The 57104-nt window shown below is 72.4% G+C and carries 52 protein-coding genes and 1 pseudogene (2 of these 53 running past the window's edge); 38 read left to right on the top strand and 15 right to left on the bottom strand.

The features are described from left to right. From hpnD to AB0C66_RS25715, 9 genes are all read left to right on the top strand, one after another. Window positions 1–550, top strand: the 3' portion of a protein-coding gene (hpnD, locus tag AB0C66_RS25755; protein ID WP_362443086.1) for a presqualene diphosphate synthase HpnD. Its footprint begins 416 nt before the window's first position; 550 of the gene's 966 nt are visible here — the last part of the coding sequence; its start codon lies off the left edge, out of view; its stop codon occupies window positions 548–550. Further along, window positions 547–2046: a hydroxysqualene dehydroxylase HpnE gene (hpnE, locus tag AB0C66_RS25750; RefSeq protein WP_362443083.1), complete on the top strand. Its 1500-nt coding sequence runs from the start codon at window positions 547–549 to the stop codon at window positions 2044–2046. The genes hpnD and hpnE overlap by 4 nt, the downstream gene beginning before the upstream one ends. Beyond that, complete coding sequence (locus AB0C66_RS25745; protein WP_362443080.1) at window positions 2043–3140, top strand: polyprenyl synthetase family protein; 1098 nt, start codon at window positions 2043–2045, stop codon at window positions 3138–3140. The genes hpnE and AB0C66_RS25745 overlap by 4 nt, the downstream gene beginning before the upstream one ends. A 106-nt stretch (window positions 3141–3246) precedes the next feature. Beyond that, the gene (gene shc, locus AB0C66_RS25740) at window positions 3247–5190 is read left to right on the top strand and encodes a squalene--hopene cyclase (RefSeq protein ID WP_362443077.1); all 1944 of its coding nucleotides are present in this window, start codon (window positions 3247–3249) and stop codon (window positions 5188–5190) included. Further along, on the top strand, window positions 5190–5927 hold the full coding sequence (locus AB0C66_RS25735; protein ID WP_362443075.1) for a 1-hydroxy-2-methyl-2-butenyl 4-diphosphate reductase: 738 nt from the start codon (window positions 5190–5192) through the stop codon (window positions 5925–5927). Before shc ends, AB0C66_RS25735 begins: the two co-directional genes overlap by 1 nt. Then, window positions 5878–6900 (top strand): adenosyl-hopene transferase HpnH, encoded by a 1023-nt coding sequence (gene hpnH / locus AB0C66_RS25730; RefSeq protein ID WP_362443072.1) that lies wholly within the window; start codon window positions 5878–5880, stop codon window positions 6898–6900. The genes AB0C66_RS25735 and hpnH overlap by 50 nt, the downstream gene beginning before the upstream one ends. Before the next feature lie 174 nt (window positions 6901–7074). After that, a complete protein-coding gene (gene dxs / locus AB0C66_RS25725; RefSeq protein WP_362443069.1) occupies window positions 7075–9012 on the top strand; it encodes a 1-deoxy-D-xylulose-5-phosphate synthase in 1938 nt (645 codons plus the stop codon). Beyond that, window positions 9009–10409, top strand: a complete 1401-nt coding sequence (locus AB0C66_RS25720) for an aspartate aminotransferase family protein (RefSeq protein ID WP_362443066.1) — start codon at window positions 9009–9011, stop codon at window positions 10407–10409. The genes dxs and AB0C66_RS25720 overlap by 4 nt, the downstream gene beginning before the upstream one ends. A 19-nt stretch (window positions 10410–10428) precedes the next feature. Then, a complete protein-coding gene (locus AB0C66_RS25715; protein WP_362443063.1) occupies window positions 10429–11655 on the top strand; it encodes a serpin family protein in 1227 nt (408 codons plus the stop codon). A gap of 36 nt (window positions 11656–11691) precedes the next feature. Here the strand turns inward: AB0C66_RS25715 and AB0C66_RS25710 are convergent, their stop codons facing one another. Continuing rightward, window positions 11692–12495: a tyrosine-protein phosphatase gene (locus tag AB0C66_RS25710; protein WP_362443061.1), complete on the bottom strand. Its 804-nt coding sequence runs from the start codon at window positions 12493–12495 to the stop codon at window positions 11692–11694. Between the two features lie 171 nt (window positions 12496–12666). Here AB0C66_RS25710 and AB0C66_RS25705 point away from each other — a divergent pair, with 171 nt between their 5' ends. Further along, the gene (locus tag AB0C66_RS25705) at window positions 12667–14766 is read left to right on the top strand and encodes an alpha-galactosidase (RefSeq protein WP_362443058.1); all 2100 of its coding nucleotides are present in this window, start codon (window positions 12667–12669) and stop codon (window positions 14764–14766) included. A gap of 79 nt (window positions 14767–14845) precedes the next feature. Continuing rightward, on the top strand, window positions 14846–15640 hold the full coding sequence (locus AB0C66_RS25700) for an SGNH/GDSL hydrolase family protein (RefSeq protein ID WP_362443055.1): 795 nt from the start codon (window positions 14846–14848) through the stop codon (window positions 15638–15640). Between the two features lie 128 nt (window positions 15641–15768). Here AB0C66_RS25700 and AB0C66_RS25695 read toward each other — a convergent pair whose 3' ends face one another. Further along, on the bottom strand, window positions 15769–16209 hold the full coding sequence (locus AB0C66_RS25695) for an ATP-binding protein (protein ID WP_362443052.1): 441 nt from the start codon (window positions 16207–16209) through the stop codon (window positions 15769–15771). A 136-nt stretch (window positions 16210–16345) separates the two neighbouring features. Here AB0C66_RS25695 and AB0C66_RS25690 point away from each other — a divergent pair, with 136 nt between their 5' ends. The 3 genes from AB0C66_RS25690 (at window position 16346) to AB0C66_RS25680 (ending at window position 18337) form a co-directional block, all read left to right on the top strand. Next, the gene (locus AB0C66_RS25690) at window positions 16346–17212 is read left to right on the top strand and encodes a helix-turn-helix transcriptional regulator (protein ID WP_362443049.1); all 867 of its coding nucleotides are present in this window, start codon (window positions 16346–16348) and stop codon (window positions 17210–17212) included. A 3-nt stretch (window positions 17213–17215) separates the two neighbouring features. After that, entirely contained in the window at window positions 17216–17467 is a 252-nt protein-coding gene (locus tag AB0C66_RS25685) for a DUF397 domain-containing protein (RefSeq protein ID WP_176179827.1), read from the top strand. 66 nt (window positions 17468–17533) lie between these two features. Next, entirely contained in the window at window positions 17534–18337 is an 804-nt protein-coding gene (locus AB0C66_RS25680; RefSeq protein ID WP_362443047.1) for an SAM-dependent methyltransferase, read from the top strand. Here AB0C66_RS25680 and AB0C66_RS25675 read toward each other — a convergent pair. From AB0C66_RS25675 to AB0C66_RS25655, 5 genes are read right to left on the bottom strand one after another with little or no spacing between them, the layout of a single operon-like run. Next, window positions 18310–19203, bottom strand: coding sequence for an STM4011 family radical SAM protein (locus tag AB0C66_RS25675; RefSeq protein ID WP_362443044.1), 894 nt, complete (start codon window positions 19201–19203; stop codon window positions 18310–18312). The two genes, AB0C66_RS25680 and AB0C66_RS25675, sit on opposite strands and share 28 nt — an antisense overlap. Before the next feature lie 11 nt (window positions 19204–19214). Beyond that, entirely contained in the window at window positions 19215–20564 is a 1350-nt protein-coding gene (locus AB0C66_RS25670) for an STM4012 family radical SAM protein (protein ID WP_362443041.1), read from the bottom strand. Continuing rightward, on the bottom strand, window positions 20561–21364 hold the full coding sequence (locus AB0C66_RS25665) for an STM4013/SEN3800 family hydrolase (RefSeq protein ID WP_362443321.1): 804 nt from the start codon (window positions 21362–21364) through the stop codon (window positions 20561–20563). Before AB0C66_RS25665 ends, AB0C66_RS25670 begins: the two co-directional genes overlap by 4 nt. Window positions 21365–21371: 7 nt before the next feature. Then, on the bottom strand, window positions 21372–22562 hold the full coding sequence (locus tag AB0C66_RS25660) for an STM4014 family protein (protein ID WP_362443038.1): 1191 nt from the start codon (window positions 22560–22562) through the stop codon (window positions 21372–21374). A 41-nt stretch (window positions 22563–22603) separates the two neighbouring features. Further along, complete coding sequence (locus tag AB0C66_RS25655) at window positions 22604–23542, bottom strand: STM4015 family protein (protein ID WP_362443035.1); 939 nt, start codon at window positions 23540–23542, stop codon at window positions 22604–22606. Window positions 23543–23726: 184 nt separating this feature from the next. On the opposite strand from AB0C66_RS25655, the pseudogene AB0C66_RS25650 reads away from it, so the two are divergent. Both AB0C66_RS25650 and AB0C66_RS25645 read left to right on the top strand, forming a co-directional pair. Then, a pseudogene (locus tag AB0C66_RS25650) lies at window positions 23727–24052 on the top strand (hypothetical protein). Between the two features lie 59 nt (window positions 24053–24111). Further along, window positions 24112–25230: a DUF6745 domain-containing protein gene (locus AB0C66_RS25645; protein ID WP_362443319.1), complete on the top strand. Its 1119-nt coding sequence runs from the start codon at window positions 24112–24114 to the stop codon at window positions 25228–25230. Here the strand turns inward: AB0C66_RS25645 and AB0C66_RS25640 are convergent. Continuing rightward, window positions 25206–25823: a carboxymuconolactone decarboxylase family protein gene (locus AB0C66_RS25640; RefSeq protein ID WP_362443032.1), complete on the bottom strand. Its 618-nt coding sequence runs from the start codon at window positions 25821–25823 to the stop codon at window positions 25206–25208. The genes AB0C66_RS25645 and AB0C66_RS25640 overlap by 25 nt on opposite strands. Window positions 25824–26021: 198 nt before the next feature. Between AB0C66_RS25640 and AB0C66_RS25635 the strand changes: the two genes are divergently transcribed. The 3 genes from AB0C66_RS25635 to AB0C66_RS25625 all read left to right on the top strand — a co-directional run bounded on the left by AB0C66_RS25635 (window position 26022) and on the right by AB0C66_RS25625 (window position 29378). After that, window positions 26022–26951: a GNAT family N-acetyltransferase gene (locus AB0C66_RS25635; protein ID WP_362443029.1), complete on the top strand. Its 930-nt coding sequence runs from the start codon at window positions 26022–26024 to the stop codon at window positions 26949–26951. Between the two features lie 76 nt (window positions 26952–27027). Beyond that, complete coding sequence (locus AB0C66_RS25630; protein WP_362443026.1) at window positions 27028–28254, top strand: MBL fold metallo-hydrolase; 1227 nt, start codon at window positions 27028–27030, stop codon at window positions 28252–28254. Between the two features lie 254 nt (window positions 28255–28508). Next, window positions 28509–29378, top strand: coding sequence for a chitosanase (locus tag AB0C66_RS25625; RefSeq protein WP_362443023.1), 870 nt, complete (start codon window positions 28509–28511; stop codon window positions 29376–29378). Window positions 29379–29435: 57 nt separating this feature from the next. On the opposite strand, the gene AB0C66_RS25620 is transcribed toward AB0C66_RS25625, so the two are convergent. The 3 genes from AB0C66_RS25620 to AB0C66_RS25610 all read right to left on the bottom strand — a co-directional run bounded on the left by AB0C66_RS25620 (window position 29436) and on the right by AB0C66_RS25610 (window position 32629). Beyond that, entirely contained in the window at window positions 29436–30134 is a 699-nt protein-coding gene (locus tag AB0C66_RS25620; protein WP_362443020.1) for a gamma-glutamyl-gamma-aminobutyrate hydrolase family protein, read from the bottom strand. A 68-nt stretch (window positions 30135–30202) separates the two neighbouring features. Then, entirely contained in the window at window positions 30203–31678 is a 1476-nt protein-coding gene (eat, locus tag AB0C66_RS25615) for an ethanolamine permease (protein ID WP_362443018.1), read from the bottom strand. A 186-nt stretch (window positions 31679–31864) separates the two neighbouring features. Next, on the bottom strand, window positions 31865–32629 hold the full coding sequence (locus tag AB0C66_RS25610) for an FCD domain-containing protein (RefSeq protein WP_362443016.1): 765 nt from the start codon (window positions 32627–32629) through the stop codon (window positions 31865–31867). An 87-nt stretch (window positions 32630–32716) separates the two neighbouring features. Between AB0C66_RS25610 and AB0C66_RS25605 the strand changes: the two genes are divergently transcribed. From AB0C66_RS25605 to AB0C66_RS25585, 5 genes are all read left to right on the top strand, one after another. After that, window positions 32717–34084, top strand: a complete 1368-nt coding sequence (locus AB0C66_RS25605) for a glutamine synthetase family protein (protein WP_362443014.1) — start codon at window positions 32717–32719, stop codon at window positions 34082–34084. Between the two features lie 11 nt (window positions 34085–34095). After that, a complete protein-coding gene (locus AB0C66_RS25600; RefSeq protein WP_362443012.1) occupies window positions 34096–35478 on the top strand; it encodes an aldehyde dehydrogenase family protein in 1383 nt (460 codons plus the stop codon). 1 nt (window position 35479) lies between these two features. After that, complete coding sequence (locus AB0C66_RS25595; RefSeq protein WP_362443010.1) at window positions 35480–36262, top strand: 3-oxoacyl-ACP reductase; 783 nt, start codon at window positions 35480–35482, stop codon at window positions 36260–36262. Between the two features lie 79 nt (window positions 36263–36341). After that, window positions 36342–37388 (top strand): DUF2510 domain-containing protein, encoded by a 1047-nt coding sequence (locus tag AB0C66_RS25590; RefSeq protein ID WP_362443316.1) that lies wholly within the window; start codon window positions 36342–36344, stop codon window positions 37386–37388. Between the two features lie 55 nt (window positions 37389–37443). Further along, window positions 37444–38391 carry a DUF2510 domain-containing protein gene (locus tag AB0C66_RS25585; RefSeq protein ID WP_362443006.1) on the top strand — a complete coding sequence of 316 codons (948 nt, stop codon included), beginning with the start codon at window positions 37444–37446 and terminating at the stop codon, window positions 38389–38391. Window positions 38392–38437: 46 nt separating this feature from the next. On the opposite strand, the gene AB0C66_RS25580 is transcribed toward AB0C66_RS25585, so the two are convergent. Beyond that, window positions 38438–39643 carry an amino acid deaminase/aldolase gene (locus tag AB0C66_RS25580; RefSeq protein ID WP_362443003.1) on the bottom strand — a complete coding sequence of 402 codons (1206 nt, stop codon included), beginning with the start codon at window positions 39641–39643 and terminating at the stop codon, window positions 38438–38440. A 212-nt stretch (window positions 39644–39855) separates the two neighbouring features. Between AB0C66_RS25580 and AB0C66_RS25575 the strand changes: the two genes are divergently transcribed. Both AB0C66_RS25575 and mycP read left to right on the top strand, forming a co-directional pair. After that, complete coding sequence (locus AB0C66_RS25575; RefSeq protein WP_362443000.1) at window positions 39856–40968, top strand: hypothetical protein; 1113 nt, start codon at window positions 39856–39858, stop codon at window positions 40966–40968. Next, window positions 40965–42170: a type VII secretion-associated serine protease mycosin gene (gene mycP, locus AB0C66_RS25570; RefSeq protein ID WP_362442997.1), complete on the top strand. Its 1206-nt coding sequence runs from the start codon at window positions 40965–40967 to the stop codon at window positions 42168–42170. Before AB0C66_RS25575 ends, mycP begins: the two co-directional genes overlap by 4 nt. Here mycP and AB0C66_RS25565 read toward each other — a convergent pair. Beyond that, a complete protein-coding gene (locus tag AB0C66_RS25565) occupies window positions 42148–42888 on the bottom strand; it encodes a serine hydrolase (RefSeq protein ID WP_362443313.1) in 741 nt (246 codons plus the stop codon). The genes mycP and AB0C66_RS25565 overlap by 23 nt on opposite strands. A gap of 489 nt (window positions 42889–43377) precedes the next feature. On the opposite strand from AB0C66_RS25565, the gene AB0C66_RS25560 reads away from it, so the two are divergent. Then, the gene (locus tag AB0C66_RS25560) at window positions 43378–44112 is read left to right on the top strand and encodes an SseB family protein (protein WP_362442994.1); all 735 of its coding nucleotides are present in this window, start codon (window positions 43378–43380) and stop codon (window positions 44110–44112) included. Between the two features lie 203 nt (window positions 44113–44315). Continuing rightward, window positions 44316–45152, top strand: a complete 837-nt coding sequence (locus tag AB0C66_RS25555; protein WP_362442991.1) for an MIP family channel protein — start codon at window positions 44316–44318, stop codon at window positions 45150–45152. A gap of 38 nt (window positions 45153–45190) precedes the next feature. Here the strand turns inward: AB0C66_RS25555 and AB0C66_RS25550 are convergent, their stop codons facing one another. Continuing rightward, window positions 45191–45553, bottom strand: coding sequence for a DUF1844 domain-containing protein (locus tag AB0C66_RS25550; RefSeq protein WP_362442988.1), 363 nt, complete (start codon window positions 45551–45553; stop codon window positions 45191–45193). Window positions 45554–45824: 271 nt separating this feature from the next. Here AB0C66_RS25550 and infC point away from each other — a divergent pair, with 271 nt between their 5' ends. The 10 genes from infC to AB0C66_RS25500 all read left to right on the top strand — a co-directional run bounded on the left by infC (window position 45825) and on the right by AB0C66_RS25500 (window position 56976). Further along, window positions 45825–46565, top strand: coding sequence for a translation initiation factor IF-3 (gene infC / locus AB0C66_RS25545; RefSeq protein WP_362442985.1), 741 nt, complete (start codon window positions 45825–45827; stop codon window positions 46563–46565). Between the two features lie 150 nt (window positions 46566–46715). Next, the gene (rpmI, locus tag AB0C66_RS25540; RefSeq protein ID WP_019708837.1) at window positions 46716–46910 is read left to right on the top strand and encodes a 50S ribosomal protein L35; all 195 of its coding nucleotides are present in this window, start codon (window positions 46716–46718) and stop codon (window positions 46908–46910) included. Window positions 46911–47011: 101 nt separating this feature from the next. Continuing rightward, window positions 47012–47395 (top strand): 50S ribosomal protein L20, encoded by a 384-nt coding sequence (gene rplT, locus AB0C66_RS25535; RefSeq protein WP_009713826.1) that lies wholly within the window; start codon window positions 47012–47014, stop codon window positions 47393–47395. Between the two features lie 114 nt (window positions 47396–47509). After that, window positions 47510–48343, top strand: coding sequence for an RNA methyltransferase (locus tag AB0C66_RS25530; RefSeq protein ID WP_362442981.1), 834 nt, complete (start codon window positions 47510–47512; stop codon window positions 48341–48343). A gap of 40 nt (window positions 48344–48383) precedes the next feature. After that, window positions 48384–49586: an ATP-binding protein gene (locus AB0C66_RS25525; RefSeq protein ID WP_362442978.1), complete on the top strand. Its 1203-nt coding sequence runs from the start codon at window positions 48384–48386 to the stop codon at window positions 49584–49586. Window positions 49587–49758: 172 nt separating this feature from the next. Further along, a complete protein-coding gene (gene pheS, locus AB0C66_RS25520; protein ID WP_362442975.1) occupies window positions 49759–50880 on the top strand; it encodes a phenylalanine--tRNA ligase subunit alpha in 1122 nt (373 codons plus the stop codon). Next, entirely contained in the window at window positions 50880–53405 is a 2526-nt protein-coding gene (pheT, locus tag AB0C66_RS25515; RefSeq protein ID WP_362442972.1) for a phenylalanine--tRNA ligase subunit beta, read from the top strand. Before pheS ends, pheT begins: the two co-directional genes overlap by 1 nt. A 316-nt stretch (window positions 53406–53721) precedes the next feature. Then, a complete protein-coding gene (locus AB0C66_RS25510) occupies window positions 53722–54936 on the top strand; it encodes a PP2C family protein-serine/threonine phosphatase (RefSeq protein ID WP_362442969.1) in 1215 nt (404 codons plus the stop codon). Window positions 54937–55040: 104 nt separating this feature from the next. Continuing rightward, entirely contained in the window at window positions 55041–56378 is a 1338-nt protein-coding gene (locus AB0C66_RS25505) for a transcriptional regulator (protein ID WP_362442966.1), read from the top strand. Between the two features lie 67 nt (window positions 56379–56445). After that, on the top strand, window positions 56446–56976 hold the full coding sequence (locus tag AB0C66_RS25500; RefSeq protein ID WP_176179802.1) for an NUDIX hydrolase: 531 nt from the start codon (window positions 56446–56448) through the stop codon (window positions 56974–56976). A gap of 32 nt (window positions 56977–57008) precedes the next feature. On the opposite strand, the gene AB0C66_RS25495 is transcribed toward AB0C66_RS25500, so the two are convergent. Beyond that, a protein-coding gene (locus tag AB0C66_RS25495; RefSeq protein WP_362442963.1) for a hypothetical protein crosses the window boundary here: on the bottom strand, window positions 57009–57104 show its final stretch. 162 nt of this gene lie beyond the right edge of the window; the window shows 96 of its 258 coding nt (coding positions 163–258); its start codon lies beyond the right edge, outside the window — the gene reads right to left on this strand; it ends in the stop codon at window positions 57009–57011.

The raw sequence follows: 57104 nt of genomic DNA, 5'->3' as shown, positions 1-57104 counted from the left end.
CGTCTACTGCCGCTGTGTGGCGGGCGCCATCGGGCGGCTCTCCCTGGGGGTCTTCGGGACCGTGCCCGCCGCCGGGCACAGCGAGGACGAGCTCGGGCGCGCCCCGGAGTACGCCGACACCCTCGGCCTCGCCCTCCAGCTGACCAATATCCTGCGGGACGTCCGCGAGGACGCCGCCGCCGGGCGGACCTATCTGCCCGCCGAGGACCTGGCCAAGTTCGGCTGCTCCACCGCGTTCCGCCGCTCCACCGCCCCGCCCGACGCGGACTTCACCGGCCTGGTCCACTTCGAGGTGCGGCGGGCCCGGGCGCTGTTCGACGAGGGCTTCCGGCTGCTGCCGCTGCTGGACCGCCGCAGTGGGGCGTGCGTGGCCGCCATGGCGGGCATCTACCGCAGACTTCTGGACCGTATCGCCCGGGACCCCGCGGCCGTCCTGCGCGGCCGCGTTTCGCTGCCCGCCCACGAGAAGGCATACGTCGCCGTGCGCGGGCTGGCCGGACTCGACGCCCGCGCGGTCGCGCGCCGCCGGCTCGGGGGGACGGGCTCATGACGGCCCCCCTCATCCGCCCCGGCCCCCGGGGTGCGCCACGGGCGGAGGGCGCCGGGCGCGGCCGTACCGCCCTGGTGATCGGTGGCGGCCTCGCCGGGACGACGGCGGCGCTCGCGCTGGCCGACGCCGGGATGAGGGTGACGCTCCTCGAAGGGCGGCCCCGCCTCGGCGGTCTCGCCTTCTCCTTCCGCCGCTCCTCCTCCGCGGGCGAGCTGACCGTCGACAACGGCCAGCATGTCTACTTGCGCTGCTGCACCGCCTACCGGTGGTTCCTGGACCGGCTGGGCGCGGCCCGACTCGCCCCGGTCCAGGGCCGGTTGGACGTTCCCGTGCTGGACGCCGAGGCCCGCCCGGGGCGTCGGCTGGGGCGGTTGCGCCGCACCGCCCTGCCGGTGCCGCTGCACCTGGCCGCGAGCCTGGCGAGCTATCCGCACCTCAGCCTCGCCGAGCGGGCCGGGGTGGGCCGTGCCGCGCTCGCCCTGGGACGGCTGGACCCCGAGGACCCGGCCCTGGACGGTGAGGACTTCGCGAGCTGGCTGCGCCGCCACGGACAGTCGCCGCGCGCCGTCGAGGCGCTGTGGGACCTGGTCGGCGTGGCCACGCTCAACGCCACCGCGGAGCATGCCTCGCTCGGCCTGGCCGCGATGGTCTTCAAGACCGGACTGCTCTCCCGGCCCGGCGCCGCCGACATCGGCTGGGCCCGCGCCCCGCTCGGCGAACTGCACGACACCCACGCCCGCGCCGCACTCGACACCGCGGGCGTCCGCACCGAGCTGCGCACCCGGGTGACGGCCGTCTCCCGCGCACCGGAGGGCCGCTGGCGCCCGCACCTCGCCGACGGGGCCGCCACCGCCCGCCCGCTGGACGACGCCGACACCGTGGTGCTCGCCGTACCCCAGCAGGACGCCCACGCCCTGCTGCCCGACGGCGCCCTCGACGACCCGGACCGGCTGTTGCGCATCGGCACCGCGCCCATCCTCAATCTGCATGTGGTCTACGACCGCACCGTGCTGCGCCGTCCGTTCTTCGCCGCCCTCGGCAGCCCCGTCCAGTGGGTCTTCGACCGTACGGACGCCTCCGGGCTGCGGCGGGCCCCCGGGGCCGGACCGAGCCAGTACCTGGCGGTGTCGCAGTCCGCCGCCCACGACGAGATCGACCGTCCGGTGGCCGAGCTGCGCGCACGCTATCTGCCCGAGCTGGAGCGGCTGCTGCCCGCCGCGCGGGGTGCGCGGGTGCGGGACTTCTTCGTCACCCGCGAGCGCACCGCCACCTTCGCCCCCGTCCCCGGCGTCGGCCAACTGCGGCCCACCGCCGCCACCAACGCACCCGGTCTCCATCTGGCCGGTGCGTGGACCGCCACCGGCTGGCCCGCGACCATGGAGGGCGCCGTGCGCAGCGGGTTGTCCGCCGCCCGCGCGGCCCTCTCCGACATCGGCCGCCCGCATGTGAATCACCTTCCCGCCCCCGGCGGGGAGACGCCCGAGGAGGCGGCATGAGCACCACCACAGAAAACAGAGGAGAGACCGTGACCCCGGCGACCCCAGCTGTCGACACCGCGAGCGTGAACGCGCTGCTGGAGCGCGGCCGCACGCTTGCCACGCCGGTGCTGCGCGCTGCCGTGGGCCGGCTCGCCCCGCCCATGGACACCGTCGCCGCCTACCACTTCGGCTGGATCGACGCCGAGGGCCGCCCCGCCGCGGGCGACGGCGGCAAGGCCGTCCGCCCCGCGCTGGCCCTGCTGTCCGCCGAGGCGGCGGGCGCCGCCCCGGAGACCGGGGTGCCCGGCGCGGTCGCGGTCGAACTGGTCCACAACTTCTCCCTGCTCCACGACGATCTGATGGACGGCGACGAGCAGCGCCGCCACCGCGACACCGTGTGGAAGGTGCACGGTCCGGCCCAGGCCATCCTGGTCGGGGACGCGCTGTTCGCCCTGGCCAACGAAATACTGCTGGAGCTCGGCACCGCGGACGCCGGTCGGGCCACGCGTCGGCTCACCTCCGCCACCCGGGACCTGATCGACGGTCAGGCCCAGGACATCTCCTATGAGCACCGGGAGCGGGTGACGGTCGAGGAGTGTCTGGAGATGGAGGGCAACAAGACCGGTGCGCTGCTCGCCTGCGCCGCCTCCATCGGCGCCGTCCTCGGCGGGGCCGACGACCGCACCGCCGACGCCCTGGAGCGCTACGGCTACCACCTGGGGCTCGCCTTCCAGGCCGTCGACGATCTGCTCGGCATCTGGGGCGACCCGGAGGCCACCGGCAAGCGCACCTGGAGCGATCTGCGGCAGCGCAAGAAGTCCCTGCCGGTGGTCGCCGCCCTGGCCGCGGGCGGACCGGACTCCGAGCACCTGGCCCAGATCCTGGCGACCGACGCCCATAAGCCGGACGCGGAGTTCGCCGACTTCTCCGAGGAGGAGTTCGCCACCCGCGCCGCGCTGATCGAGCAGGCCGGCGGGCGGGACTGGACCTCGCAGGAGGCCCGCCGCCAGCACACGAAGGCCATGGAGGCGCTCGACGCGGTGGACATGCCCGCCGCCGTCCGCGCCCAGTTCGTGGCGCTCGCCGACTTCGTCGTGGTCCGACAGCGATGATCGCTTCGCGCCGCGGCTAGCTCGCAGTCGCCGGCCGGCACCCCGCCGGGTGCCGGCCGACTCAAGGCCCCAACGACGCCAGCTCGCACACTGGAGAGGGGAAGCCATGACAGCGACAACCGTCCAACCCTCCGAGTCACCCGAGTCCGAGACGTTAGGCGCCGCGCGGAAGGCGACCGCCCGCGCGGTCGACCACCTGCTGTCCCGCCAGGACGCGCAGGGCTGGTGGAAGGGCGACCTGGAGACCAACGTCACCATGGACGCCGAGGATCTGATGCTCCGGCAGTTCCTGGGGATCCAGGACTCCCGCCTCCTCGACGCCGCGGCCCGCCACCTCCGCGCCCAGCAGAGCGCGGACGGCACCTGGGCCACCTTCCACGGCGGCCCGCCCGAGCTCTCCGCCACCGTCGAGGCGTATGTCGGCCTCCGGCTGGCCGGGGACGAGCCCGACGCCCCCCATATGGCCGCGGCCTCCGCCTGGGTGCGCGCCGAGGGCGGCATCGCCCGCAGCCGCGTCTTCACCCGCATCTGGCTGGCCCTCTTCGGCTGGTGGCGCTGGGAGGACCTGCCCGAGCTGCCACCCGAGATCATCTACTTCCCGAAGTGGCTCCCGCTCAACATCTACGACTTCGGCTGCTGGGCCCGGCAGACCATCGTCCCCCTCACCATCGTCTCCGCCCACCGGCCGGTCCGTCCCGCGCCGTTCCTCCTCGACGAGCTGCACACCGATCCGCGGCGGCCGAGACCGCCGCGCCGGCCGGCCCCGCTGGCCTCGTGGGACGGCGCCTTCCAGCGGCTGGACCGGGCCCTGCACGGCTACCGCAAGGTCGCCGTCGGACCGCTGCGCCGGGCCGCGCTGCGCTCCTGCGCCCGCTGGATCGTCGAGCGCCAGGAGAACGACGGCTGCTGGGGCGGCATCCAGCCGCCCGCGGTCTACTCCCTGATCGCCCTCCACCTCCTCGGCTACGACCTCGACCATCCGGTGATCCGCGCCGGGCTGGACTCGCTGGACCGCTTCGCGGTGTGGCGCGAGGACGGCAGCCGCATGATCGAAGCCTGTCAGTCCCCGGTCTGGGACACCTGTCTGGCCGCGATCGCACTCGCCGACGCCGGACTCGAGCCCGACCACCCCGCACTGGTCAAGGCCGCCGACTGGATGCTCGCCGAGCAGATCGACCGGCCCGGCGACTGGTCGGTGCGCCGCCCCGAGCTGCCCTCCGGCGGCTGGGCGTTCGAATTCCACAACGACAACTACCCCGATATCGACGACACCGCCGAGGTCATCCTGGCGCTGCGGCGGATCGACCACCCCGAGCCCGAGCGGATCGAGACGGCGGTGCGGCGCGGTATGCGCTGGACCCTGGGGATGCAGTCGAAGAACGGTGCCTGGGGCGCCTTCGACGCCGACAACACCAGCCCGCTGCCCAACCGGCTGCCGTTCTGCGACTTCGGGGAGGTCATCGACCCGCCCTCGGCCGATGTCACCGCGCATGTGGTGGAGATGCTCGCCCATGAGGGCCGGTCCTACGACGCCCGTACCCGGCGCGGGATCGCCTGGCTGCTGGCCGAACAGGAGCCGAGCGGGGCCTGGTTCGGCCGCTGGGGCACCAACTACGTCTACGGCACCGGCTCCGTCGTCCCGGCGCTGATCACCGCCGGGGTGCCCGCCTCCCACCCGGCCGTCCGCCGCGCGGTGCGCTGGCTGGAGAGCGTCCAGAACGAGGACGGCGGCTGGGGCGAGGACCAGCGCTCCTACCCCGACCCCGAGTGGATCGGCCGCGGCGCCTCCACCGCCTCCCAGACGGCGTGGGCGCTGCTGGCGCTGCTGGCGGCGGGGGAGCGGGAGAGCAAGGCGGTCGAGCGCGGGGTCGACTGGCTGGCCGCCACCCAGGACGAGGACGGCTCCTGGGACGAGCCGCATTTCACCGGCACCGGCTTCCCCTGGGACTTCTCCATCAACTACCACCTGTACCGGCAGGTCTTCCCCCTCACGGCACTCGGGCGATTCGTCCATGACGAGGCCACCGGGGCGCGGCCGCGGAGATCCTGATGCCCGCCGGACCGGCCCCGGAGGCCGGGCGCCCGCCGCTGCTGATCGCCTGCGCGCTCGGCATCGAGCGGTTCGCCCTGCGGGCGGGCGGCACGGACGGCGCCGCCGGGCCGGTGACCGTGGTGCGCACCGGTATGGGGCCGCAGGCCGCGGAGCGCGCGGTGGACCGGGCGCTGACCGGCACCGCCGCCGCCCCGGCGGTCCCCACCGCCGTCATCGCCACCGGCTTCTGCGCCGGACTCGTCCCCGGGATGCACCCGGGGGACCTGGTGGTGGCCGACGAGACCCGTGACCCGGCCGGGCACACCGTGTGCGCCGGTACCGCCTTCCTCGCCGACGCCCTGGCGGAGCTCGTACCGTGCGGGCCCCGGCGCGGTCCGCGGCGGACCGTGCACATCGGTCCGCTGGCCGGTTCGAACCATGTGGTGCGGGGCGCGGAGCGGGCCGCGCTGCACACCACCGGAGCCATCGCGGTGGACATGGAGTCCGCCGCCACCCTGCGCGGCGCCGTGCGCCGGGGCGCCCGTCCCGTTGCGGCCGTACGGGTGGTCGTGGACGCCCCGGAACATGAACTCGTCCGGATCGGCACACTGCGCGGTGGAATATCGGCTTTCCGGGTACTACGGACGGTTCTTCCCGCGTTCCTTGACTGGCACCGTAAATCGCTGCTCCCAGGAGGTGAGCTAGATGGCCATGCCTCTCCGACAGACCATCCGGGTCGCGACGTATCTCTTTGACCAGAAGGTGATCAAGCGCCGGGAGAAATTCCCGCTGATCGTGGAGCTCGAGCCGCTCTTCGCCTGCAACCTCAAGTGCGAGGGCTGCGGAAAGATCCAGCACCCGGCCGGGGTGCTCAAGCAGCGCATGCCGGTCGCGCAGGCGGTGGGCGCGGTGCTGGAGTCCGGGGCGCCGATGGTCTCCATCGCGGGCGGTGAACCGCTGATGCACCCCCAGATCGACGAGATCGCCCGGCAGCTGGTGGCGCGGCGGAAGTATGTCTTCCTGTGCACCAACGCGATGCTGCTGCGCAAGAAGATGGAGCTGTTCACCCCCTCCCCGTACTTCGCCTTCGCGGTGCATATCGACGGGCTGCGCGAGCGGCACGACGAATCCGTGGCGAAGGAGGGGGTGTTCGACGAGGCGGTGGCGGCCATCAAGGAGGCCAAGCAGCGCGGCTTCCGGGTCACCACCAACTCCACCTTCTTCAACACCGACACCCCGCAGACCATCATCGACGTGCTCAACTACCTCAACGACGACCTCAAGGTGGACGAGATGATGATCTCGCCCGCCTACGCCTATGAGAAGGCGCCCGACCAGGAGCACTTCCTCGGTGTGGAGCAGACCCGCGAGCTGTTCAAGAAGGCGTTCGCGGGCGGCAACCGCCGTCGCTGGCGGCTCAACCACAGCCCGCTGTTCCTGGACTTCCTCGAGGGCAAGACGGACTTCCCGTGCACCGCGTGGGGCATCCCCAACTACTCGCTCTTCGGCTGGCAGCGCCCCTGCTACCTGATGAGCGACGGCTATGTGCCCACCTACCGCCAGCTGGTGGAGGAGACCGACTGGGACAGCTACGGCCGGGGCAAGGACCCGCGCTGCGACAACTGCATGGCCCACTGCGGCTATGAGCCCACCGCCGTGCTGGCCACCATGAGCTCCCTGAAGGAGTCGCTGCGCGCCGCGCGGGAGACCGCCACGGGAGGCCGGTGACACCATGAGAGCGGGGGAGCCCGTCCCATGCGACCCGCCCGCCCCGCCGGGCGGGTCGCGCGCCCCGCGCCGCCGCTCACGCCGCCTCCTGGCCGGGCCGGTGGGGGTGGGCGGTGCCGCCCCCGGGTACCCCGGACGTCACCGTGAGCCGACACACCAGGAGGGGATCCGAGCATGCCGTTGTTGGAGAACATCCGGGGGCCGCGCGACCTCGCCGCGCTGACCGGGGAGGAACTCGCCGCGCTCGCCGAGGAGATCAGGGAGTTCCTGATCACCGCCGTGGCCAGGACCGGGGGCCATCTCGGCCCCAACCTGGGCGTGGTCGAGCTGTCCATAGCACTGCACCGCGTCTTCGACTCACCGGTGGACCGCATCCTGTGGGACACCGGCCACCAGGCGTACGTCCATAAACTGCTCACCGGCCGCCAGGACTTCTCCAAACTGCGCCACCAGGGCGGACTCTCCGGCTATCCGTCGCGCGCCGAGTCCGAGCACGACGTCATCGAGAACAGCCATGCCTCCACCGTGCTCGGCTGGGCCGACGGCCTGGCCAAGGCCAACGAGGTGTCCGGCCGGGCCGACCGGCATGTGGTCGCCGTCATCGGGGACGGGGCGCTGACGGGCGGTATGGCCTGGGAAGCCCTGAACAACATCGCCGCCGCCCGGGACCGGCCACTGATCATCGTGGTCAATGACAACGAGCGCTCCTACGCGCCCACCATCGGCGGCCTCGCCGACCATCTGGCGACCCTCCGCACCACCGACGGCTATGAACGCGTCCTGGCCTGGGGCAAGGACGTACTGCGCCGCACCCCCGTGGTGGGCGAGCCGCTGTACGGATCGCTGCACGGTGCCAAGAAGGGGTTCAAGGAAGCCGTCGCGCCGCAGGGCATGTTCGAGGATCTGGGGCTGAAGTACCTCGGACCCGTCGACGGCCATGACACCGAGGCCGTGGAGTCCGCGCTGCGCCGCGCCAAGCGGTTCCACGGCCCGGTCCTGGTCCACTGCCTCACCGAGAAGGGCCGGGGCTACCGGCCCGCCCTGGAGGACGAGGCCGACCGCTTCCACACCGTGGCCGCCATGGACCCGCTCACCTGCGCGCCCCTCATCCCCTCCGGCGGGCGCTCATGGACCTCGGTGTTCGGCGAGGAGATGGTGCGGATCGGGGCCGAGCGGCCCGATGTGGTCGCCCTCACCGCCGCCATGCTGGATCCGGTCGGCCTCGGCGGCTTCGCCGAGGCGTATCCGGAGCGGGTGTGGGACGTGGGCATCGCCGAGCAGCACGCCGCGGTCTCCGCGGCCGGGCTCGCCACCGGCGGCCTCCACCCGGTCGTCGCCGTCTACGCCACCTTCCTCAACCGCGCCTTCGACCAGGTGCTGATGGATGTCGCCCTGCACCGGTGCGGGGTCACCTTCGTCCTGGACCGGGCCGGTGTCACCGGTACCGACGGGCCCAGCCACAACGGGATGTGGGACCTGTCCGTGCTCCAGGTGGTGCCGGGGCTGCGGATCGCCGCCCCGCGCGACGCCGATCAGCTCCGCGCCCAGCTGCGCGAGGCGGTCGCGGTGGACGACGCCCCGACCGTCGTCCGCTTCCCCAAGGAGTCGGTGGGCCCGGCGATTCCGGCGCTCGGCCGGGTCGGCGGGATGGATGTGCTGCGCCGGGACGCCCCGGACGGCGGTGAGGTGCTGTGCGTGGTGGCCGGGGCCATGGCCGCCACCGGGCTGCGCGCCGCCGAGCTGCTGGCCGAGCGCGGAATCCACTGCACGGTCGTGGATCCGCGCTGGGTCAAGCCCGTGGACCCGGAACTCCCCGGGCTCGCGGCGCGCCACGCGGTGGTGGCGGTCATCGAGGACAATGTGCGCACCGGCGGGGTGGGCGCGGCGGTGGCCCAGGCGCTGCGGGACGCCGATGTCGACCTGCCGGTGCGGACGTTCGGCATCCCCGAGGCGTTCCTGCCGCACGCCAAGCGCTCCGAGGTGCTCGCCGGGATCGGGCTGACCCCCGCCGAGATCGCGGGCCGGATCGGCGCGGCCCTGGCCCGTACCGACGCCATGCGCGGCGCCCGCCGCGCCATCCGCAGCACCGCCGCCGAGGAGAGCCGGGCATGACAGCAGCCGAGCAGGACAAGGGTTTCGACCTCGGGCAGCTCCTGGCGGAGCGCTCCGGTGAGCGCTACGAACTGCACACCCGCCATCTCAACCACCAACTGCCGCGGATGCTGCGCACCATCGGCTTCGACAAGGTCTACGAGCGGGCCGAGGGCGCGTACTTCTGGGACGACGAGGGCCAGGACTACCTGGACATGCTCGCCGGGTTCGGAGTGATGGGCCTGGGCCGCCACCACCCGGTCGTCCGCAAGGCGCTGCACGATGTGCTGGACGCCTCGCTCGCCGATCTGACCCGTTTCGACTGCCAGCCGCTGCCCGGGCTGCTCGCCGAGAAGCTGCTGTCCCACGCCCCCCACCTGGACCGGGTGTTCTTCGGCAACAGCGGTACCGAGGCGGTGGAGACGGCGCTGAAGTTCGCCCGCTTCGCCACCCGGCGGCCGCGCGTCCTGTACTGCTCGCACGCCTTCCACGGGCTGACCACCGGAGCGCTGTCGGTCAACGGCGAGGACGGCTTCCGCCAGGGCTTCGCCCCGCTGCTGCCGGACACCGCGATCGAGATGGGCGATCTGGCCGCGCTGGAGCGGGAGCTGGCGCGCGGGGACGTGGCCGGGTTCGTCGTCGAGCCGATCCAGGGCAAGGGGGTGCATGAGGCACCGCCGGGCTTTCTGCGCGCCGCCCAGGAGCTGCTGCGCCGCCATAAGGCGCTGCTGATCGTGGACGAGGTGCAGACCGGTCTCGGCCGCACCGGGGACTTCTTCGCCTACCAGCACGAAGAGGGCGTCGAACCGGATCTGGTGTGTGTGGCCAAGGCTCTCTCGGGCGGCTATGTACCGGTCGGGGCCACCCTCGGCAAGGAGTGGATCTTCAAGAGGGTCTACTCCTCGATGGACCGGGTGCTGGTCCACTCGGCCAGCTTCGGGTCCAACGCCCAGGCGATGGCGGCCGGGCTCGCCGTCCTGTCGGTGATGGAGGACGAGCAGGTCGTGGCCAACGCCCGGCGGACCGGCGAGCTGCTCCGCGAACGGCTCACCGCCCTGGTGGACCGCTATGAGCTGCTGCATGACGTACGCGGCCGGGGCCTCATGATCGGCATCGAGTTCGGCAGGCCCGACTCGCTCGCGCTGCGCGGCCGCTGGGCGATGCTCCAGGCCGCGCGCAAGGGGCTGTTCGCGCAGATGGTCGTCGTCCCGCTGCTCCAGCGCCATCGCATCCTCACCCAGGTCTCCGGCGACCATCTGGAGGTGATTAAGCTGATCCCGCCGCTGATCATCGGCGAGCGGGAAGTGGACCGTTTCGTCGGGGCGTTCACGGCTGTCATGGACGACGCACACGGGGGCGGCGGTCTGATGTGGGAGTTCGGACGGACTCTCGTCAAGCAGGCGGTGGCCCACCGCTGAACCGACGGGGGAACGGGGAATGCTGGACCCGCACGCGATACGGGCCGTCAACACACTGACCGCGCGCTGGGCGCGGGTCGCCGTGGCGGACGAGGGCACCGTCTTCACCGGCACCGGGGTGTGGGCGCTGCTGGCGCTTCTCGCGGGCGGGTCCGCCGGTCCGGCCCGCGCCGAGCTGGAGGGCGCGCTGGGGGTGGGCGCGGACGGCGCGACGTCGCTGGGCCGTGCCCTCGTCGGGGCGCTGGCCTCGATGGACGGTGTGGACGCGGCCACCGGGCTGTGGACCCGTCAGGAGCTGCCCCTCAGGCCCGAGTGGGAGGCGGAGCTGCCGCCGGGCGCGCGCGGCGCGCTGACCGGCGACACCGACCGGGACCGGAAGGAGCTGGACGGCTGGGCGTCCCGGCAGACCCGGGGCGAGATCGCGCGGATGCCGGTGCCGGTGGGCCCGGACACCGTGCTGGTCCTCGCCGGTGCGCTGCTGCTGAAGACCACCTGGGTACAGCCGTTCCGGGTGGGCTGGATGTGCCCCTCCGGCGGGCCCTGGGCCGAGCGGTCGCTCGCCGGACTCACCCGCCGTACCACGGATCTCGACGGCACCCTCAAGGTCGTTCCGGACACCCCGGCCGGACCGCTGACCTTCTCCGGGGTCGCGGGTGACAACGGCCTGGATGTGCATCTGGTGCTCGGCGGCGAGGACGTCGGCGGCGCCGAGGTGCTGGCGGCGGGGATCACCGCCCTCGCACAGCCCGGGCTCCCCGGTTCACAGCTGCCGCTCGGTGCCGCGGGCCCCGGCGTCAGCGTCCAGGAGGTCACCGGTTTCGACCCGACACCCCAACTGGTGCTCAACACCCCGCAGTTCACCGTGCGGGCCGACCACGATCTGCTGGATCACGAGGAGCTGTTCGGGCTGCGGTCGGCGCGGGACGCCACCCAGGGGCACTTCCCCGGGATCAGCCCCGTGCCGCTCGCGGTCTCCTCCGGGGGCCAGTCCATGACGGCGTCGTTCAGCCGGGAGGGCTTCTTCGCCGCCGCCGTGACCGCGTTCTCGATGGAGGTGGGCGGGATACCGCAGCAGAAAGCGAAGATGATCAGCGTCGGCTACGACCGGCCGTTCGGCTTCCTGGCCGTGCACCGCGCCACCGGGCTGGTGCTGGCGGCGGGCTGGGTGACCGAGCCCGAGGCGGGTGCGGAGAGCCGCTTCGGGCCGCGGCCGCGACCCCGGCCGCGACCCCGGCCGCGCGACTGAGCAGGGGGCCGGGGGAGCACCGGCCCACCCGGTGTGTCAGTCGGTGAGCAGTCGCTCCCGCAGCCGCTCGCGCTGCGGGGCGGTGAACCCGAGCCCCTCGGTGAGATAGCGCTCGGAGTCGCCCCAGGTCTCCTCGATCGTGGTGAAGGCGGCCGCGAGGTACTCGATACGGGCGTCGAACAGCGGCAGCAGCAGCGTCAGCACCTCGGGCGACATGGTGTCCTCGCCCCCGCCCTTGCGCCAGATCTTGTAACGGCGATGGGCGGCGGCCGACTCCAGGTAGTCGGCCTCGATCACATCCCGTTCCACACCGAGCGCGAGCAGGGTCACCGCGATCGAAAGACCTGCCCGGTCCTTGCCCGCGGAACAGTGCATCAGCACCGGTGAACTGTCCTCCGCGATGGCGCCGAGCATCCGGCTGTGCTCACCGAGCCGGGTGGTGAGGAGGGTCCGGTAGGAGTTGATCATCCGCTGCGCGGCGCGCCCCTCGTCCAGCAGCTTCCGCAGGGTGTTGAGGTCGCCCTCGCGCACCATCGTCCAGAACCCGGCGCCGTCGGCCGGGTCGGACAGCGGGAGATTCACATTGCGCACGCCGTTCAGCGTGACGTCGGGCCCCTCCAGCTTGATGTCGGCCGCGTTGCGGAAGTCGAAGACCGTGTGCAGCTTCAGCGCGTCGAGGAAGACGGTGTCCTCCTCCGTGGCATGGGCGAGATGGCCACTGCGGAACAGCACGCCCTCGCGCACCCGCCGGCCATCGGCGGTCGGCAGACCGCCCAGATCACGGAAGTTGCGTACCCCCACCAGTGCGGCCTGGGGGACCTTCGGGGGCTGCTGCGTCACGGGCGCTCCTGGAGTTCGGCCGCCTGGGTCTCTGGTCGGCGGAAATGGGCTCTGCCGACCATACGACATGTGTTCACAGGGCAATCAGACCCGCGGAAGCGTGCGGGGGCATTGCCGTACCGGACCACCTCCCCGATGCTGTGGGCACCTGTTGAGAATTGGGGAAGTGTGATGATTGATATCGGCGGAAACGGTCGGATCTGGGTGCTGTCCGGGCGGCGCAGCAGCTATGCCCTGCACCTCACCGACCGCGATGAACTGCTCCATCTGCACTGGGGACCGCGGATCGCGGTCGAGGACGCCGAAGCCCTGGCCGCCGAGCCCGACCCACCGGAGCGGCCCTTCGAATCCCGGCTGGACGGACGCGAGGAGTATCCGGTCGAGGGCGGACCCCGCTTCGTCCGCCCCGCCCTGTCGGTGCGCACCCCTGATCTCCGCGGCACCGAGTGGCGCTTCGAACGCGCTGCCGTCGGCGACGACGGTCTCGCGCTGCGCTTCCACGATCCGCTGCACCACCTCGGGATCACCCTCCACTACCGGATGCGCGACGACGGCGATGTCCTCGAGCGCTGGGCCACCCTCAGCCACACCGGCACCGCCGACCACCCGTCGCTGGAGCTGCTGCGCGCCGACTCCGCCGCCTGGTCGCTGCCGGCCCGCGACCGCTGGCGGCTGACCCATCTGTACGGGCGCTGGGCGGCCGAGAGCCGGATCGCCCGGACCGATCTCACCCCCGGGGAGAAGGTGATCGGCAGCCGCCGCGGCCACACCAGCCACCACCATCTGCCCTTTGCCGCGCTGGACGGCGGGGACGCCACCGAGGAGAGCGGTGAGGTCTACGGCTGTGCGCTCGCCTGGTCCGGGTCCTGGCGGATCGCCGTCCAGCAGTTCTCCGACGGGGCCGTCCAGACGGTCGGCGGTATGGGCCACGACGACTCCGGTCAGCTGACACTGGCGCCGGGGGAGTCCTTCACCACTCCGGTCTTCGCGGGGCTGTGGACCGACGGCGGTTTCGGTGCCGCCAGCCGCGCCTGGCACTCCTGGCAGCTCGCCCATGTCATCCCGGACGCCGACACCCCGCGGCCGGTGCTCTACAACTCCTGGGAGGCGACCGAGTTCGACGTCGGCGAGGGCCAGCAGCTGGAGCTGGCCCGGATCGCCGCCGATCTGGGGGTGGAGCTGTTCGTCGTCGACGACGGCTGGTTCGGGGCGCGGACCTGCGACCGGGCCGGGCTCGGCGACTGGACCCCCAACCCGGACCGCTTTCCGCACGGTCTGAAGCCGCTGGCCGAGGAGGTGCGCGCACACGGTATGCGGTTCGGCATCTGGGTCGAGCCGGAGATGGTCAACGCCGACAGCGACCTCCACCGCGCCCACCCCGACTGGGTCCAGCACCACCCCGGCCGGATACCCACCGAGTTCCGCCACCAGCGGGTGCTCAACCTCGCCCGCCCGGACGTCCGCGAGCATCTGTGGGAGCGGCTGGACGCCCTGCTGAGCAGCGCCCCCATCGACTATGTGAAATGGGACTTCAACCGCTCGTTCTCCGACGCGGGCTGGCCGGGCGACGGCTATCCGCAGCGGCTGTGGGCCGAGCATGTGCACGGGCTGTACGCACTGCTGGGGCGGCTGCGCGCGGCCCACCCCGGGGTCGCCTTCGAATCCTGCGCGGGCGGCGGCGGCCGGATCGACCTGGGGGTCCTCCGCCTCACCGACCAGGTGTGGACCTCGGACAACACCGACCCACTGGACCGGCTCGCCATCCAGCACGGCTTCGGCCAGCTGCACCCGGCCCGGGTGATGGCCGCCTGGGTCACCGACAGCCCCAACGTCATGGGCAACGCCCGCGCCTCCTCGCTGCGCTTCCGCTTCGTCAGCGCGATGGCCGGAGTGCTGGGCGTCGGCGGCGATCTGCTCCGGTGGAGCGAGGCCGAACGGACCGAGGCCCGCGACTGGGTGGCGCTCTACAAGCGGGTGCGGCCGATCGTCCAGCACGGTGAGCTGTACCGGCTGCTGCCCCCGGACGGGGACCGGCTCACCGCCGTCCAGTACCTCCGCGGTGACGAGACCGTGGTGCTGGCCTGGCTGCCCGCGCAGCACTACGGCGAACCGCGGCTCCCGGTGCGGCTGCGCGGTCTGGACCCGGCCGCCCGCTACGAGGACCGGGCCACCGGAGAGGTCCACCGGGGCGCGGTGCTCCTCCACCGGGGACTGCGGACCGGGCTGCGCGGTGACCTCGACGCGGCCGTATTCCACCTTCGCCGCATCTGACCCAGTGGGATACATCACCACACGTCAACCCCTGGTTACGGTGGCGTAAGTCACGCCCCGAGGTGAATGATGTCCTGACGTGGCAGACGATTCGAAGATAGTGAACGGTGGGATCGGGTCGTACGCAGCCGTCGGGGACAGCTTCACCGAAGGCGTCGGCGATCCCGGACCTGACGGGGTGTTCGTGGGCTGGGCCGACCGGCTCGCGGTCCTGCTCTCCGATCAGCGGCCCCAACACGATTTCCGCTACGCCAACCTCGCCGTGCGCGGCAGGCTCCTCGACCGGATCGTCGAGGAGCAGGTGTCCCGCGCGATCGAGCTCGGCCCCGACCTGGTCTCCTTCTGCGCCGGAGGCAATGACATCCTCCGGCCCGGCAGTGACCCCGACGATGTCGCCGCCCGCTATGAGACGGCCGTCTCCGAACTGGTGGCGAACGTCGGCACGGTGATGCTGTGCACCGGTTTCGACACCCGGGGCGTACCGGTGCTCCGTCATCTGCGCGGCAAGATCGCCACCTATACCGCCCATGTGCGGGCGATCGCCGACCGCTATGGCTGCCCGGTGCTGGACCTGTGGTCGCTGCGCTCGGTCCAGGACCGCCGCGCCTGGGACGACGACCGGCTCCATCTGTCGGCCGACGGGCACACCCGGGTGGCGCTGCGGGCCGGTCAGGTGCTCGGCCTCGAGGTGCCCGCCGACCCCGACCAGCCATGGCCGGTGGAGGGGCAGCGCAGCGCGGCCGATGTGCGCCGGGACAATCTGCACTGGGCGCGCGAGTATCTGGTGCCGTGGATCGGACGACGGCTGCGCGGGGAGTCCTCGGGTGACCACGTCGAACCCAAGCGCCCCGATCTGCTTCCGCTGCGGCCCTGAGTGGTCCCGAAGGAATAGGGGCAGACCCCCGTTGGCGCCGCTGTCATCGCGGCGGCGCTGTCGCTGTCCCTATTCCCTCGGCACCGCTCGTCCCGCGCGGTCCCGCGTGCCGGACCGCGTCCGCGGTCCTAGGCCAGATACGCCCAGACGGCCCGGCCCGTACCGCCGTGCTCGGCCCGTACTCCCCACGCCTCGGACAGGGCCTCCACCAGCATCAGACCCCGGCCGCCCTCCTGGTCGACCCCTACCGACCTCGCCTGCGGCACCGACCGGGCGCACCCCTGGTCGGCCACTTCCAGCCGCAGACGGGCGCCTATGAGCTGCAAGGAGCAGCGGACCTCTTCACTGGAGGTGTGGCGGACGGCGTTGGTGAACAGCTCGGAGACGACCAACTCGGCGCTGTCCTGGGTGTCCTGGACCACACCCCATGAGCCCAGCCGGAACACGACATGCCGTCTTGCCTCCGCGACGGCTGTGCTCAGCGCCGGGAGACAGAACACGTCCTGGAGGCACGAAGCGACCATGGTGCCGCCGCGCCCTAACCGGAGAGCCTCGTAGGAAGGAGCCACGTCGACACTATGCTCTGTGAGACTCGCGCATGGCAAGGTTCAATCTGTAAATTACAGAATCGCAAGCGCAGGCTGTTCGAGAAGCTGAGCCCATGCCAGACTGCTGTGCTGTGAAGGTATTTGGAGGGGAACGATAGTGGCGGATGCGCGGGCGGGCGGAGCCCCGACCGTCCTGCGGGTCGTGCTCGGCAAGCGACTCCAGGATCTCCGGGAGAAGGCCGGGCTGTCGTTCGAACAGGCCGGCCGCGCCCTCGACGTCACCCACGCCACCATCCGCCGTATGGAGAAGGCCGAGGTCGGCCTGAAGCTCCCGTACGTCGAGAAGCTCCTGCGCACCTACGGCGTGGCCGACCCCGAAGAGGTGGAGGGCTTCCTCGCGCTCGCGCGCGAGGCCAATAAGAACGGCTGGTGGCACCGGTTCCGCGATGTGCTCCCGGAGTGGTTCAACACCTTCGTCAGCCTCGAGGGCGAAGCCAATCTGATCCGTGCCTACGAACCGCACTACATCCCCGGGCTGTTGCAGACCGAGGACTACGCCCGCGCCGTGCTGTGGGCCGGTATGCCGCACGCCCCCGAGTCCGAGATCGAGCGCAACGTCGCCCTCCGGATGGAGCGCCAGGCGCTGCTGACCCGGGACCGCCCGCCGATGCTGTGGGTGGTCATGGACGAAACGGTGCTGCGCCGCCCCATCGGCGGGTCCGAGACCATGCGTGCCCAGATCGCACGCCTCATCGAGGTCGCGGAGGCGCCCCACATCAGACTCCAGGTCATGCCGTTCGACGCCGGTCCGCACCCGGCGATGTACGGGCCCTTCCATATCTTCCGGTTCCCGATCCCGGAGCTGCCCGATATCGCGTATACGGAGACGCTGGTCAGCGGCTCCTACTTCGACCACCGCGATGATGTGTCGGCGTTCCTGGAGGCCCTGGACCGGATGTGTGCGCAGGCCGCGCCTGCACAGACCACACAGGCCATCCTGGGTGGCATTCGCAAGGAGATCTGAACGATGGATCGCATATGCGGGAACCGCGTCTACAGCGGCATGCCGGCGAGGGAACTCGGCAGCGAGGGCTGGCACAAGCCGTGGAGCGGTGGCAACGGGGGAAGCTGCGTCGAGGCGATGAGGCTCAAGGACGGACGGGTGGCGCTGCGACAGTCGACCGATCCCGACGGTCCGGCACTCATCTACACCCACCTCGAGATGAAACGCTTCATCCAGGGGGCGAAGGCGGGGGAAGCCGACTTCCTGCTGCTGTGACGCCATTGACGTCCGAGCGAGGTTCACGGGGGCCGAGGGGAAACGGTGTGATCCGAGGGGAATGGTGTGACCGACCGGCGGTTCTCCGCGAAGGAGATCGATACCAGCAGACCGCATCCGGCCCGGATGTACGACTACTACCTGGGGGGCTGGGACAACTACGAGACCGACCGCGAGGCCGCCGACCGGATCATCGCGGCCTCACCGGACATCGTCGACAGCGCCCGCGCCAACCGGGACTTCATGGCCCGGGCGGTACGTGCCGTGGTGGCGGACGGGGCGCGGCAGATCATCGACGTCGGCACCGGGATACCGACCTCCCCCAACACCCATGAGGTGGCACGGGAGATCGCACCGGAGACCCGGGTGGTGTACGTCGACAACGACCCGATCGTCGCGGCCCACGCCGACGCCAAGCTGACCGGCACCCCGGGCACCGGCTTCGTGGTCGCGGACGCCCGGACCCCGGAGAAGATCCTCGCCGACCCGGTGGTGCGGGAGCTGATCGACTTCTCACAGCCGGTGGCGCTGTTGCTGGTCGCGGTGCTCCACTTCGTCACCGACGAGGAGGACCCGGCCGGGATCGTCACCACCCTGACCGGGCCGATGACGTCCGGCGGTCATCTGGTCATCAGCCATGGCACCACCGACTTCCACGGCCATGTCCAGGTGGCCGACGAGGTCTACCGGAAGTCCACCGCCCGGCTGAGCCTGCGCCGCCATGAGGAGATCCTCCCGTTCTTCGACGGGTTCGACCTGCTCGACCCGGGTCTGGTGCGGGTGCCCCGGTGGCGGCCCGCTCCGGCCGCCACCGACCCCGAGCGGCTCGGTCCGGTCGGCGTCTACGGAGGGGTGGGCCGCAGGCGCTGAAGGCCCGGGGAGCCGAGCCCGGTCCAGGCGGCCGGGATCCGCTCCAGCACCCCGCCCGCGAAGACGTCGTACAGCGGCAGCGACTCCAGGTGCACATAGCCGATATGGCAGTCGCACACGCTGAGCGGACACGGGCGGGGACGCAAGCCCGCGCGGTAGGAACCGTCGTAGAGGTTGCCCAGCTCCTCGGGGACGAAATGGCAGCGGCGCACCGTGCCGTCACCGTCCACCGAGATCACCGAGGCGCCGGTCCGGCACGGCAGACCGGCGCTGCGGTGCGGATGGCGGCTGAAGCCGAAGAGCGGGTCCAGCGCGGTCCACCGGTCCGCCTCGGCATCGGTGTAGGTATGGCCCTCGGCCGCGTTCACCCACAGATAGACCCGCTCCGGGAGGTCGTCACGCAGTCGGCGCGCGGCCTGGAGGTGCTCCGGCAGCCCCACCACGCCCACGCTGTGCCGCACCCCGCGCCCGTCCAGCTCATGGGACTTGGCCAGGAACCGGTGGTAGGGCGTCTGGCCCGGGTGGTAGGTGCACCACAGCGCGAGGGTGTCCGGATCGGCCCGCTCCGTCCAGCCGGTACGTCCGCTCAGATTGGTCTGGATCGCCACCCGCCGGATATGCGGCAGATTGCTCAGCCCGATCAGCGCCTCGCGGTACCAGGAGCGCACCAGCCCCTCGCCCCACGGGGTGAACAGCACCGAGAGCCGGTCCTCGGTGCGCTCCGCCGCCCATGTGGTGAACCGCTCCAGCGCGGCCCGGTCGGCGCGCAGCCGCTCCGGGCTGTCCCGGCGCTTGGCGAACGGGCAGTACGGACAGTCGTAGTCGCACGAGGCGAGCGGACCCCGGTACAGGATGGTCAAGTCCACGCCGCGCTCCGTCACTTGAGGTCGTACGCGGCCATGGCGGCCCGTACGGCGGGTGAGAACAGCTCGGGGCCCAGGGCGTCGGAGTAGGCCAGCCCCTCCGCCGACAGCCGCAGCAGGTCCGGTGCGGCGCCGGAGTCCAGCCAGCCGCGCTCCGCGAACCGGGCCAGCTCGGCCGGGAAGTCCTCGGCCGGATCGCCCGCGAACCGGGCCCGGTAGTCGGCCAGTGGCATCCCCTGCGCCTGGAGCAGCGATTGCAGCAGATGGCGGCGGCGCGCCTCGTCCCCGGTCGTGGTGCGGCCGTGCTCGGCCCGGGCGAAGTCGGCGGCGGGCCGGGAGAGGTAGTCGTCGATGATGCCGCGTATCTCCCGCATCTCGACGGCGTAGTCGAAGGAGTAGTGCAGACCGGAGGTGTAGGAGCGGGCCCCGCAGCCCAGGCCGATCATGCCGTCGGTCTGGCAGGCGTAGTCCTCGCCGCCGGTGGCGGGCGCGTCCGCACGGCGGAACATCCGCATCGACACCTGCTCATAGCCCTGGGCCAGCAGATGGTCCCGGCCGTACCGGTACAGCCGCAGCCGCCGCGCGTCCCATTCCGCGTCGGTCTCCGGTACGCCCCTGCGGCCGAGTCCGGTCAGCGGGCGGACGTACAGCGGATAGAGATACAGCTCCTCGGGGCGCCAGCCGAGGGCGGCGTCCAGGGACCGCCGCCAACTGCGTTCGGTCTGGCCGTCGATGCCGTAGATCAGATCGATGTTGAGCACCGGGATCCCCGCCTCCCGGATCCGGCCGAGCGCCGCCTCGACATCGGCCCGGCGCTGCGGACGGACGGCCGACCGGGCCTCCTCGTCCACGAAGCTCTGCACACCCAGGCTCAGCCGGGTGGTGCCGCGCCGGGCGAGCACCGCGAGCCGGTCGGCGGTGGCGGTGGCCGGGGACGCCTCGACCGACAGTGGTACGGCGGCCACCTGCGCGCCCATCCGCCGCTCGGCGATATCGCACAGCCGCTCCAGCTCGGCCGCCTCCAGGAACGTCGGAGTGCCGCCGCCGAAGGCCGCGCCCGCGAAGCGGGCACCGTCACCGAGCGCACCGGCCACCGCCTCCGCCTGGCGCTCCAGCGCGTCCAGATAGGCCGTGGTCAGACCGTCCGGCGCGCCGATCCGGGTGAAGAGGTTGCAGAAGCCGCAGCGCACCTCGCAGAACGGGATGTGCAGATACAGCGAGAGCGCGTCCTTCGGCTCGTCCGCCCACAGCTCACGCAAGTCCGGCCGGTCGGGCAGCGGCCGGTACGCGGTCTTGTGCGGATAGGCGTAGACATACGCCTGGTAGGGGCGGACGGGTGCGAGCGCGGTGCTGCCGGGGTTCATCGGGCCTCGAGGAAGAAGTGGGTGTACGGCACGGTCCAGACGACCTCATGGCCGATCCGGTGGCCGGTATGGCCGTCCTCGCCGTACGCCGTGCCGTGGTCGGAGCAGACGATCGCGAACGCGGGCCCCCGTCCGCCGACGGCGGCGAAGAGGCGGCCGATATGGCGGTCCACGTACTCCAGCGCGGCGGCGTGGGAGGCGCGGGAGTCACCGCTGTCGCGGGTGGCGCCGGGCAGGTGGAACCAGTTGGGCTGGTGCAGTGCGGACACGTTCAGGAAGAGGAACAGCCGCCGGTCGGGGTCGAGACTATCGACGACCTTCTCGGCACATGCCACCTGTGCCTCGAAGGAGGTGGCGGAGGGGACGCCGAACTCCGGCTCCCAGTGGCTCTCCCGGAACAGCCCCGGCAGCACCGAGCCGAACGCGCCCTGCTTGTTGAAGAAGCCGACACCGCCCACGCACACCGTGTGGTACCCCGCCGCGGCCAGCCCCGACACCAGATCCGGGGTGTCGAAGACATAGGTGCCCTCGGCGGTGGTCCCACTGCCCGCGAACCGGGCCGCGAACAGCCGCCGGTGCGGCCCCGGCGCCGCCGGGGTGGGCAGGAAGCCCGCGAACATCGCCTGGTGCGAGGCGTAGGTGAAACTGCCGGGCGCATGGCGCTCGTCCCAGACACCACCGGGCAGCCGGCGGGCCAGATGCGGGATCCGGCCCGCGGCGGCCAACTCGGCCGCCACGTCGTACCGCAGTGTGTCAAGGGTGATCAGCAGCAGGTCGTGGCTGCCCACCACCTCGTTCATATCCGGTTCAGCCAGCGGCATCGCGGGGGTGCTCCTCGGGGTCGTGCGGAAACGCGCTGCCGCCGTCGCCGTGCTGATGGGCGCGCGGCACGGCGGCGATCTGCGCGGCATAGGTGTCCAGGCCCTCGGCCCCGCTGCCGGGCAGCCCGGTCAGCCGCGGCAGCAGATCGCCGAACGCGTTGACCTCGCCGACCGCGAACCGCCGCCAGCCGGTGGTTGGCAGCAGATCCACCCCGACGCACAGGGTGCCGGGGAAACGGGCCGCCGCGCGCTCCGCCGTCTCCAGCACCGTCTGCCACGCCACCCCGGCCGCCTCGGTGGCGGCACGGGCGGCGGCCAGATCGCCCCGGACACCGCCGAGATGGAGATTGGTCATGGGGGAGCGGCTGGTGCGCACCACCGCGTGGGTGGCCCGGCCGCCGATCACCACCACCCGCAGATCGGCCGCCCGCCTGTCCTGGGACGCCTTGGGCAGCCAGTGCTCGATATGCAGTCCGTCCGGCGCCAGCGTGTCGACGATCGCGGCGACCTCCGCCTCGGTGTCGTACCGCCGCACCCGGAGCGAATTGAACAGCCGGCCGTCCTCGGTGCGCTCCACCGAGGTGGTGGCCCGCACCCGCCCGGGCCCCGCCGTCTCCATGGCGAGCACCCCGGACGCGGACGAGCCGTGCGCCAGCTTGACGAACGCGCGCCGCATCCCGGAGCTGCCGAGCGCGGTGCGCACATCGTCCCAGCCGCGCACCGGCGGCGCCTGCGGCCCCGAGGTCGGCGACGGCGGTACGGGCACCCCTGCCCCCTCCAGCACCCCGTGGCACAGCCGCTTGTCGAACAGGACGGCCAGCTCGGCCGGATCGTCCAGCAGAGCGGCGCCCGCCGTGCGCGCCGCGGCCCCGATGCCCCGTACGCATGCGGTGAACCGGGCGTACCAGCGGGCGGTGCCCTCCACCCGGGTCGGGTCGGAGGTGCCGCGCAGCAGCCACTCGACCTCGTCGTCCTCGCCGGGGGAGTCGATCCGCACGGTCTCGCCGGAGGTGAACTCCGGTCCGTCGCACAGCACATCGCGCCAGGGCAGCACCCGGGGCGCAGGCAGCCCGGCACCCCGCACCGCCTCGCCGAACATCTCCACCCGGCGGTTGTGCGGATTGCCGATCACCGTGAACCGGACGGCGTCGCCGGTCCTCGGCGCGGACGGCGGCATGGCCGCACTCCTCTCCTCCTCACCCGGTGCGGGGGCGTCCGTCACTCGGCCACCGCGGTGTACCGGTAGATCTCGTCGCCGTCATGGTCCTCATCGCCCCGTTCGTCCAGCTCCACCGTCACCCCGGACGGCTCCAGGGCGTCGCGCAGCCGCTGGGCCATGGACGGCGAGAAGAAGTTGTGGTCGAGGTTGAGCCGGGAGAGATGGGTGAGCGGCTGGCCCTCCAGCAGCGCCTGGCCACCGGTGTCGGTGAGGACACCCATGGACAGGTCGAGGGAGGTCAGCTGGGCGACGAGGGGCGCCGCGGCCACGGCGGCGGCGATCTCGTCCTGTATCTCGCTGTTCTGGAGGCCCAGATGGCGCAGGGCCGGGAACCGGCCGCCGGTCAGCAGCGGCGCGAGATCGGCGGCGCCGGCGTCGCCCCCGTACTCGTCGACGCCGAGCCACATCTCCAGGTGCTCAAGGGCCGGCAGGGTGCTGCCACCGACCCCGCGCACCACCTCACCGGGCAGTCCGCCGGTTTCGAAGCGCAGGGTGCGCAGCCGCTCATGGGTGACCGGCGGGAACTCCAGCTCGGTGCCGCCGCGTACGCCCAACTCGACCAGCCGCGGGAAGGCGTGGAGCAGCGGGGTCACATCGGACTGCCGGATCCAGGAGATCTCCTGCTCCTCCGGCTCGATGTCGCCGATGAACAGCGCCTCCAGGGAGGTGAACCGGTCCTTCGCCGCGACCAGCGGAGCGATGACAAAGCTGGAGTCGTCGCCGTACTCCCCCCAGGCACTGGTGATCAGCGCCCGCACCCGGGAGACGTCCACCGTGTCCAGGAACCGCTGGAACAGCGGGCCGTAGGCCTCATCGGCGTCGTCATACGGGTTGGCGCAGATACGCCAGGCCACACTGTCGGGTGCGGGCAACGCCTCCTGCTCATCGGGCGGGAAGTCGAAAGCCGGGAGGCCGTGCAGTTCCTCGAGATCGGGCATGGAGGGATCTCCTGGGACGGTCGGGCGGATACGCGAAGCCGGATGGCCTGTGCGAAGAGTTGTACCAAGGGGCACCGACAGCCGGGTCGGCGGGCGTTGTCGGACCCTCCCCCTAGCGTCATGACCACCGATCGGGCCGTCGCGTCCGGTGGGCCGACGACCGCTGCGCCGAAGGGGAAAGAGCATGTACCGACAGGGTGATGTCCTGATCGTGCCGGTGGCACCGGAGGCGTTGCCGCCGGGACCGGCACCCTGCCCGGACAGCCGAGGGACGGCCGGGGGCGGCTGGTGCTGGCGCTCGGTGAGGTGACCGGACACGCCCATGCGGTGGTCGGGCCGGGCACCTTGGTGCGCGAGCAGGGTCCGTTCGGCGTCGCGTATCTCCATCTGCCCGAGGGCGGGCGGGTGGTGCACGAGGAGCACGCCGCGATACCGCTGCCCAAGGGGTGGTACCGCGTCGTGCGTCAGCGGGAGTACACGCCGGGCGCCGTGCGCGTCGTGGCCGACTGAGAGCGGGGGAGCGCCCGATGACCGCGATGACGACGATGACCACGGGGATGACGAACGGTATGGACGGGACGGCGGAGACCGAACGGGCCGCGCACTGGCGGGCGGTGGCCGCGGCCACCGGCCCCGCCGACCGCGCGGCGGCCGAGGCGGGGGTGCGCCTCGCGTACGAGACCGCGGGGCTGGCACCGCCGGAGGCGTTCGTCTGGGTCGGCTCGCCGCTGGCGGGCACGGCGGCCGCGCTGCTGCTCACGGGGCGGCGGGACCGGCTGCCGGAGGAGTTGGCGCGGGCGGCGGCGGACGCGCTGACGGCGGCCGGGGTGCGACCGGAGCCGGGCGCGGCCGGGGCCTCGGTACGGGAGTCGGTGCGCACTCTGCCCTGGGCGCGTGCCCGGTGTGAACTGCTCGCCGCCCTGGGCCCGTCGGGCTGGGCCGAGCGCTGGGCCCGTACCGGCGCGCCGCTGTGGGAGATCACCCGCGGGCTCGCCGAGCGCATCCGCACCGGGCTGACCGAGACGCTGACCGCGGATTCCGACGCGGAGGAGTCCGTGGTGCGGCTCGCCGCGCTGGAGGCCGTGGCGGGACAGCATGACGCGCCCTGGCTGGCCGCGGTCACCGCCGACGAGGGCGCCGGACCCGATCCGCTCGCCGGAGTGGCCGCGGTCGCCCGCGCCGCCGGATGGTGGTGGCCGTACGAGAGGGCCGTGATCCTCTCGGAGCGGCCGGTGGAGCTGCACCGCGACGAGGCCGGGCGGCTGGACCGGGCCGATGGACCCGCGCTCGCCTTCCCCGACGGTTTCGCGCTCCACTCCTGGCGCGGGATGCCGATGCCCGCGGACTTCCTCGAGCGGCTCGGCGAGCTCACCCCGGACCGCATCCTCCGTGAGGAGAACGCGGAGCTGCGCCGGGTGATGCTGGAGCACTACGGCTACGAGCGCTATCTCGCCGAGTCCGGCGCCGAGCCGGTGGACCGCGACGAGACCGGTGTGCTGTGGCGCGTCCAACTGCCCGACGACGAACCGGTGGTGATGGTGGAGGTGGTCAACTCCACCCCGGAGCCGGACGGCACGCACCGCACCTACTGGCTGCGCGTGCCGCCGCGGGTCAGGACCGCCCGGGAGGGAGTCGCCTGGACCTTCGGACTGGACGCCGACACCTACGCGCCGGAGCGCGAGACCTGACCGGGGGCCGGAGCCGGGGCCACGGCCTGGTCCGCCGCCGGGGCCGCGGCCGGGAGGTCACAGCTGTCCTTGAACCCCTGACTGGTCAGCCCGAGCGCCGAGTTGATCCGCGAGCGGAGGTTCTCCACGGCCACCATCGCGGTCAGTTCGACCAGCTGCGCCTCGTCGAGGTTCCGGCGCAGCCGCTCCACGAGGGCGTCGTCCACGGTCGGCGGGTTGGCGGTCATGGCCTCGGCGTACTCCATGACGTCCCGCTCCAGCGGGGTGTAGACGTCGCTCTCCCGCCACGTCGGCACCTCGCGCAGCTTGCCTTCGTCGATGCCCTGGCCACGGCTGACCCAGTAGCCGAAGTCCATGCACCAGGAGCAGCCGATGGAGGTGGCCGAGGCCATCTCGGCGAGTGCCCTGAGCCCGGGGTCCAGGGTCTTCCACTTGCTCAGCGACTGCTCGAAGCGCAGATAGCCGAAGAGCACCCGCGGGTTGTGGGCGAGCGCCTTGCCCGGGTCGAGGACCTTCCCGTAGGTGCGCTTCGAGTACCACTCCATGGCGCGGTAGAAGAGGGTGCGGCGCGGGGTGAGGGAGATACGTGACATGACGGGTGCCTCCGTACGGGGCTGTGGTGCCGCGGCGGTCGCTGCCGCCCTTCCACCCGTACGACGGAGCGCCCGGCCCCGGATGTGACATCAGCGGATGTGCGCCGCGTCACGCCTTCCGGCGTACGCCCCGGCGGGCAGTGGACCGGACGGAAAACCGGGTGCGCGGACCGGGCGGCCCGCGTCAGCCTGGAGCACATGGCGTGGACCACGACGGACGACCTCGACACGTTCCTTGCCGCGGCGGGCGCATTTCTGCGGAAGCGCCCCGCCGAGCACACCGTCCTGCTCACGGTGGCCTCCTCGCTGGCCGCGGCGGGCAGCGACCGGTACGGGGAGCGGCCGCCCCACTACGGATGGTGGCGCCCGGAACCAGAGCCGGGGGCCGCGGCGGACGGGGCCGGGGACGCGGCCGGGGCCGTGGGCGGGGCGTTCCTGTGGACCCCGCCCTACCCCCCGGTGCTCTCACCACTGCCCGACCTGGCCGCCGCGGAGCTGGCCCGGGTCCTGGCCGGACGGCACGCGGAGCACGGCCCGCTGCCGCCGGTCACCGGGGTGAACGCCGGGCGGCGCACCGCCGAGACCTTCGCCACCGCCTGGCAGCGGCTCACCGGGGCGACCGCGGAGGTCGACCGGACCCACCGGCTCTACCGGCTGGGCACCCTGACCCCGCCCGAGCCCGCGCCGCCCGGCCGGGCCAGAGCGGCCACCGCCGCCGACCGCGCGCTGCTGCTGACCTGGTACGAGGGGTTCGCCCGGGACACCGGGGCGCTGAAGGGCGATGTCTCCCGCGCGGTGGACGACCGGCTCAGCCACGGCGGGGTCACCCTCTGGGAGGTGGACGGCGAACCGGTCGCGTCCGCGGCGGTCAGCCGCACGGAGGCGGGGATGGTCCGGGTCGCCCTCGTCTACACCCCGCCTGAGCTGCGGGGACGCGGTTACGCCGGGGCCGCGACCGCGGCCGTGAGCCAGCTGGCGCGGGCCGCCGGTGCCGGGGAGGTGCTGCTCTTCACCGACCTGGCCAAGCCCACCAGCAACGCCCTGTACCAGCGGCTGGGATACCGGCCGGTGGAGGACCATCTTCAGCTGTCCTTCAGCGAACCCGGAACAACACCACCCGTCGAGTGAGTTGTGTTATTGCAGTACAGCAGCGCAGTAGCGCAGACCGTGGGGTGATCCGCCACCCCCTCATCCTGGAGGTCTCGTGACCGGCTCCCGTCCGCACCGTTCCCGGCTCGCCGCCGCCCTGCGCCCCGCCGCCTTCGGGGCGGATCCGGCCGGGGAGCGGCTGGAGCGCATCCGCCGGTCGCCGAACTTCGCCGACGGCGTGTTCGTCAACCCGGAGGGCGCCCGCACCGCGCCGTCCGGTTCCATGCTGAAGTTCCTGCCCACGTACTTCCGCAAGGAGGAGCGGATCCGCCGGGCCCCGGCCGGGCCGGTGCCGGTGCATCCGACCACCCTCGCCGATCTGGCCGCGCCGCCCGGCTCCGGACTGCGGCTGACCTGGATGGGCCACTCCAGCGTGCTCGCGGAGATCGACGGCCGCCGGGTGCTGTTCGACCCGGTGTGGGGCAGCCGCTGTTCACCCTTCGCCCGGATGGGGCCCAAGCGACTGCATCCGGTGCCGGTGCCGCTGCGGGAGCTGGGCCCGGTGGACGCGGTGGTGATCTCCCATGACCACTACGACCACCTCGATATGCCCACCGTCCGGGCGCTGGTGCGCACCGGCACGATGTTCGTGGTGCCGCTCGGTGTCGGCGCCCATCTGGAGCACTGGGGTGTTCCGGCCGACCGGATCACCGAGCTGGACTGGCACGACTCCACCGAGCTGGCCGGGCTGACCCTCACCGCCACCCCCGCCCGCCACTTCTGCGGCCGCGGGCTGCGGAACACCCAGCACACGCTGTGGGCGTCCTGGGTGGTGGCCGGACCGGAGCACCGCGTCTACCACAGCGGGGACACCGGGTACTTCTCCGGTTTCGCGGAGATCGGCGCGGCATACGGCCCGTTCGACGCGACCATGATCCAGATCGGCGCCTACAGCGAGTTCTGGCCGGATATCCATATGACCCCCGAGGAGGGCATGCGGGCCCATCTCGACCTCCAGGGCGGTGAGCCCACGCGGGGGATCATGCTGCCGATCCACTGGGGCACCTTCAATCTGGCCCCGCATCCGTGGGAGGAGCCCGCCGAGGGCACGGTCACGGCGGCGCGGGCCGCCGGGGCCTCGGTGGCCGTACCGCCGCCGGGCCTGCCGTTCGAACCGGAGCATGGACTGCCGCGGGACCCCTGGTGGCGGGCGATCGCGGCCCGGCCCGCGGCCGGGGTACCGCCGGAGGCCGCCCCCACCTCCACCCCGGCCGCCGCGCAGCCCTCCGCCGCGGGGGCCGGCGAGGGCGCCGGGCCCGCGCTGCCCGTACCGCAGCCGTAGCGCATCACTCCTCGCCTCACTTCTCGCATAACTCCCCGAGCGGAAAGGCCCGTTGCGGCGATGCGGCCGCGACGGGCCTTTCGTATGTCTCATCCCGCGCACACCCCTTGTGGTGGACATGGCGTGCTCGCTTCAATGGTTAGGAAAGGTTCCTAACGGATGAGGTCACCTCGGCCCGCCCGGCACTCCGGGCGGGCCCGAACCCTCTCCGCGCGTACGCCCCCACCGTCGACAGGGAACGAAACGGAGTCCTCATGTCCAAGCCCATCGGCCTCACCGCCGCGGCCGTGGCCCTAGCGGTACCGATAGCCCTCGTGCTCACCGGCGTCGGATCCGGACAGGCGTCCGGCAAGCCGTCCTCGCCCGGCGCCCGCGGGCACCACTCGGCGCACAAGGCCGCCGCGACGGCGTCGGTCGGGCTGGACGATCCGGCCAAGAAGGAGATCGCCATGAAACTGGTCTCCAGCGCCGAGAACTCCTCCCTGGACTGGCGCGCCCAGTTCGGCTACATCGAGGACATCGACGACGGCCGCGGCTACACGGGCGGCATCATCGGCTTCTGCTCCGGTACCGGCGACATGCTCGACCTCGTCGAGTACTACACCGAGCGGAAGCCGGACAATGTCCTGGCCGCGTACCTCCCGGCGCTGCGTGAGGTCGACGGCGGCGACTCCCACGACGGCCTCGACCCCGACTTCACCGAGGACTGGCGGAGGGCCGCCTCCGACAAGGCGTTCCAGGACGCCCAGGAGCATGAGCGCGACCGCGTCTACTTCAACCCCTCGGTCCAGCGCGGCAAGGACGACGGCATCGGTGCGCTCGGCCAGTTCATCTACTACGACGCGATCGTGATGCACGGCCCCGGCGACGGCGCCGACAGCTTCGGCGGCATCCGCAAGACCGCGATGCGGAACGCCAGGACCCCGGCGCAGGGCGGCGACGAGGCCACCTATCTCCACGCCTTCCTCGACGCCCGCAAGAAGGCCATGCAGACGGAGGAGGCCCACAGCGACACCAGCCGGGTCGACACCGAGCAGCGGAAGTTCCTCGACGAGAAGAACTTCGCTCTGAACCCGCCGCTGAAGTGGAAGGTCTACGGCGACCCCTACGCGATCAACTCCTAGCCGCGCGGCCCCCTTTGACGGTGGCCTCCGCGGACCGTCGGCGGGCGGCGACCGGGCTCAGCGGGATGCCGCGACCAGCGCCTGCATGACCCTCAGATCGTCGCCCGCCTCCGGATGCCACTGCACCCCGAGTACGAACCGGTCGGCCTCGGGCAGTTCGACTGCCTCGATCAGTCCGTCGTCCGCCGCGTAGGCCGAGGCCACCAGTCCCTTGCCCAGCTCGTCCACCGCCTGGTGGTGGAAGGTCGGCACCGACAGCGGCTCCGGCAGGACCTCGCCGAGCAGGGTCCCCGGCACCGGCTGGACCAGGTGGCGTTCGAAGACCCCGGGGGCTCCGGCGTGGCCGTCCAGGTGCTGGATCAGCGTGCCGCCGAGCGCCACGTTCAGCAGCTGGTGGCCCCGGCAGATGCCCAGCAGCGGGGTGCCACCGGAGAGCGCGGCCTCGATGAGCGCCAGTTCCCAGGCGTCGCGCTCGCGGGCGGGCGGACCGGTGCGCTCATGGGGTTCCGCGCCGTAGTGGAGCGGTTCCACATCAGGGCCGCCGGAGATCACCAGGCCGTCGAGGCGGGAGACGACTCGGGCGGCCGCCTCCGGGTCCTCGTCGGGCGGCAGCATCGCGGCCAGCCCGCCCGCCTGCTGCACCAGCCGGGGGTAGCCGACGGGCAGCAGCGCGGCCGGGAGGTCCCAGACGCCCCAGCGAGCCGAGGACTCCAGATAGGTGCTGATCCCGATCAGGGGCTTGGACAACGGGGACATCCTCTTTCCTCGGCTCCTCGGTTCTTGACGTTTCCCGGGTCCCGGTCGCGTCTGTGCGCCGGGTGCGGTCAGTCGCGGGACAGTTCGGCCTCGGCCTCCGCCAGCGCGGCGAACTCCTCCTCGGGCGCCGCGGCCACCAGCCGGTGGCGGCTGTAGAAGGCGAAGTAGGCGAGCGCCACCGCGTACACCCCGAGGGCGATGAACGCCGCGTCCTTGTCCACCAGGAAGGTGGCCACCAGCGCCGAGCAGGCCAGGACGAAGGCGATCGACGACGTCACCGTACCGCCGGGGGTGCGGTAGGGCCGCTCGAGATGGGGTTCGCGGCGGCGCAGCACGATATGCGAGAGCGACATCAGCGCATACGAGATGGTGGCGCCGAAGACCGCCACATTGAGCATCCGGGCCCCGTCACCGGACCAGGCGGCCAGCGCGAACCCGATGGCGCCCGGGACCAGCAGCCCCAGGTAGGGGGCCTTGCGGCGGCTGGTCAGGGAGAGGAAGCGGGGCAGGTATCCGGCGCGGGAGAGGGCGAACAGCTGCCGGGATCCGGCGAAGATCAGGGAGAAGAACGAGGCCACGAGACCGGCGAGCCCGGCGTAGTTGACGATGCGGGAGAGGACCGTGGCCTTGCCGTCCGGCTGGAGCGCCTCGACCAGCGGGTTGCCCGCCCCCTGCACCGCGTCGGCGCCGCGGGCGCCGGTGGCGGCGAGGAAGGTGATCAGGGCGAGCAGCAGCAGGATGCCCATGGACCAGGCCATGGCCTTGGGCAGGGTACGGGCCGGGTCGCGGGTCTCCTCGGCGGCCAGCGGCACCCCTTCCACCCCCAGGAAGAACCACATGCCGAAGGGGAACGCCGACCAGATGCCGAGCAGACCGAACGGCAGCCAGGAGCTGGCGCCGAAGGCCGAGTGGTCGACCTTGATGTCATTGAGCGAGGCGGAGTCGAAGTCGGTGAAGGCGGCCACGGCGAAGATCAGCAGCGCGGTGACGGCTATCGCGGTCACGATCAGGCTGAAGCGCAGCGCCTCGCCCACCCCCCACAGGTGGATGCCGATGAAGATGACGAAGCACGCCAGATAGACCGGCCAGCTGGACTCCAGCCCGAACAGGCCCAGCGACTCGACGTAGTCACCGATGAAGATGGAGATCGCGGCCGGGGCCAGCACGTACTCGATGAGGATCGCCGTACCGGTGAGGAAGCCGCCCCAGGGACCGAGCGCCCGCCGGGCGAAGCCGTAGCCGCCGCCCGCGGTGGGCAGGATCGCCGCCAGCTCGGCCAGGGCGAACACCATGCAGGTGTACATCAGCCCCATCAGCACCGCGGCGATGGCCAGACCGCCGAAGCCGCCCTCGGCCAGTCCGAAGTTCCAGCCGGAGAAGTCGCCGGAGACGACGTAGGCGACCCCGAGGCCGGTCAGCAGCAGGGGGCCCGCGCTGCCGCGCCGCAGGGTGCGGCGCTCCAGATAGCTGTCCTCGGGGGATGCCGGGCCGCCTGGCGGTGCGGCGCTGAGGGAGGTACGGGCGGAGTCTGTTCCGTCGGCCATGGGGTGCTCCTGCTCCACACGAGGGGGTGGCAAAGGTGTGGGGCCATACCTTTGTCTCCCATCGGGAGATGCGCAAGCCCTCTGCGGAAAAGGTTCGTCAACCGCGACCCCTGGGGGAGGCCCCCGGGAGAGTCCCCGGTGCGTCCCGGCGGGCCCCGGCGCACCGAGAACACCTACCGCCTCGCGCTAGACGAGGAAGCCGCGCAGCAGCGCCGCCGTGCCCTCGCAGTGCTCGCGCATCACCTCGCGCGCGCCCTCCGCGTCCCCGTCGAGCACCGCCTCGACCAGCGCGGTGTGCTGTGCCTGCGAGTGTTCCAGATTGCGCACCAGAAGCGGAATGCAGTCCAGCAGATCATTTACCGACGCCCGCACGGCCGCGTACTGGGCGGCCAGTGTCGGGGAGCCCGCCAGCTCCGCCAGCGTGAGGTGCAGCATCGTGTCCAGCCGCCGGTAGTCGGCGAGCGGGGCGTCCCGGGTGGCGTCCAGGGCCGCCCGCAACCGCTTGACCTGCGCGTCGTCCAGTCCATGCGCGGCGCACAGCCCGGCCGCCCCCACCTCCAGGACCTCCCGGAACCGCAGGGTGTCCTCCACGTCCACCGCCTCGACCCGGCGCCGCAGCTCGTCCTCGCCGCCCGCGGCGGGCTCGGGGCGGGCGCGGACGAAGGTGCCGCCGTACCGCCCGCGGCGGCTCTCCACCAGCCCCTGGTCCTGGAGCACCTTGAGCACCTCGCGCAGCGTCACCCGGCTGATCCGCAGCCGGTCCGCCAGCTCCCGCTCGGCCGGGAGCCGCCCGCCGTCCGGGACCAGCCCCAGCCGGAGCACCTGGAGTATCTGCTCGAGCGCTTCCTCGAAGCCGTTCCCGGCGCGCACCGGCCGCAGCACCGGCGCCAGCCGGTCACCGATCCGGTCGCCCGACGCACCGCCGCCGCCCCCGCTCTGGCTGTCGCTCATCGAACCGTCCGCACCTACTTCCCAATCAATGGTCTGCGGTATTACCTTATGGCCTTCCGGCGCTGCAATCTTCGCAGGAGGACCACCGTGGCAGACCGCACGCCCCCGCTCTCGGTCGATGAGCTGACCCGACTCGTGAACGCCGGGGAGATCGACACCGTCGTCCTGGCCTTCACCGATATGCAGGGAAGGTTGCAGGGCAAGCGGTTCGCCGCCCGCTTCTTCCTCGACGACGCCCTCGAGCACGGCACCGAGGGCTGTAACTACCTTCTCGCCGTCGACACCGATATGAACACGGTCGACGGCTTCGCGATGTCTTCCTGGGAGCGCGGCTACGGCGACTTCGCCATGCACGGCGACAACGCCACCTTGCGCCGCACCCCCTGGAACCCCGGCACCGCGCTGCTCATCGCCGACCTCGGCTGGCACGACGGCTCACCCGTGGTGGCCTCCCCGCGCCAGATACTGCGGCGCCAGCTGGACCGGCTCGCCGAGCGCGGCTGGACCGCCTACGCCGGCACCGAGCTGGAGTTCATGGTCTTCAACGACACCTACGAACACGCCTGGAACTCCGGCTACCGCGGCCTGACCCCCGCCAACCAGTACAACGTCGACTACTCCGTCCTCGGCACCGGCCGGGTCGAACCCCTGCTGCGCCGCATCCGCAACGAGATGGGCGCGGCCGGGATGATCGTCGAGTCGGCCAAGGGCGAGTGCAACCTCGGCCAGCACGAGATCGCCTTCCGCTACGACGACGCGCTGACCACCTGTGATCAGCACGTCATCTACAAGACGGGCGCCAAGGAGATCGCCGCGCAGGAGGGCAAGGCGCTCACCTTCATGGCCAAGTACGACGAGCGCGAAGGCAATTCCTGCCATATCCACCTCTCGCTGCGCGACGAGTCCGGGGTGCCGGTGCTCGCCGACGACGAGGGTGAGTACGGCATGTCGAAGACGATGCGCCACTTCCTGGCCGGACAGATGGCGGCCATGCGGGACTTCACCCTGCTCTACGCCCCCAACATCAACTCCTACAAGCGGTTCCGGCCCGGTTCCTTCGCGCCGACCGCCGTCGCATGGGGCCCGGACAACCGCACCTGCGCGCTGCGGGTCATCGGCCACGGACACGGCCACCGGCTGGAGAACCGCCTCCCCGGCGGCGATGTCAATCCGTACCTCGCCGTCGCCGGCATGGTGGCGGCCGGGCTCTACGGCATCGAGAACGAGCTGGAGCTGCCCGAGGTGTGTACCGGCAACGCCTACAACGGCGACGCCGAGCATGTCCCGACCACTCTGCGCGACGCCGCCGAGCTGTGGCGGAACAGCCCCATCGCCCGGGCCGCCTTCGGCGACGAGGTGGTCGAGCACTACCTCAACATGGCCCGCGTCGAACTGGACGCCTACGACACCGCCGTCACGGACTGGGAGCGGTTCCGGTCCTTCGAGCGCATGTGAGGAACCATCAGGTGACCAACCAGCACCCGCACGAGCACCAGGTACTCAACCCGGCGACCGAGGAGGTCATCGCCACCGTCCCGGCGGCCTCCGCCGCCGATGTGGACGCCGCCGTCGCCCGGGCCACCGCGGCCCAGCGCGGCTGGGCCGCCCTGGCCCCCGCCGACCGGGCCCGGCTGCTGCGCCGCTTCGCCGCCGCCGTGGACGACCACATCGAGGAACTGGCCGCGCTGGAGGTCCGCGAGGCGGGCCATCCGATCGGCAACGCCCGCTGGGAGGCGGGCAACGTCCGGGACCTGCTGGACTACGCGGCCGGCGGAGTCGAGCGGCTGACCGGCGGCCAGATCCCGGTCGCCGGTGGCCTGAACATCACCTTCCATGAGCCGCTCGGTGTGGTGGCGGTGATCGCGCCGTGGAACTTCCCCATGCCGATCGCCGCCTGGGGCACCGCGCCCGCGCTCGCCGCGGGCAACGCCGTTCTGCTCAAACCCGCCGAGACCACTCCGCTCACCGCGCTGCGGCTGGCCGAACTCGCCCTGGAGGCCGGGCTTCCCGAGGGCCTGTTCCAGGTGCTGCCCGGCGCCGGACCGGTGGCGGGCACCGCGCTGGTCGAGCACCCCGGCGTGGCCAAGGTCGTCTTCACCGGGTCGACCGCGGTCGGCAAGGAGATCATGGCCAGGTGCGCGGCGGGGGTGAAGCGGGTGACGCTCGAACTCGGCGGCAAGAGCCCCAACATCGTCTTCGCCGACGCCGATGTCGAACTGGCCGCCCGTTCGGCCCCGGGGTCGTTCCTCGACAACACCGGACAGGACTGCTGCGCGCGCAGCCGCGTCCTGGTCCAGCGGAGCGTCTACGACCGGTTCATGGAACTGCTGGAGCCCGCCGTGACCTCGTTCGCGGTCGGCGACCCGGCCGACCCCGCCACCGCCATGGGCCCGCTGATCTCGGCGGCCCAGCGGGAGCGGGTGCGCTCCTACGTCCCCGAGGACGCGCCCGCCGCGATCCGCGGTGAGGCCCCCCGGGGCAAGGGCTTCTGGTACCCGGCCACCGTGCTGGCGGCCACCGGCCCCGACGACCGCACCGCGGTCGAGGAGATCTTCGGCCCGGTGGCCGTGGTGCTCCCCTTCGAGGACGAGGCCGACGCCGTACGGCTGGCCAACGCCACCGACTACGGCCTGTCCGGCTCGATCTGGACCCGTGACGTCGGCCGCGCGGTGCGGGTCTCGCGCGCCGTCGCCGCCGGGAACCTCTCCGTCAACTCGCACGCCAGCGTGCGCTACGCGACCCCCTTCGGTGGCTACAAGCAGTCCGGCCTCGGCCGGGAGCTGGGCCCCGACGCCCTGACCGCCTTCACCGAGACCAAGAACGTCTTCATCAGCACCGAGGAGCAGTGACGTGACCGAGACCCCCGTGTGCCGCCGACTGGTCGGCCGTACCGCCGTCATCACCGGAGCGGGCAGCGGCATCGGCCTGGCCACCGCGCGCCGCCTCGCCTCCGAGGGCGCCCATGTCGTCTGTGCCGATATCGACGAGGCCGCGGGCAAGGCCGCGGCCGACGAGGTCGGCGGGCTCTACGTCCGGGTGGACGTGACCGATCAGGAGGAGGTGGAGGCGCTGTTCAAGACCGCGTACGACACCTACGGTTCGGTCGACGTCGCCTTCAACAACGCGGGCATCTCGCCCCCCGACGACGACTCGATCCTCACCACCGGGCTGGACGCCTGGAAGCGGGTGCAGGAGGTCAACCTCACCTCCGTCTACCTGTGCTGCAAGGCCGCGCTGCCGTATATGCAGCGGCAGGGCAGGGGCTCCATCATCAACACGGCCTCCTTCGTGGCCGTGATGGGCGCCGCGACCTCGCAGATCAGCTACACCGCCTCCAAGGGCGGCGTACTGGCCATGTCGCGCGAGCTGGGCGTGCAGTTCGCCCGCGAGGGCATCCGGGTCAACGCGCTGTGCCCGGGGCCGGTCAACACCCCGCTGCTGAAGGAGCTGTTCGCCAAGGACCCGGAGCGGGCCGCGCGCCGTCTGGTGCACGTCCCGGTGGGCCGGTTCGCCGAACCGGAGGAGATGGCCGCCGCCGTGGCCTTTCTCGCCAGCGACGACTCCTCGTTCGTCAACGCGGCCGAATTCCTGGTGGACGGAGGTATCGCCGGCGCGTACGTCACGCCCGTGTGACGGATGTCCGGCCCGTGTGACGGAAATGTGTTCGAGGCACTCGGGGTAAAGTTTTGGCCATAGAGTGGCTCGCGTGAGCATGACGACACCACCCGGCTGGTACTCCGATCCCGAACATCACGGCTCCGGCCCCGCGCCCGAACGCTATTGGGACGGGTCCGCCTGGACCGAGAACCGACGCGGGGCGCAGGGCGGGCCGGAAGCGCAGGCCGTGCACTACGCGCCCACGATGCACGCGATGCCGTCCGTGCAGGGCCCGCCGGCTCCGCCCGGCCCGCCGGGCCAGCCACCGGTCCCGGGGTATCCCGGGGCCCAGGCTGCTCCCGGCGCGCCCGTACCCGGATACCCGGGAGCACCGGGCGGCGTTCAGCCAGGTGGTGCGCCGGGCGGCAGTTCGAAGACCGGGGCGCTCGTCGTCGCCGGAGTCGTGCTCGTCGCGGCGGTGGTCGGCGGCGTGATGCTGTTCCAGGACGATGACGACAAGGGCTCCCGGGCCAAGGGGGGCTCCGCGGCCAAGGTGCCCGGCGGGAAGGGCGGGGGCAGCGTCAACATCCCGCCGTCCGGCCCGTCCGGGGGCGGAGCCAACGACCCGTCCGCCGTCGAGGACCGGATCAACCACATCAGCGTGCCCCTTCTCACCGGCTGGACGGAGTACAACGGCGTCAAGGACGGGGTGGGGCTCTCCGGCGCTCCGACCCCTTGCGCGAAGAAGCCCGAGAAGAGCTGTGCGCGCGGGGGCATTCGCACGCTGATCGCCTTCCCCGAGGACTTCAAGGCCAAGACGGCGGAGGGGATGGCCAAGGAGGACATCCCGACGAACGCGGTGGACGCCTACAGCAAGGAAAACTACGGCGGCATCGTCTCGCACAAGGAGCTCAAGTCCGAGGCGGTCACCGTGGCGGGCCAACAGGGCTATCGCGTCCTGTGGCAGGTGGACAACGCGGTGGGCGACGACGGATACGTCCAGTCCCTCGTCTTTCCGAATCCCAAGGGCACGGCGGGCTCCGCCGGCGAGGGGACGCCCAAGACGATGGTCCTCGTCAGCTTCGCCATCGACAAGAACGCCGCCGCGCCGCCGCTCTCCCACATGGACACGATCACGCAGGGCATCAAGGCCCTGAACTGACGGAGGCGTACGGGCCCGGTGTACGGCCCCCGACTCGTGGCCATAAGGTGACGGCGTGACCACGAACACACCTCCCGGCTGGTATACCGACCCCGGTGACGCAGGCAACGGTCCCGGCGTGGAGCGCTGGTGGAACGGCTCGGCGTGGACCGAGTACACCCGCGGTGGCTCCGGGACGCCGGGTATGTCCTACGGTGCGCCCACGCTGCCCGGCCATCTCCCCGGGCAGCCGGGCGGCGGGCAGGGAGCCGGGCGCGGGCGCGGTCCGAAGGTCGCCGCGCTCGTGGTGGCCGTAGGGGTCGTGGTCGCCGCGATCATCGGTGGCATCGTGCTGCTGGGCGACGGCGGGGGCGACGACAAGGACCGGGCGAAGCCGACCCCCACCGTCTCCACCTCGCCGGACGACAACGGCGAGCCGTCACAGCCGCCCACCGACGCCCCCACCGATACCCCCAGCTTCGACCCGGACAACGCGCCCGACCCGGCCAACGGCATCAGTCTGCCGGTGCTCTCCGGGTGGCAGGCGGGCCGCAGCAGCTCCGGCGGGGCCGGGGTCACCACCTCCCGCTACCCCTGTCCGGGCGACCCGTCCACCGAGTGTGTGCGCGGCGGCGCCTTCTCCCGGACCGCCAGCGGCTACAAGGCGGACACCGCCAAGGGCATAGCCAAGGAGGACATCGCACAGAACGCGGAGGACTCCTACGGCAAGGACGAGGAGAGCAGCCGCAGGGCGTACGGCGGGATCACCTCCCATAAGCAGCTCAAGGCCGAGTCGGTCGACGTCGCGGGCGGCAAGGGCTATCTCGTCCGCTGGAAGGTGGTCACCAAGAAGGGCGACGACGGCTATGTCCAGTCGGTCGTGTTCCCCTCGCCCACCGTCCCCGACACCATGGTCGTGGTGCGCTTCGGTTTCGACGTGAGCGACAAGGCGCCGTCGCTCGGCGACATGGACAAGATCCTCAAGGGCATCAAGGCGCTGGCGGGCGACGGCCGTACCATCTGAGCCCCGGCCGCCCCACCGGGCAGGTCCTAGCCCCACCGGGCAGGTCCTAGAGGAACGTATGCCCCTCGCCCCGGTACGTCGGTACGGAGGCCACCACCCGGTCCCCGCTCTCCGCGTCGAGGAGATGGAGCGCCGCGAAGCGCTCGCACAGCTCACCGGCCTTGGCGTGCCGGAACCACACCTTGTCGCCGATCAGCAGATCGTCGGCGGCCGTGCCCAGCAGCGGGGTCTGCACCTCGCCGGGCCCCTCCATCGGGTCGTACACCAGCCCCTCGGGCAGATACGGCACCGGCAGCCGGTCCGCCCCGGCCGCGCCCGACGCCGGATATCCGCCGCCCAGCACCGTCACCACCCCCACGCCGGGGCGGCGCACCACCGGCTGGGCGAAGAGCGCGGCCGGACGGCCGGCGAAGGAGGTGTAGTGGTCGAAGAGGCGTGGCTGGTAGAGCCCGGACCCGGCGGCTATCTCCGTCACCGCGTCCTCGGCCGCGGTGTGCTGCACACTGCCCGTACCGCCGCCGTTGACGAACTCCAGGTCCGCCACCGCGCGCACCGCCCGGACCGCCGCCGCGCGGCGCTCGGCCAGCTCCCGGCGGGCGGTGGTCTGCATCAGCCGGATCATCCGGGAGCGCAGGGGACGCCCGGGCACCGCGTCGCCCACACCTGCCACATGCCCCTCGTACGCCATCAGCCCGACCACCCGGAAACCGGGGCGGCGCTGCACCGCCCGTGCCAGTTCGGCCAGTTGGACGGGGCCGCGCAGCGGTGAGCGCCGGGCGCCCACCCGCACCCGGCCGCCCAGCAGCCGGAGCGAGGTGTCCAACTCCAGGCAGACCCGGACCTCTTCGGTCCCCGCGCGAACGCTCTCGATCAGATCGAGCTGGCCGAGGCTGTCGACCATGACCGTCACCGCCGCCGCGAGCTTGGGATCGCTGGTGAGCGTGGCGAACCCGTTGCGGTCGGTGGAGGGGTAGGCGAGCAGGACATCGTCGAAGCCCTCGCGCGCCAGCCACAGCGACTCCGCGAGCGTGAAGCTCATGATCCCCGCGAACCCGTCCCGCGCCAGCACCCGTTCCAGCAGCGCCCGGCACCGTACCGACTTGCTCGCCACCCGGATCGGCTTGCCTCCCGCCCGGCGCACCAGATCCCCGGCGTTGCTGTCGAACGCCCTCAGATCGACGATGGCCAGGGGCGCTTCGAGATGGGCGGTGGCCCGGTCGTACCGGGCCCGGTCAGCGGCGGCAGACGGCATGGACGCAGCTTGCCAGACCGCTATTACCACTGGGTAGAGGGCAGCGGTGCGCGGCCCCCGTGGTGCACCGTAGAGTGTCGCGCACGCCACGACCGGCAGGTCAGGGGCGTGATGTCCGTATACGGGCCCGCCTGTCCGAATGGCGGTGGGGCGGCGCGGCGAACCGGACGGAGTCAGGTGAAGCAGGTCCTGAAGCGCGCGAGGGGGTGCGGATGAGCACCGACGCCGAAGCGGCGCATTCGTCCCGCGGTACGCCCCCGCCACATCCCGCGCATCCACCCACCCCGCCACGGCGTGCGCACACCGTGCCCGCACAACCCTCCGCTCCTCCGCGCCCCACCGCACCCCCCGGCCGCACCCCGGACCTCGCCCCGGACCCGGACACCCCCGTGCTCGGGGTGCCCGCCAAAGTCCCCCTGCCACGCGGCTCCGGACCCCGCGGCGACCGTCCGCCCTCCGCAGAGCGGCCGACCGGCCCCCGGACGCCCCCGCGCCCCGTCGGTCCGCCGCACCCCGCGACGCCCGGCGGAATACCCGGCGGAGCGTACGGCGCCGCCACCGGCCGCCGTCGCTCCCCCGGCCGTGCCGCGGCCGCCGCCGCATGTCTCATCCTCGGCCTCGGACTGCTCGGTGGGGCGGCCGCCGGAAGCTGGCTCGACGGCGGCGCCGAGGCGCCGCCGTCCACCGCCGACACCTACGCCCACGCACGTACCGCCTGGCACACCGTCCCCGTCGACACCCTCTTTCCGCGCACCCTGCACGGTGCGGGCGAGGGCCCCGGCGGCGCCGACCGCAGCTGGACCCGGATCGCCGTCGCCCCCGACAGCAGCTGCGGCGGCGGATTCGACCCGCTGCTCGGCAGGGCACTGGCCCCGGTGGGCTGCAAACGGTTGCTGCGTGCCACCTACACCGACGCCACCAGCACCAACGTCACCACCGTCGGCCTGCTGATCGCCACCTCCGACGCCCCCGGGATGCGAGCGCTGCACAAGCGCTTCGCCACCGAGAAGCTCGACGAACGCACCGATCTGCTGCCCCGCCCGTACGCCGCGAAGGGCACCGCCGCCGCCCGGTTCGGCGACGACCAGCGCGCCAGCTGGCATATCCGGATCCTCACCGACGTCCCCGCCGTCGTCTACAGCGTCAGCGGCTTCGCCGACGGCCGGAAGGTCACCGACCCCAGCCCGGCCGAGGAGGCCATCGACCGCGGTGCGACCACGGCCCCCGCGCAGTCGGGTCTCGGCCATGACGCCCGCGCTCTGTCCGACGAGATCGTGACCGCCTTCCGCCGTGGACTGGCCGCCGTCCAGGAGGGCTCCGCATGACCGGGACGGGACGGCGGCTGGCCGTCGCCCTCGCCGCCGCCGGACTGGCCCTGCTGCCCGTCGCCCCCGCACGGGCCGACGGCATACAGGCCCAGGAGTGGGCACTCGACACCCTCCATGTCCGGCAGGCGTGGCAGACCACCAAGGGAGCCGGAACGACCGTCGCGGTCCTCGACACCGGCGTCGACTTCGACCACCCCGACCTCAAGGGGCAGGTGAAGCCGGGCAAGGACCTCATAGGCTTCGGCGCCGGACCCGGCGATCGGGCCTGGGCCCGCCACGGCACCGCCATGGCCGGAATCATCGCCGGACGCGGCCATGGCTCGGCCGGCGGCGACGGTGTGCTCGGCGTCGCTCCCCGGACGAAGATCCTGCCGGTGCGCGTGATCCTCGAGGACACCGACCCGGACCGGAAGAAGGCCCGTTCCTCGCGCGGCAGCGCGCTCGCCGACGGTATCCGCTGGGCGGCCGACCACGGCGCCGACGTGATCAACCTGTCGCTCGGCGACGACAGCGAATCCGCCCACCCCGAGCGCGCCGAGGACGCCGCCGTCCAATACGCCCTGCGCAAGGGCGTGGTGGTGGTCGCCTCCGCGGGCAATGGCGGGGAGAAGGGCGACCGTGTCTCCTATCCGGCCGCCTATCCCGGTGTGATCGCCGTGACCGCCGTGGACCGCTACGGCAGCCGCGCCGCGTTCTCCACCCGCCGCTGGTACGCCACCGTCTGCGCGCCCGGTGTCGATGTGGTCATCGCCGACCCCGACCGGCGCTACTACGAGGGCTGGGGCACCAGCGCGGCCGCCGCCTTCGTCTCCGGTTCCGTCGCCCTCGTCCGCTCCGCCCACCCCGAACTGAGCCCCCGTCAGATCCGTCAACTGCTGGTCAGCACCGCACAGGACGGCCCCGAGGGCGGCCGCAGCGATGAACTCGGCGCGGGCGTGGTGGACCCTGCCGCGGCCATCGCGGCGGGCGCCGAGCTCACCCCGCGCGCCCAGCGGCCCGCCGCGGCGGCCGCCGCGCACCGCTACTTCGGCCCCGGCCCCGGCCGCGCCACCGGTCACCGGAAGGAGGGCGGCGCCGGCCGGGCGGCGCTGTTCGCCGGGCTGGCCGGACTGGCCCTGGTGGGGGTCGCGGTCGTGCTGTGGCGCGGTGCGGGCCCGCTGCGGCCGCCGCTGTCGTTCACCAGCCGCCGTCCCCGTTGAGGGCGGCGGTGGTCGCCGCGACGGCCCGCCGCGCCGCCTCCTCCACCAGCGCGACCCCGGTCTCCATCCGGGGACTGCCGTCGGAGAGCACCACCACCAGGTACTCGCGGCCACCCGCGGTGACATGGCCGATGCTGTTGACGTCCCACAGTCCGGTGGCGCTGCGCGGCAACCAGCCGTTCTTCAGCCGGAATCCGAGGCCGGTGCCGTCGGCGGCGGCCGAGACGCCCCAGCTCTGCTCGTCGGCGGTGCGCCCCATCAGCGTCCTGATGTAGCTCCGGGACTCCTCGCTCAGCGCCGAACCGCCCTCGAAGACGGCGCGCAGCAGACGCAGCTGATCGGCCGCGGTGGTCCGGGTCAGCCCCCACCGCCCGGCCGGGCCGCCGTAGGTCTCGGTCAGCCCCAGCCGCCGGTGTGCCGCGTCGAGGCCGTCGGCGCCGCCGATCGTCCGCCAGAGCGCGCTCGCCGCGCCGTTGTCACTGTGCTCGATCATCGCGGCGGCATGCGCCTGCTCCTGGCCGGTCAGCTCTCTGCGCGCGTCCTGGGCCGTCAGCAGCAGGGCCGCGAGGATCCCGACCTTGACGATGCTCGCGGTGTCGAACCAGCCGCCGCCGTATGTGCCGATCGCCCCCGACCGGATGTCCCGCAGGCCCACGGAGAAGTACGCCCCGGTGTCGTCCGCCACCGGGGTGAGGGCCGCGGTGAGGGCCCCGGTCAGCGTCCGGGCCGGGGGCGGCGGCGCCGGCCGTCTCCCGTCATCGCGCCTCACCCCGCCTCCTTGGCCTCCGCTCGCCGCCGACCGTTCCGGGCTGGGATTCGGTCGCTCCGGGCCCGGCCCCGACCGTTCAGGGCTAGGACCCGGTCGTTCCGGGCCCGGTCCCGACCTCTCCGGGCTCGGACCCGGTCGTTCCGGACCGGCCGCCGGTCGCTCCGGACCGCCCGCCGGACGGGAGGATCCCTGGTCCCGCACATCTGCCGTGCCACAGCCGAGCAGCGGCAGCGTCAGCGCGGCGAGGGCCGTGACCGAGGCGACCCGGGTGACCCGGGTGACCGGGGTGGGCCGCCGGGTCTGTCGAGTGTCGGTGCTTCCGTCCGGGGACGCCAGATGGCCTGCTTTCGTCCATGATGAGGAAATGATCAACATCTGATCAGTAAAGACCGCTCCCCGCCGACCGTGCGGTTGCCTCGCCCCCGATACCCTCGGCACGTGGCGTTCAAGAACATTCCCGACCCCGGCTTCTCCGGCGACGACGGCTCCGCCGATCCCCGCCTGACCGCGGCGCTCGCCGCTTGGGCCGATGACCGCTCCACCGAACCCGAGGTGCTGGCCGCGCTCACCGAGGCGCGGCTGCTGGTCCCGGTGGTCGCCGTGCTCGGCGAGGTGGAGGAGGGGCCCGGGGGGCTGCGCCGCGAGAAGAGCAGCGATATGGCGGTGCCGACGCTCCAGGCCCCCGGCGGGCGCCGCGCCCTGCCCGCCTTCACCTCGACCGGGACGCTGGCCCGCTGGCGCCCGGACGCCCGCCCGGTGGCCGTACCGCTGCGCCAGGCGCTCGAGGCCGCCGCCCACGAGAAGGCGGACACCCTGGTGCTGGACCTCGCGGGCCCGGTGCCCTACCAGCTGACCGGCCCGGCCCTGCTGGCCCTCGCCGAGGGCCGGACCAGCGCCGATCCGCTCGGCGACCCCGCCGTCACCGAGGCGGTGCGCGGTGTGCTGGCCGCCGAGCCGGATGTGGTCCGGGCCCATCTGGGACCGGCCCGGGACGCCGACGGCATGCTCGCGCTCGCCCTGGCCCCACGGGCCCCGGCGCGGGAGACGGCGCAGCGGGTGGCGGGTGCCCTGGCCTCGGACGAGGTGCTGCGCGCCCGGCTGGTGCGCGGGCTGACGCTGGCGCTGCTGCCGCCGGACGCCACGGTGCCCGGGGAACCGCTCTTCCGCCGCTGAGCCGGGCCGCCTGAGCCGGACCCCTGAACCGGACTCTGACCGGACCTCTGGCCGGACCGCTGAGCCGGCCCCCGCGACGGGTGCGGAATCAGCCGCGCCGACCCCTCTGACCCGGGCCGCAATCGAACCAACGGGCGAAATCTCCTAAATCACCACACAATGCATAAGGCAACTGGCGGTCCGATCGGCAAGAGGAGAGCGCCATGGAGACGAGAACGGTCGTAGCGGAGTGCATAGGGACCGCGATGCTGGTCCTCTTCGGAGTCGGTTCCCTGGTCCTGGCCGGCGACTACATCAACGCCCTCGGCATCTCGCTCGCCTTCGGCTTCACGCTGATCGCGATCGCCTACGCGTTCGGGCGCATCTCGGGCTGCCACATCAACCCGGCGATCACCCTCGGGGCACTGCTGGCCAAACGCATCGACATCCGTAAGGCCGTCGAGTACTGGGTCGCGCAGCTGGTCGGCGCGATCATCGGCGCCGCGGTGCTCTTCCTGCTGGCCAAGCAGGTGCCACGGCTCCAGACCGACGGCGCGTTCGGCACCAACGGCTATGGCGGACGGTCACCGGTGGGTCTGGGGGCGGGCGGGGCCTTCCTCGCCGAGGTGCTGCTGACCTTCCTGCTGGTCTTCGTGTTCCTCATGGTGACCCAGCGGGCGGACCGGAAGGCCGAACAGGGGGAGGGGCTGGAGGAGGAGCCGTCCGGCTTCGAGCCGATTCCGATCGGCCTCGCCTACACCGCGGTCAACCTGATCGGCATCCCGCTGACCTGGGCGTCGGTCAATCCGGCGCGCAGTCTGGGCCCGGCGCTGTTCGCGGGCGGCGCGGCGCTGTCGCAGCTGTGGCTGTTCCTGGTCGCGCCGCTGGTCGGCGGCGTGCTGGCCGCGGTGGTGCACCGGTTCACCCATCAGCACCCGGTGGGCCAGGCCCAGCGGGAGCAGACCACCGAGAAGCCCGCGGCCGGGCCGTGGGGGCGGATGCGCGGCGGCCACCGGCCCGAGGCGGGCGGCCCCGAGGCCAAGGGCCCCGAGGCGGCCTGAGCGGCCTGCGGCATCCAGGGCCGCCCGGCGCCGGGGCCTCAGCTGAAGACCGGCCCGGTGAACTTCTCGCCCGGCCCCTGACCCGGCTCGTCCGGCACCACCGACGCCTCGCGGAACGCGAGCTGGAGCGACTTGAGGCCGTCCCGCAGCGGGGCGGCGTGGAAGGAGCTGATCTCCGTGGCACTCGCCGTCACCAGCCCCGCCAGCGCGTTGATCAGCTTCCGTGCCTCGTCCAGGTCCTTGTGCTGCGGCCCCTCCTCGGACAGCCCCAGGTTGACCGCGGCGGCGCTCATCAGGTGCACCGCGACCGTGGTGATCACCTCGACCGCGGGGACCTCCGCGATGTCACGGGTCAGACGGTCGAAGTCGGGTGCCGGCTGCCCGGCGTTGGCGTCGCTCATGGTGGTCGGGGCTCACTTCCTGGAGGAGGGGAATGCCCAGCCTAGGGGGCCGCCCGGAGCCCCTCGTACGGGCGGGTGCCGAAGAACCCGGCGGGCGCGCGGTGAGCAACACTCCGCGGTCCTGGTAAAGTGGGTGAACGACCGGCCGGTCACTCGCGTGCCCGGCCCACAAGTGGAGGCTCCTCCGAGCTCCCACCTCCCGGCCCCCGGTCGGCAGGTCATCGGTCAGGCTGCGCCCCGCGGTATCACATCGCGGCGGTGCTCCCGGTCAATGAGGAGCCCCGCCTGTGTACCGTCCGGGGCGTTTTGTGTGTCACGGCGCGGTGGTCTCAACCGAAACAGACGTTACGCGGCAGTCCGCCAGGCGGTCGCGTGGTGCAACCGAGGAGGATCCATCAGCGCCGAGCCCCGCATCAACGACCGGATTCGCGTCCCCGAGGTGCGACTCGTCGGTCCCAGCGGCGAGCAGGTCGGCATTGTGCCGCTTGCCAAGGCCCTGGAGCTTGCGCAGGAGTACGACCTCGACCTGGTCGAGGTGGCGGCGACCGCCCGTCCGCCGGTCTGCAAGCTCATGGACTACGGAAAGTTCAAATACGAGTCGGCCATGAAGGCCCGTGAGGCGCGCAAGAACCAGGCGCACACGGTCATCAAGGAGATGAAGCTCCGGCCGAAGATCGACCCGCACGACTACGACACCAAAAAGGGTCACGTCGTCCGGTTCCTCAAGCAGGGTGACAAGGTCAAGATCACGATCATGTTCCGTGGCCGTGAGCAGTCCCGGCCCGAGCTCGGCTACCGGCTGTTGCAGCGGCTCGCTGAGGACGTCCAGGACCTCGGCTTCGTGGAGTCCAACCCGAAGCAGGACGGCCGAAACATGATCATGGTCCTCGGTCCGCACAAGAAGAAGACCGAGGCGATGGCCGAAGCCCGCGAGGCGCAGGCCGCCCGCAAGGCGGAGCGCCAGGGCGGCAGCTCCGTGGAGGAGCCCGCCGAGGAGCCCGCCGAGGCGTGATCGCGAGGCGCGAGCCTCCATCGCCCACCCGGGGCCACCCCACGGCTCCGGAGACCAACCGAAATACCAGACGCTTCCGTACGCCGGATCACGGTCACCGCCGTGCCCGCCCGGTACCGGAAGCGCCCCCGACGAGGAGTGAACGGCGACATGCCGAAGAACAAGACGCACAGCGGTGCCCGCAAGCGCTTCAAGCTCACCGGTTCCGGCAAGGTCATGCGCCAGCGCGCCGGTCGCCGCCACCTTCTCGAGCACAAGCCGTCCACGTTGACGCGCCGCCTGGCCGGCAAGACCGAGATGGCCCCGGCCGACGCCAAGAAGATCAAGAAGCTCCTCGGCAAGTGACGCCCCGCCCCGCCGAGGCGGGGTGTGCGCCGAGCCGACCGGGACCTATTCGTTTCCGGGCCGTATGAGTCACCCGCGGCCCCGTACAAGGAGTTAAACAAGTGGCACGCGTCAAGCGGGCAGTCAACGCCCACAAGAAGCGCCGGGCGATCCTCGAGCAGGCCAGCGGCTACCGCGGCCAGCGGTCCCGCCTGTACCGCAAGGCCAAGGAGCAGGTCACCCACTCTCTGGTCTACAACTACAACGACCGCAAGAAGCGCAAGGGCGACTTCCGGCAGCTGTGGATCCAGCGCATCAACGCCGCTGCCCGCGCCAACGGCATGACGTACAACCGCTTCATCCAGGGTCTGAAGGCCGCCAACATCGAGGTGGACCGCAAGATCCTCGCCGACCTCGCGGTCAACGACGCCAACGCGTTCGCCGCGCTGGTCGAGGCGGCCCAGAAGGCGCTGCCGAGCGACGTCAACGCCCCGAAGGCGGCGTGACGCCCCGCGCGATACCGGCGATACGGACCCGCAGGTGATCTTTCACCTGCGGGTCTGTGCGTGCCGGAGCCGGTCCGGTACCGACGACGGCCCACCACCAGGAAACGAGAGTCCATGGCGGCCCCTGAGCTGACTTCCCTGAAATCGCCGCGCGTCACGGCGGCGCGACGGCTCGCCAAGCGCAGCTTCCGCGGCAAGGAGCGGCGGTTCCTCGTCGAGGGGCCGCAGGCCGTACGGGAGGCCGTCGACCACCTCGTCGAGGTCTATACGACCCCCGAGGCCGCCGACCGCCACCCGGAGATCGTCGCCGCCGCCCGGGCCGCGGGCGTCCCGGTGCTCACCGCCTCCGACGAGGTCGTCACGGAGATGTCGGACACCGTCACCCCGCAGGGCATCGTCGGGCTCTGCCGCTTTCTGGACTCGCCGCTGACGGAGGTCCTGCGCGCCCGGCCGCGGCTGGTCGCCGTCCTCGCCAACGTCCGCGACCCCGGTAACGCGGGGACCGTGCTGCGCTGCGCGGACGCGGCCGGGGCGGACGCGGTGGTGCTCACCGACGCCTCGGTGGATCTGTACAACCCCAAGGCCGTCCGTGCCTCCGTCGGCTCCCTCTTCCATCTCCCGGTCGCCGTCGGCGTGCCCGTGGAACGCGCGGTGAGCGCGCTGAAGGAGGCCGGGGCGCGGGTGCTGGCCGCCGACGGGGCGGGGGAGCGGGACCTGGACTCCGAGCTCGACGACGGTCTGCTCGGCGCCCCCACCGCGTGGATCTTCGGCAATGAGGCATGGGGGCTGCCGGAGGAGACCCGCGCACTCGCGGACGAGGTGGTGCGCGTTCCGATCCACGGGAAGGCGGAGAGCCTCAACCTCGCCACGGCCGCCGCCGTATGCCTCTACGCGTCGGCTCGTGCGCAGCGCGCTCCCGCGGGGTGCCGCTCCGTCACATCGACCTAGTAGGGTTGCCCCCTCTGGGGGCCCAGGAGGGGGTGTGGGGATGGACGTCAGGACCTCCGGCGCCAGGGCGGCCGACGCCCGCGCGCCCGGAGCGGAGCTGCCCGCCGCCGGGGAAGGGCCGCCGGAGCCCGACGAGATGATGGCCGCGCTCGGCCTGCACCCCGACGATCTGCCCGACGGCCTGGTGGTGGCCGATGGCACCGGCCATGTCACCTGCTTCAACGCCGCGGCGGCACGGATCACCGCCACCCACCCCAAGGACGCCATCGGCGCCCCGTTCGAACGTGCCCTGCCGTTAGAGGACCTGGACGGCCGCCGCTGGTGGGCGCTGACCGATCCGTACGGCGGGCTGGCCACCCGGGTCGGCCAGCCGGAGCGCAATCTCCTGCTGCCCGGCGGCCGGGAGGTGCTGGTCTCCGCGCGGTACGTCCGCGAGTACCCCACCGGACCGGTGCGCCGGCTGGTGGTCTCGCTGCGCGGCACCGAGGCGCGCCGCCGCACCGAGCGCAGCCACGCCGAGCTGATCGCGACCGTCGCCCATGAGCTGCGCTCGCCGCTGACCTCGGTCAAGGGGTTCACGGCCACCCTGCTCGCGAAGTGGGAGCGGTTCACCGACGACCAGAAGCGGCTGATGCTGGAGACCGTCGACGCCGACGCCAACCGGGTCACCCGGCTGATCGCCGAGCTGCTGGACATCTCCCGGATCGACTCCGGGCGGCTGGAGGTGCGCCGCCAGCCGGTGGACGTCGCCGCCGCGGTCCGCCGCCATGTCCAGGCGCTCACCACCGCCGGACACTGCGCCGAGCGCTTCCTGATCAAGGTCAGGGGGCCGCTGCCGGATCTGTGGGCGGATCCCGACAAGATCGACCAGGTGCTGGGCAACCTGCTGGAAAACGCGGTGCGCCACGGTGAGGGAACCGTCACCATCGAGGTGGCACCCGCAGCGGTCGGACCCGCCGCGGACGGTCAGGCCGGGGACGGCCCGGCCGTGGAAGGCCCCGCTGTGGAAAGGACCGCCGTCACCGTGAGCGACGAGGGCCCCGGTATCCCCGAGGAGTCGATGAGCCGCGTCTTCACCCGCTTCTGGCGGGGCAGCAAGCGCGGCGGCACCGGCCTGGGCCTGTACATCGTCAAGGGCATCGTGGAGGCTCACGGCGGCACCATCACCGTCGGCCGGGCCCGCGGCGGCGGGGCCGAGTTCCGATTTACCCTGCCCGTGGGCACCCCGGCCTATCTGCTCTGAGGCCGCCCACGGGCTTCCCGCGGAACAGCAGAGCTCGTACGCCCCTTAGACTCGGGCTTTGGCACCTTTGGCGTCCCTTGTGGTCCCTGGTCGCAGCAGCCGTCGAGCGGGGTCGCGCAGCCAGGGGGCACCTCCCAGCGGTAGCTGGGGACAATCGGAAGCACGGGAAGAGATGTCCGCACCCAATAAGTCGTACGACCCTGTCGAGGTCGAGGCCCTGAAACCGGAAGAGATCGCCCGGATGCGGGACGAGGCGCTCGCCGCCATCGCCGCCGCGGGTGACCTCGAGGCGCTGCGCGAGGTGAAGGTCGGCCACACCGGCGACCGCTCACCGCTCGCGCTGGCCAACCGCGAGATCGGCGCCCTGCCGCCGCACGCCAAGGCGGACGCGGGCAAGCGCGTCGGCCAGGCCCGCGGCCAGGTGAACCAGGCGCTCAAGTCCCGTCAGGAGGAGCTGGAGGCGGAGCGCGACGCCCGGGTGCTGGTCGAGGAGGCGGTGGACGTCACACTGCCGTACGACCGCACCCCGGCCGGTGCCCGCCACCCGATCACCACCCTCTCCGAGCGCATCGAGGACGTCTTCGTGGCCATGGGCTACGAGGTCGCCGAGGGCCCCGAAGTGGAGGCCGAGTGGTTCAACTTCGACGCGCTGAACTTCCCGCCGGACCACCCCGCCCGCGAGATGCAGGACACCTTCTTCGTGCGCGGTGCGAAGGACGGCGAGTCCTCCGGTGTGGTGCTGCGCACCCACACCTCACCGGTGCAGATCCGGTCGATGATCGACCGTGAGCCGCCCATCTATGTGATCTGTCCGGGCCGCACCTTCCGCACCGATGAGCTGGACGCCACCCACACCCCGGTCTTCCACCAGGTCGAGCTGCTTGCCGTGGACGAGGGGCTGACCATGGCCGACCTCAAGGGCACGCTCGACCACATGGTGCGGGAGCTGTTCGGCGAGGGCATGTCCACCCGGCTGCGGCCGAACTACTTCCCGTTCACCGAGCCGTCCGCCGAGATGGACATGCTCTGCTACGTCTGCCGCGGTGAGTCGGTCGGCAACCCCGACCGCCCCTGCCGCACCTGCTCCAGCGAGGGCTGGATCGAGCTCGGCGGCTGCGGCATGGTCAACCCGCGGGTGCTGGTGGCCTGCGGTATCGACCCGGAGAAGTACAGCGGGTTCGCCTTCGGCTTCGGTATCGAGCGGATGCTGATGTTCCGGCACCACGTGGAAGACATGCGAGACATGGTCGAGGGTGATGTGCGCTTCACCCGGCCCTTCGGGATGGAGATCTGATGCGGGTCCCGCTTTCTTGGCTGCGGGAGTACGTCGACCTGCCCGCCGGTGAGACCGGCCGTGACGTACAGGCCAAACTTGTCGCCGCCGGGCTGGAGGTCGAGACCGTCGAGCAGCTCGGCGCCGGTCTCAAGGGCCCCCTGGTGGTGGGGCACGTCCTGGCCATCGAGGAGCTCGAGGGGTTCAAGAAGCCCATCCGCTACTGCCAGGTGGATGTCGGGCAGGCCAACGGAACCGGCGAGCCGCAGAACATCGTCTGCGGCGCCCGGAACTTCGCCGTCGGCGACAAGGTCGTCGTGGTGCTGCCCGGCGCCGAACTGCCCGGCGGCTTCGCGATCTCCGCGCGCAAGACCTACGGCAAGACCTCCGAGGGCATGATCTGCTCCGCCAGTGAGCTGGGCATGTCCGACGACCACGACGGCATCATCGTGCTGCCGCCGGAGTACGAGGTCGGCACCGACGCCATCGAGCTGCTGGAACTGGTCGACGAGGTCCTCGACATCGCCGTCACCCCCGACCGGGGCTACTGCCTGTCGATGCGCGGTGTCGCGCGTGAGACCGCCACCGCCTACGGGCTGCCGCTGCGCGATCCGGCCCTGCTGGACGTGCCCGCGCCCAACAGCCATGGCTACCCGGTCAAGGTGGCCGATCCGGTCGGCTGCGACCGCTTCACCGCCCGTACCGTCACCGGGCTCGACCCGCAGGCGCACTCCCCGATCTGGCTCCAGCGCCGCCTCCAGAAGGCCGGGATGCGCCCGGTCTCCCTCGCCGTCGACATCACCAACTATGTGATGCTCGAGCTCGGCCAGCCGCTGCACGCCTACGACCGCACCCGGATCAACGGCGCGATCGGGGTGCGCCGTGCCGAGCAGGGCGAGAAGTTCACCACCCTCGACGGCACCAAGCGGGTACTGGACGCCGAGGACCTGGTCATCACCGACGAGAGCGGGCCGATCGGTCTCGCCGGGGTGATGGGCGGCGCCCACACCGAGATCGCGGACGCGGTGACCGACCCCGGGACCGGAGAGGTGCGCGGCACCACCGAGGTCGTCATCGAGGCCGCCCACTTCGCGCCGGTCTCGATCGCCCGTACCGCCCGCCGCCACAAGCTGTCCTCGGAGGCGTCCAAGCGGTTCGAGCGCGGGGTGGACCCGGAGGCCGCCTCGGCCGCGGCCCAGCGCACCGTCGATCTGCTGGTGCTGCTCGCGGGCGGCACCGCCGAGGCGGGCGTCACCGAGGTCATCTCGCCCGGCGCCCCGCACACCCTCACCCTGCGCGCCGACCACCCGGACCGGGTGGCGGGCGTGGCGTACGGCCGGGAGGCCGTGGTGCGCCGCCTCCAGCAGGTCGGCTGCGATGTCTACGGCGCCGACGACCTGACCGTCACGGTGCCCAGCTGGCGGCCGGACCTCACCGACCCCAACGACCTGGCCGAGGAGGTCATCCGGCTCGAGGGATACGAGAACCTCCCCTCGACGCTGCCGCGGCCGCCCGCCGGGCGCGGGCTGACCGAGCGTCAGCGGCTGCACCGCCGGGTCGGCCGGGCGCTGGCCGGTGCCGGGTATGTGGAGGCGCTCAACTACCCGTTCATCGGCGCGGAGGTGCTCGACCAGTTCGGGCTGGCCGCCGACGACCCACGCCGCGACCTGGTCACGCTGGTCAACCCGATCTCGGACACCGAGCCCGCGCTGCGCACCACCCTGCTGCCCGGGCTGCTCGGTGCGCTGCGCCGCAACGAGGGCCGCGGTGAGCACGGTCTCGCGCTCTTCGAGACCGGTCTGATCTTCCGCTCCAGCGGGGCCCGGCCGACCGCCGTCACCCTGCCCGTGGACCACCGTCCCACGGACGAGGAGATCGCCCGGCTGGACGCCGCCCTGCCGCGTCAGCCGCGCCGCGCCGCCGTCGTGCTGTCGGGCGCGCGTGAGCAGTCCGGATGGTGGGGCGAGGGCACCCCGGCGAGCTGGGCCGACGCGGTCGAGGCGGGCCGGACCGTGGCCCGTGAGGCGGGCGTCGAGCTGATCGTCCGTCAGGACCAGCAGGACCCCTGGCACCCGGGCCGCTGTGCCGCGCTGCTGGCCGTCGTGGACGGTCAGGAGATCCTGGTGGGCAACGCGGGCGAGCTGCACCCGCGGGTCACCAAGGCCCTCGGCCTCCCGGAGCGCACCTGCGCCATGGAGATCGAGCTCGACCGTCTGGAGGAGGCGGGCTCCGGCCCCGTCGAGGCGCCGCGGGTGTCCACCTTCCCGGTGGCCACACAGGACGTGGCGCTGGTCGTGGACACCGCGGTGGCCGCGGCCGAGGTGGAGGCGGCGCTGCGCGAGGGCGCGGGCGAACTGCTCGAGTCCCTGCGGCTGTTCGACGTGTTCACCGGTGAACAGCTCGGTACGGGCCGGAAGTCGCTGGCCTACGCGCTCCGCTTCCGTGCCGCCGACCGTACGCTGACCGCCGAGGAGATCGCGGTGGCCCGGGACGCGGCGGTGGCCCTCACGGCCGAGCGCACCGGCGCCGTGCTCCGCGGCGCCTGATACGGAGGGCTCGCCGACCGGCCGACACCGGTTGTGCGAGCCCACAGGGCGCGCCTCGTATCCGCGGGGCGCGCCCTTCGCGCGCCGTTCGCTCTCCCGTCCGTGGAGCGGCGGGTTGTTCGGCTCCACCGGCGAACGCCATCACACGATCAGGTGAGAATCGGAAGCCTCTGGTCCATTTGACAGTGGCTGTCGCGAGAATCGTCCCGGTCGCACGGCCCAGGTCAGGACCGATCCAGGACCGGCTTCAGAGTCCCGTTCAGGACCGGCTTCGGGGCCCGCCGACCGCCTCATTGGCTGTGAACGGGGGCGTCGCATGATCGGAAGCAGGCCGGGAGGCGAGCCGCCGGGAGCGGCCCCACCGTGCACACTGAGGGCCCCCGCCGCGCTGTTGTGCGGATGGCTGCTCGGCATCGTCGTCTGGGAGCTGAGCTGCCCCTACGGACCACGGCTGATCCAGCTCCTGGCCGCCGCGCCCGCCATCGCCTGCGCCTTCACCGGCAGCAGACTGTGCATGCTGCTCGGCGGGGCCAGCGCGCTGTTCGCCCTCGTTCCACTGGGCGTCCCGGCCCCGGAGAGCTCCGCCGACGCCCTGGGCACCCGCCTCGGAGCCTGTGCGGCCATCCTCACCGTGGTCGCGGTCGGCTACCTCACCACCGGCCGCCACTCCCGGCTGGTCCGCGAACTGGAGCGGGCCCAGGAGGTGGCGGACGCCGCCCAGCGGGCCGTGCTGCGCCCGCTGCCGCCCCGTCTCGAGGGCATCGAGCTGGCGGGCGGCCATCTGTCGGTCAGCCGCGGCGCGGCGGTCGGCGGCGACCTCTACGAGGTGTTGGCCACCCCCTACGGCGTCCGCGTCATCATCGGGGACGCCCGCGGCCACGGCCTCGCCGCCATCGGCACCGTCGCCGCCGTCCTCGGCAGCTTCCGCGAGGCCGCCCACGAGGAGCGCGGACTCGCCGACGTGCTGCGGCGATTGGACCGCGCCCTGGAACGCCACCTGCGCGAGCGCGCGGGCGGTGCGTACACCCCGGAGAGCCCCGAGGCCGAGGAGTTCGTGACCGTCCTGCTGCTGGAGGTGGGCCCGGACGGCGAGGTCACCGCGCTCAACTGCGGCCACCCCTGGCCGTACCGGCTCCTGGAGCAGCCGGTCGGCCCCGCCACCGCCCGGCAGACCGCGCCCGGTGAGGTGCTGCCCCCGCTCGGCCTCTTCCCGCTCCCGGCCGAACTGCCCCTGGCCCCTTGCGCACCGCTGCCTCCCGGGGACGCGCTGGTGCTGCACACCGACGGCGCCGAGGACGCCCGGGACGTGGACGGTGTCTTCTTCCCGCTGCGCCGCGCCCTCGCCGAGGCGGCGGGCCCCGGACCCATCGTCCCGGCCGCGGTGGTCGAGGGGGTCCGCTCGGCGGTGCTGCGGCACACCGGCGGACGGCTCAGCGACGACATCGCGCTGGTCGCCCTGCGCAACGACCGCCGTCCGGTGTCGGCCACCCCCTCGCTCTCCGTCCCGGCCGGCGATGCCCGGCACGGCTGAGCACTCCGCCGGAAGTGCCGTGCGGTGGGGTCGTCGTCCGGTTCACACCCCGTGCGAATCGGCCTCCACTACGCTGGCGCCACCGAGGGCGTCGGGAGGGCGAGATGGAGCCCAACACACTGCTCGACTCCGTACTCGACGAGGCCGGGATCTCCCATGCGGGGCTGGCCGCGCACATCAACGAGGCGGGCCGGGCACGGGGCATGACACTGCGCTACGAACACACCGCGGTGGCGCGCTGGCTGAAGGGACAGCGTCCGCGCGGCCATGTGCCGGACCTGATCTGCGAGGTGCTCGGCGAACGGCTGCGCCGCGCACTCACCCTGGACGACATCGGGCTCGGCACCCCCGGCAGCCCTCGCGGGCCCGCCACCCCGCTCACCGGATTCGTCGAGCGCGCCACCGCGCTGTGGCGCTCCGACGAGCAGCAGCGTCCGCATGTCATCGCCGCACCCGCGGTCACCGGCACCTCCGCCGTCATCCCGGTGTGGGAGTGGGAGAACCCGCCCGAGGACTCCGATGTCTCCCGCCACGGGCTGACCCGCGTCAGCATGTCCGATATCGCGATGCTGCGCGCCGCCCGCGCCCACTACGAGCAGCTGTACCGCAAGGCCGGGGGAGTGGCGACCCGGGCCCGGGTGGTGGGCTTCCTCAACGCCGAGACCGCGCCGCTGCTGCGCGGCAGCTATCCCGACGACACCGGCCGCCAACTCCACCGCGCCACCGGCGGGTTGGTGGCCATCGCCGGTATCTGCGCCTACGACTCCAACGCCCACGGCCTGGCCCAGCGCTACTTCCACCAGGCGCTGCGGCTGGCCAAGGCGAGTGGCGACCGGGGGCTCGGCGCCTATGTGATAGCGCTGCTGGTCAACCAGTCGCTGTTCATGCGGGAGTACCGGCCGGCGGTCGCCTTCGCCGAATCCGCGCTGCGCGCCGCGGGCACCCAGATCACCCCCGCGCTCGCCGCCGACCTGTACGCCATGCAGGCCAAGGCATACGCCCGGCTCGGCGACGGCGCTGGGGCGCTGGCCTGCATCCGGCGGGCCGAGACCGCCGCCGACCGGATCCGCCCGGGCCAGGAGCCCGACGAGACCGGTTATGTGCAGCCGGGCCTGGTCAACGTCCAGGTGGCGGAGGCCCTGTTGAGCCTGGGCGACCTCGGCGCCGCCCGGGAGCACGCCACCGCCGCCGTCGGCACCCCCGCCCACGACCGGGGACGGGTGCACCGGCTCGCCATGCTCACCCATATCGAGCTGCGCACCGGCGACGCCGACCGGGCGGGCGCCACGGCCGTGGAAATGACCGAGCGGGCCCGCGGGATGGAGTCGCAGCGGTTACGCGACCGGCTGCGCGCCGTCCGGGAACACCTCGCGGCCAGCGGGTGCGCGGCGACCAACGAGGCCGCGGAACTCATCGACGGGGCACTGCGCGTTCCTCTCTGAGCGCGCTCCGCACTCTCGTCAGCGGCTGGCCGGGGATTGCCATCTGTGCGGCGGAAGGTGGCCGGTAGTGCGGTGGAAGAATCTCAGGGAGCGGACCGTGTACGAGAACCGCTGGTTCCGGGTCAATCTCGCCGATGTCAGACTCCCCGACGGCCGCCATCTCGACCACTATCTGATCCGGCTGCGGCCGGTGGCGGTGGCCACCGTGGTCAACGCGGCCAACGAGGTGCTGCTGCTGTGGCGGCACCGCTTCATCACCGACGCCTGGGGCTGGGAGCTGGCCGCGGGGGTGGTCGAGGACGGCGAGAGCGTGGAGGACGCCGCCGCGCGGGAGATGGAGGAGGAGACCGGCTGGCGCCCCGGGCCGCTGCGCCATCTGCTCTCTGTCGAGCCGTCCAACGGGCTCACCGACGCCCGCCACCACATCTACTGGGCCGAGGAGGCCGCGTACGTCGGCCACCCGGAGGACGACTTCGAATCCGACCGCCGGGAGTGGGTGCCGCTGAAGTCGGTGCCCGATCTGGTCGCACGGGGCGAGGTGCCCGCGGCCAACATGGCTGCGGCGTTGCTGCTGCTCCACCACATCCGTCTCGGCTGACCGCGGGCCCGGCGGGACTTCGCGGACCCGCCCTAGCGTCCCGCCGTCTGCCACACCGCGAGCGCCAGCGAGGAGAGACCGGTGAGGGCGGCGATGGAGGGCAGTGGCCAGCGCCCGTGTTCCAGGAT

Origin of the sequence: Streptomyces sp. NPDC048636 (genome assembly GCF_040650655.1) — a bacterium.
Taxonomy (GTDB): domain Bacteria; phylum Actinomycetota; class Actinomycetes; order Streptomycetales; family Streptomycetaceae; genus Streptomyces.
The sequence above is the reverse complement of the archived record's forward strand: the minus strand, read 5'-3'. Positions and strand labels throughout refer to the sequence as shown.

Coding starts and splice junctions, on each gene's coding strand:
- hpnH (WP_362443072.1), top strand. CDS start 5,878: ATGGCCATGCCTCTCCGACAGACCATCCGGGTCGCGACGTATCTCTTT.
- pheT (WP_362442972.1), top strand. CDS start 50,880: ATGCGGGTCCCGCTTTCTTGGCTGCGGGAGTACGTCGACCTGCCCGCC.
- AB0C66_RS25745 (WP_362443080.1), top strand. CDS start 2,043: ATGAGCACCACCACAGAAAACAGAGGAGAGACCGTGACCCCGGCGACC.
- AB0C66_RS25670 (WP_362443041.1), bottom strand. CDS start 20,564: ATGAACCCCGGCAGCACCGCGCTCGCACCCGTCCGCCCCTACCAGGCG.
- mycP (WP_362442997.1), top strand. CDS start 40,965: ATGACCGGGACGGGACGGCGGCTGGCCGTCGCCCTCGCCGCCGCCGGA.
- AB0C66_RS25620 (WP_362443020.1), bottom strand. CDS start 30,134: ATGTCCCCGTTGTCCAAGCCCCTGATCGGGATCAGCACCTATCTGGAG.
- pheS (WP_362442975.1), top strand. CDS start 49,759: ATGTCCGCACCCAATAAGTCGTACGACCCTGTCGAGGTCGAGGCCCTG.
- AB0C66_RS25660 (WP_362443038.1), bottom strand. CDS start 22,562: ATGCCGCCGTCCGCGCCGAGGACCGGCGACGCCGTCCGGTTCACGGTG.
- AB0C66_RS25530 (WP_362442981.1), top strand. CDS start 47,510: ATGGCGGCCCCTGAGCTGACTTCCCTGAAATCGCCGCGCGTCACGGCG.
- AB0C66_RS25655 (WP_362443035.1), bottom strand. CDS start 23,542: ATGCCCGATCTCGAGGAACTGCACGGCCTCCCGGCTTTCGACTTCCCG.
- infC (WP_362442985.1), top strand. CDS start 45,825: ATGAGGAGCCCCGCCTGTGTACCGTCCGGGGCGTTTTGTGTGTCACGG.
- AB0C66_RS25720 (WP_362443066.1), top strand. CDS start 9,009: ATGACAGCAGCCGAGCAGGACAAGGGTTTCGACCTCGGGCAGCTCCTG.
- AB0C66_RS25590 (WP_362443316.1), top strand. CDS start 36,342: ATGACGACACCACCCGGCTGGTACTCCGATCCCGAACATCACGGCTCC.
- AB0C66_RS25510 (WP_362442969.1), top strand. CDS start 53,722: ATGATCGGAAGCAGGCCGGGAGGCGAGCCGCCGGGAGCGGCCCCACCG.
- shc (WP_362443077.1), top strand. CDS start 3,247: ATGACAGCGACAACCGTCCAACCCTCCGAGTCACCCGAGTCCGAGACG.
- AB0C66_RS25665 (WP_362443321.1), bottom strand. CDS start 21,364: ATGAACGAGGTGGTGGGCAGCCACGACCTGCTGCTGATCACCCTTGAC.
- AB0C66_RS25645 (WP_362443319.1), top strand. CDS start 24,112: ATGGACGGGACGGCGGAGACCGAACGGGCCGCGCACTGGCGGGCGGTG.
- AB0C66_RS25575 (WP_362443000.1), top strand. CDS start 39,856: ATGAGCACCGACGCCGAAGCGGCGCATTCGTCCCGCGGTACGCCCCCG.
- AB0C66_RS25735 (WP_362443075.1), top strand. CDS start 5,190: ATGCCCGCCGGACCGGCCCCGGAGGCCGGGCGCCCGCCGCTGCTGATC.
- AB0C66_RS25715 (WP_362443063.1), top strand. CDS start 10,429: ATGCTGGACCCGCACGCGATACGGGCCGTCAACACACTGACCGCGCGC.
- dxs (WP_362443069.1), top strand. CDS start 7,075: ATGCCGTTGTTGGAGAACATCCGGGGGCCGCGCGACCTCGCCGCGCTG.
- AB0C66_RS25550 (WP_362442988.1), bottom strand. CDS start 45,553: ATGAGCGACGCCAACGCCGGGCAGCCGGCACCCGACTTCGACCGTCTG.
- hpnE (WP_362443083.1), top strand. CDS start 547: ATGACGGCCCCCCTCATCCGCCCCGGCCCCCGGGGTGCGCCACGGGCG.
- AB0C66_RS25525 (WP_362442978.1), top strand. CDS start 48,384: ATGGACGTCAGGACCTCCGGCGCCAGGGCGGCCGACGCCCGCGCGCCC.
- AB0C66_RS25705 (WP_362443058.1), top strand. CDS start 12,667: ATGATTGATATCGGCGGAAACGGTCGGATCTGGGTGCTGTCCGGGCGG.
- rpmI (WP_019708837.1), top strand. CDS start 46,716: ATGCCGAAGAACAAGACGCACAGCGGTGCCCGCAAGCGCTTCAAGCTC.
- AB0C66_RS25635 (WP_362443029.1), top strand. CDS start 26,022: ATGGCGTGGACCACGACGGACGACCTCGACACGTTCCTTGCCGCGGCG.
- AB0C66_RS25555 (WP_362442991.1), top strand. CDS start 44,316: ATGGAGACGAGAACGGTCGTAGCGGAGTGCATAGGGACCGCGATGCTG.
- eat (WP_362443018.1), bottom strand. CDS start 31,678: ATGGCCGACGGAACAGACTCCGCCCGTACCTCCCTCAGCGCCGCACCG.
- AB0C66_RS25625 (WP_362443023.1), top strand. CDS start 28,509: ATGTCCAAGCCCATCGGCCTCACCGCCGCGGCCGTGGCCCTAGCGGTA.
- AB0C66_RS25640 (WP_362443032.1), bottom strand. CDS start 25,823: ATGTCACGTATCTCCCTCACCCCGCGCCGCACCCTCTTCTACCGCGCC.
- AB0C66_RS25610 (WP_362443016.1), bottom strand. CDS start 32,629: ATGAGCGACAGCCAGAGCGGGGGCGGCGGCGGTGCGTCGGGCGACCGG.
- AB0C66_RS25685 (WP_176179827.1), top strand. CDS start 17,216: ATGGATCGCATATGCGGGAACCGCGTCTACAGCGGCATGCCGGCGAGG.
- AB0C66_RS25505 (WP_362442966.1), top strand. CDS start 55,041: ATGGAGCCCAACACACTGCTCGACTCCGTACTCGACGAGGCCGGGATC.
- AB0C66_RS25580 (WP_362443003.1), bottom strand. CDS start 39,643: ATGCCGTCTGCCGCCGCTGACCGGGCCCGGTACGACCGGGCCACCGCC.